This window comes from Streptomyces malaysiensis subsp. samsunensis (assembly GCF_024519315.1).
GTDB classification, from domain to species: domain Bacteria; phylum Actinomycetota; class Actinomycetes; order Streptomycetales; family Streptomycetaceae; genus Streptomyces; species Streptomyces malaysiensis.
The window spans coordinates 1-57,274 of sequence record NZ_JANIIC010000019.1 but is presented as its reverse complement, the minus strand read 5'-3'; the positions used below and the strand labels follow the sequence as shown (position 1 = coordinate 57,274).

The window sequence follows — 57,274 nt, the reverse complement described above, 5'->3', positions numbered from 1 at the left end:
CGGGTGTTCAGAGGCGGCCCGCGGCCATCGCGCGTACGCCGCGTGCGGGCCGTCGGCCGGTGTGGATCCCGACGACCTCCATCCGGGCCGGGGAGCCCAGCGGGGAACCGCAGCTCTCCGGCCGCGGCGGCGCCCCGGCGACCTGCGCGACGCTCACCCGCCAGGCCCGGCCGTCGCGGTGCGCGACGGTCACGGACCAGACCGGGGCCTCGCCCTCGGTCCGTGCGACGGTCAGCGCGTCGGCACCGTCCTCGCCGGTCAGCTCGCGGACGGCCAGTTCCGCCGCCTGGCCGGGGCGCTCCCAGGCGGAGCGGCCGCGGCAGCCGTCGATGACGACCCGGCCCTGGCGCAGCGCCTCGATGACGTCCTTGACGCTCTGCGCGGTGGCGCGGCCGTAGGTGTAGCCGTGCGGCAGTACGACGAGGGTGGGGGCGAAGCGATGGCCGCCGATATGCGTGATCTCCCAGGTGCCGTGGACCCCGGAGGCGGCCAGTTCACCGGCCAGCGGGCGGCCGAGCAGGGCGCAGCAGCGGTCGCGCTTGCCGTTGGTGCACACCAGCACCAGCGGGTCGCCGGTGTACTCCTCCCAGGCGGCGGGGGTGTGGGGCCGCAGGGTGAGCCCGCCGGGGTCGCCCGCGCCCAGCGCGGCGAAGTCCAGGCCGAGCAGCCCCGCCGGGTCGTCCAGGGCGGTGGTGCGGATCCAGGAGCGGCCGGGCAGGGTATGGGCCACGAACACCCGGTGCCGGGCGCCGGTGTGCAGATCGGCGTGGCGGCCGGGGCGGCGGATCAGCGCGACCCGTACGCCGGTGCCTTCGGCGGCGCGCTCCAGCGCGCGTCCGACGGCCCTGTCGAGCCGACTGGAGGTGAGGGCCTCGGTGCCCCAGGGGCCGGGCTGTTCCACCAGCAGCCAGGTGGAAGCGGTGGCCGCCGTCCCGGCGAGCGGCTCGGACAGGTCGCGGGAGGCGGTCGCGCACGTGCTCACGAAGGTAAGCCTAACCTCTCTTGATCGATTGCGCGCGCCGAAGTCGCGAGTGGACGCCGGAGCCATGGTGGAGCCGCGAGCGGGAGCTGCCGCACGGCGCCTCATCGGCCCCGTGCGGCGGGGGGCGGCAGTCCGGATCCCGCCGCGTATCCGCCGTTCCTTGGGGGTGGGAGCGGGCGGGAGAATGGCGCTCCGGGGGCGGAGGGGGGGGGATATGGGCGGCTTATGGGCGCGATGGCGAAGGCGCCGGGGGAGACGCGGGACGCGTGCGCTGGATCCCGGGCTGACGGCGATGGTGCGGGCGGCCTACGACGAGGGGCGGCCGATTCCCGAATCGCTCGCCCGTAAGGCTGCCGAGGCCGGTGATCCGCGGGGGATGACCGTCTACGGCATCGGGCTGGGCCGGCGGGGCGCTTACGCGGAGGCGGTCCACTGGCTCGGCAAGGCCGCCGCGACCGGTGACCTCTCGGCCCTGGTGGTGCTCGGCACCGTCCACCTGGACCACGGCGAGCTCGGCGAGGCGGAGCGGCACTTCCGGCGGGCGGCGGACCGTGGCCATGACGGTGCGCGCCTGGCCCTGCGGCAGATGCGCGCCCGGCGCAACGGCAGCGGCCACTGAATCGTTCGCCGTGGCTTCCGCCGTCCGGGGCAGGCCAGGGTCCGCCTTCACCGGGGGTGCCTGGTGCGGTCGCTCGTGTGGCGGATCGCGCTCGTCCTGGGCCCTCGGCCCGGGGGCTCGCGTACTGACCCCTCGGCCGACCCCGACAACGAGGCGAGGCCCGGCTCCGGAATCGGGGCGGCCCTCGCGAACACCGACCCGAGGGGCGTCAACGGCGCGGGTGCCCAGGGCCCCGTGAAGGGCGAGGGGCGCGGCACCCTCACGGTGCCGCGCCCCTACGCGCTCGTTTCGCTCGTACGGGCCGTGCCGGCCTCCGGACTACACCGGCCCGGCCACCACCGTCACCGGTTTGGCGAGCGGCTCGCCCGAGCCGTCCCGGCGCGGGTCGATCTCCGGCAGCGCCGCCGGGGCTCCATTGGCCCCCGCCGCGCGGGCCGGGGTCGCACCCGCCCAGGCCATGACCAGGCAGTCCTCGCCCTTCAGGAACCGCTGGCAGCGCACCCCGCCCGTGGCCCGGCCCTTGCGCGGGTACTGGTCGAAGGGGGTGAGCTTGGCCGACTGCTGGACCGAGTCATCGAGCGTGCCGCTCGCGCCCGCGACCGTGAAGACCACCGCGTCGGCTGCCGGGTCCACGGCCGTGAACGAGATCACCTTGGCGCCGGAGCCGAGCTTGATACCGGCCATACCGCCCGCGGCGCGGCCCTGCGGCCGCACCTGGCTCGCCGCATACCGCAGCAGCTGGGCGTCGTCGGTGATGAAGACCAGGTCCTCCTCGCCGGTGCTCAGCTCCACCGCGCCCACGACCCGGTCGCCCTCCTTGAGGCCGATCACTTCCAACTCGTCCTTGTTGGCCGGGTAGTCGGGGACCACGCGCTTGACGACGCCCTGCTCCGTGCCGATGGCGAGCCCCGGTGAGGACTCGTCCAGGGTGGTGAGGCAGATCAGCTCCTCGCCGTCCTCCAGCGAGAGGAACTCGGCGATGGGAGCTCCGCCCGCCAGATTGGGGGGCGCGGCCGACTCCGGGAGCATCGGGAGGTCGATCACCGACAGCCGCAGCAGCCGCCCGGTCGAGGTCACCGCCCCCACGGAGCCACGGGCCGTCGCCGGGACCGCCGAGACGATCACATCGTGCTTGGCGCGCTTGGCCTTCCCCTCGACCGGGAGCGGCTCGCCGTCGGCGGTGCGGGCCAGCAGCCCGGTGGAGGACAGCAGCACCCGGCAGGGGTCGTCCGCGACCTCCAGCGGCACCGCGGTCACCGGCGCGTTGGACGACTCCAGCAGCACCGTGCGGCGCGGGGTGCCGAACTTCTTGGCCACCGCGGCCAGTTCGCCGGAGACCAGCTTGCGCAGCTCGGCGTCGGAGTCGAGGATCCGGGTGAGCTCCTCGATCTCGGCTTTGAGCCGGTCGCGCTCCGACTCCAGCTCCAGCCGGTCGAACTTGGTGAGCCGGCGCAGCGGGGTGTCCAGGATGTACTGCGTCTGGATGTCGGAGAGGCCGAAGCGCTCGATCAGCGACCGCTTGGCCTCCGCCGCGTTCTCGCTCTGCCGGATGAGGCGGATGACCTCGTCGATGTCGAGGAGGGCCACCAGCAGACCCTCGACCAGGTGCAGCCGGTTGCGCCGCTTGGTGCGCCGGAACTCGCTGCGCCGCCGGACCACGTTGAAGCGGTGGTCGAGATAGACCTCCAGCAGCTCCTTCAGCCCCAGCGTGAGCGGCTGGCCGTCCACCAGCGCCACGTTGTTGATGCCGAAGGACTCCTCCATCGGCGTGAGCTTGTAGAGCTGCTCCAGGACGGCCTCGGGGTTGAAACCGTTCTTGACCTCGATCACCAGCCGCAGCCCGTGCTCACGGTCGGTGAGGTCCTTGACGTCCGCGATGCCCTGGAGCTTCTTGGCGCCGACCAGGTCCTTGATCTTGGAGATGACCTTCTCGGGCCCCACGGCGAAGGGCAGCTCGGTGACGACCAGGCCCTTACGGCGGGCCGTCACGTCCTCCACGGCCACCGTGGCGCGGATCTTGAAGGTGCCGCGCCCCGTCTCGTAAGCGTCCCGGACGCCGCTCAGGCCCACGACCCGGCCGCCGGTCGGCAGATCGGGCCCCGGTACGTACCGCATCAGCGTGTCGAGGTCGGCGGCCGGATGCCGGATCAGATGGCGGGCGGCGGCGATGACCTCGCCCAGGTTGTGCGGCGGCATATTGGTCGCCATGCCGACCGCGATTCCGGACGTGCCGTTGACCAGCAGGTTCGGATAGGCGGCGGGGAGGGTGACGGGCTCCTGCTCACTGCCGTCGTAGTTCGGTGAGAAGTCGACCGTTTCCTCGTCGATCGACTCCGTCATCAGCGAGGTGGCCGACGCCATCCGGCACTCGGTGTACCGCATCGCGGCCGGCGGGTCGTCGTTGCCCAGCGAGCCGAAGTTGCCATGGCCGTCGACCATCGGCAGGCGCATGGAGAAGGGCTGCGCCATGCGCACCAGCGCGTCGTAGATCGACGCGTCGCCGTGCGGGTGGAGCTTTCCCATCACCTCGCCGACGACGCGGGCGCACTTCACGAAGCCGCGCTCGGGGCGCAGCCCCATCTCGTTCATCTGGTAGAGGATGCGGCGGTGCACGGGCTTCAGCCCGTCTCGGGCGTCGGGCAGCGCGCGCGAGTAGATGACCGAGTAGGCGTACTCGAGGTAGGAGCCCTGCATCTCGTCGACGACGTCGATGTCGAGGATGCGCTCCTCGAAGTCGTCCGGCGGCGGGGTCTTGGTGCGGCGGCGGGCCATCGCGCTTGCGGCTCCTTCAACTGCCGTTGCGGGATCTGACGCGGACCATTGTGGCCCCGTCCACCGACAAGTGTGGAACGGCCCGGGGTGGCCGGGGCCTGGACGGGGCCCCGAACCGCGCCCCGCGGCCCCGCCCGAAGGCCCCTCGCGGGGGACCGGGCCAGGTGCCCGAGGGGCCGCGGAAACGGTTCGGGGAAGCTCGCGTGGACGGGAACGGACCGGAACTTCGCCAGATGTCCGTCCCCTTGCATACAGTGACAGAAGCGCTGCGCAAGCGGCTGGCACGCGCTCCATCACGCGATCGAAGGGACGTACATGCCCATGGGTCACACGGCCACGCAGCAGGCCGGCTCCGGCGGCCTGAAAGCGACCGAGCACCGCCTGGCCAATGGCCTGCGCGTGGTGCTCTCCGAGGACCATCTGACCCCGGTCGCCGCGGTCTGTCTGTGGTACGACGTCGGCTCACGCCATGAGGTCAAGGGGCGCACCGGCCTGGCCCACCTCTTCGAGCACCTGATGTTCCAGGGCTCGTCGCAGGTCACCGGGAACGGCCACTTCGAGCTGGTGCAGGGGGCCGGCGGCTCGCTCAACGGCACGACCAGCTTCGAGCGCACCAACTACTTCGAGACCATGCCCGCCCACCAGGTCGAGCTCGCCCTGTGGCTGGAGGCCGACCGCATGGGGTCCCTCCTGACCGCGCTGGACGAGGAGAGCCTGGAGAACCAGCGCGACGTCGTCAAGAACGAGCGCCGCCAGCGGTACGACAACGTCCCGTACGGCACCGCCTTCGAGAAGCTCGTCGCCATGGCCTATCCCGAGGGCCACCCGTACCACCACACCCCGATCGGCTCCATGGCCGACCTGGACGCGGCCTCCCTGGAGGACGCGCGGGAGTTCTTCCGCACCTACTACGCCCCCAACAACGCCGTCCTGTCGATCGTCGGCGACATCGACCCCGAACAGACGCTCGCCTGGGTCGAGAAGTACTTCGGCTCCATCCCCTCCCACGACGGCAAGCGGCCGCCCCGCGACGGCACGCTCCCCGAGGTGATCGGCGGCCAGCTGCGCGAGGTCGTGGAGGAGGAGGTCCCGGCCCGCGCCCTGATGGCGGCCTACCGGTTGCCGCACGACGGCACCCGCGAGTCCGACGCCGCCGACCTGGCGCTGACCGTCCTCGGTGGCGGGGAGTCCTCCCGGCTCCACAACCGCCTGGTGCGCCGCGACCGCACCGCGGTGGCCGCCGGATTCGGCCTGCTGCGGCTTTCGGGCGCCCCCTCGCTGGGCTGGCTGGACGTGAAGACCTCCGGCGGTGTCGAGGTGCCCGCCATCGAGGCCGCCGTCGACGAGGAGCTGACCCGCTTCGCCGAGGAGGGGCCCACCCCGCAGGAGATGGAGCGCGCTCAGGCGCAGATCGAGCGCGAGTGGCTGGACCGGCTGGCCACGGTCGGCGGCCGGGCCGACGAGCTCTGCCGGTACGCCGTGCTCTTCGGCGATCCGCAGCTGGCGCTGACCGCAGTGGAGCGGGTGCTGGACATCACCCCCGAGGAGGTGCGGGCCGTGGCCGCGGCGCGGCTGCGTCCCGACAACCGCGCCGTGCTGGTCTACGAGCCCGTCCAGGGCGCCGAGGACGCAGCCGGCACCGCCGACGAAGCCGCCGAGACCGACGCAGAAGGGGAGGCGGCCCAGTGAGCGACGCCGTCACCGCGACCATGACGTTCCACCCGCAGCCCAAGGGCGGCGCCCCCAGGCCGTGGGCGTTCCCGGCCCCCGAGCGCGGTGAGCTGCCCAACGGCCTCACCGTGCTGCGCTGCCACCGCCCCGGCCAGCAGGTCGTCGCCGTCGAGATCAATCTGGAGGCGCCGCTGGACGCCGAGCCGGCCGGGCTCGAAGGCGTCGCCACGATCATGGCGCGCGCCCTGTCGGAGGGCACCGACAAGCACGACGCCGAGGAGTTCGCCGCCGAGCTCGAGCGCTGCGGCGCCACGCTGGACGCGCACGCCGACCACCCCGGTGTCCGCGTCTCCCTGGAGGTTCCGGTCTCCCGGCTGCCCAAGGCGCTCGGTCTGCTGGCCGACGCCCTGCGCGCCCCCGCCTTCCCGGACGGCGAGGTCGAGCGGCTGGTGCGCAACCGGCTGGACGAGATCCCCCATGAGCTGGCCAATCCGGCCCGCCGCGCCTCGATGGCCTTCGCCGCGGACCTCTTCCCGGCCGAGTCGCGCATGTCCCGGCCGCGTCAGGGCACCCAGGAGACCATCGAGGGCATCGACGCCGCGGCCGTGCGGGCCTTCTACGAGGCGCATGTCCGCCCCTCCACCGCCACCGCCGTCATCGTGGGCGACCTCGCCGGTGTCGACGTCGACCAGGCGCTCGCCGACACCCTCGGCGCCTGGACGGGCGGGACGGCCGCGCCGCGCACGGCTCCGCCCATCGTCGCGGACGACACCGGCCGTGTGGTGATCGTCGACCGGCCGGGCGCGGTGCAGACCCAGCTGCTCATCGGGCGCATCGGCGCCGACCGCCACGACCGGGTCTGGCCCGCGCAGGTGCTCGGCACGTACTGCCTGGGCGGCACCCTCACCTCCCGCCTCGACCGGGTGCTGCGCGAGGAGAAGGGCTACACCTACGGGGTGCGCGCCTTCGGCCAGGTGCTGCGCTCCGCGCCCGCGGGCGGATCCGGGGGCGCCGCGATGCTGGCGATCAGCGGTTCGGTGGCCACCGAGGTCACCGGCCCCGCGCTGGAGGACCTCTGGAAGGTGCTGCGCACGCTGAAGGAGGAGGGGCTCACCGACGAGGAGCGCGATGTCGCGGTGCAGAACCTGGTGGGCGTCGCCCCGCTGAAGTACGAGACGGCGGCGTCCGTCGCGGGCACCCTGGCCGACCAGGTCGAGCAGCATCTTCCGGACGATTTCCAGGCGCAGTTGTACGCCCGGCTCGCGGAGACCGGCACGGTGGAGGCGACCGCCGCGGTGGTGAGCGCCTTCCCGGCGGACCGGCTGGTCACGGTGTTGGTCGGGGATGCCTCGGCGATCGCGGAGCCGGTCCGGGCGCTGGGCATCGGCGAGGTGCGCGTCATCTCCGGCTGAGCCGCCCGGAGTTGGCCGGATCCGGTCGATGAGCCGCCCATCCGGCGGGCTCGCTGACGATCCGGCAGGGCGGTCCGGCGGGGCGGTCCGGCAACGAGCGAACAGGGGAAGGACCCCGGCACCGAGAGGTGCCGGGGTCCTTCCTTCATGTCCGGTTTATGGGGTTGGCTGCTTGTTTGGTTTGTGGGGAGAGCAACAAAAATCGGGAACCGTTTGGTGATCGAAAGCGGGCCCGTCTAGCGTCGGTCCGGCTGTTCGCCAGTGACCCGCCGCACCCGCGGCACGGACAGTCATCGCCGAGTCCCCGTACGGCGCAAGCCAGGGGAGCCGGGGACCCAACACGTCCCCAGGGGTGAATCGGGCGCCTTCCCCGGCCGGGGGAGGAGTCCGTAGGAGACCTTCCTGCTCCGAACCCGTCAGCTAACCCGGTAGGCGAGAAGGAAGGAAAGGAGTGCGCCACAATATGGCGTCCACCCGCGCTGCCACCGGGAAGCACCGCCGCACCAGCAAGGTCAACATCCGCACCGGCGCGAATGTCGTGGGTATCACCACGGTCGCCTCGGGCGTCGTCGCCGGGATAACCGGGCAGGCGTTCGCGGCCGACGGGGGCACCGCTCCCCAGCAGGCCGGTCTGACCCAGGCGATCGCCATCGGCGACGGGATCGCGGACCACATCGAGGCCCAGGCGCAGTCCCAGGAGACCGCCGCCGAGCAGGCCGCCGCCAAGGCCAAGGCGGAGGCGATCGCCCGCCAGGAGGCCGCCAGGAAGGCGGAGGCCGCGGCGAAGAAGGCCAAGGCCGAGCGTGAGGCCAAGGAGCGCGCGGCGCGCGAGGCCGAGCGCCGGCGGCTCAACACCTTCGTGTCGCCGATCACCGGCTCCTACGTCTCCACCGGCTATCACGCGTCCAGCGGTCTGTGGTCCTCCGGCAGCCACACCGGTATCGACTTCCACGCCTCCACCGGCACCTCGGTGCACTCCGTGGGCATCGGCGAGGTCGTCGAGGCGGGCTGGGGCGGCTCCTACGGCAACAATGTCGTCATCAAGATGAACGACGGCACCTACACCCAGTACGGCCACCTGTCGTCCATCAGCGTCTCGGTCGGCCAGCAGGTCACCCCCGGCCAGCAGATCGGGCTGTCGGGCGCCACCGGCAACGTCACCGGTCCGCATCTGCACTTCGAGGCCCGCACCGGCGAGGACTACGGCTCGGACATCGACCCGCTGTCGTATCTGCGTTCGCACGGCGTCAACGTCTGACCCGGTCGACATCCGGCCCCGGTCGACATCCGGCCCGCAAGACCGCGAAGACCGTGAAGACCGCGCGGACACCCCCGCGGTGCCGCGAGACTCCGAGAAGGCCCCGTCCACCGGACGGTGCCTTCGGCGTGCGGCCGCCCGCTGACCAAAAAATATCCATGAAATGGGCCCCGCCATCGGAAATTGCGTCCGATTGGAATAGAGTCGTTCAACGCGCGTTCAATGGGCGCGTTTCGCGGGTGTTAAGGCGGAGGTTCGACAATGTGGGACCGGAAGTGAGCGGGGATACGACCGAGGTCCAGGGCGGCCGCCGGATTTCGGCACATGCGGTGTGCACCGCGATTCGCGACGACATCGTCTCCGGCACATATCCGCCCGGCGGCCGGCTCACCGAGGAACTCCTCGCCCGGCGCTACGGCGTCTCGCGGGTCCCGGTCCGCGAGGCGCTGCGCACCCTGGAGTCCGAGGGTTTCGTGACCACCCGGCGGCACGCGGGGGCCTGCGTCGCCCAGCCCTCCGAGCGCGAGGCGGCCGATCTGCTGGACATCCGCGCGCTGCTGGAGCCGCTGGGCGCCGCACGGGCCGCACAGCGCCGCACCGAGGCCCATCTGAAGGTGTTGCGCGGGCTGGTCCGGCTCGGCCGGGAGCGGGCCCAGTGCGGCCGGCTCGGCGAACTGCGGCCGCTGGGCGACTGGTTCCACGAGACGCTCGCCCAGGCGTCCGGCAGCCCGAGCCTGGCCGCGATGCTGGTCCAGCTGCGCCGCAAGACCGCATGGGTGTACGCGGCGGCTTCCGCGCCGCACCCCGCGCCGCCCGGGTCCGCCCCGCGCCCCGACCCCGCCGCGCGGGCCGTGGAGTCCTGGGCGGAGCACGGCGCGCTGGTGGACGCGGTGGCGCGCGGCGACGCCGACCGGGCGCGGGCCCTGGCCGCCGCGCACACCGAGCGCGCGCTGTCGGAATACCGGCTGCGCCGCCCGGTCCCGGTGAGGGTTTCGAAACATTCCGAAAACACGGCGAGCGGCCGGAATTAACAGAGATCCCGTATACAAGTCGTGGGAATTCTCGGCGCGGTTTCACGGCGCTCGGTTCTCCGTCTCCGAGAGCGGAAACCGGAAAACAGCGGGGCCGCGGTGACCATTACGGCCACCGCGGCCCCGCTGTGCCGATTCCCTGACTCGCGGATTCACTCGGGAATCACAAGAGAAACCCCCGGGAATCGGACGGGAATCAGACGGTCTCGGGGAGCTCCTCGAGACCCTCGGCCACCAGCTTCGCCAGCCGGTCGAGCGCGACCTCGGCGTCGTCCGCGTCGGAAGCGAGGACGACCTCCTCGCCGCCCTGGGCCCCCAGGCCGAGCACGGCCAGCATGGAGGCGGCGTTGACCGGGGTGCCGTCGCCCTTGGCGATCGTGATGGGGACGCCGGCGGCGGTGGCCGCCCGGACGAAGATCGACGCAGGGCGGGCGTGCAGGCCCTCGGCCCAGCCGATGGTGACGCGGCGCTCAGCCATGGTGTTGCCCTTCAGGTGTGACGGTGCTGTTGTCTAGACCAAAATCATACGGTGTCCGGATCCACCCGGACGATGTCCGAGTGGGTCCGAGCATGCCCGGACCGGCCCGATACGGACCTTCCCCCGACACTCGGCCCCGACGCAAGGGTGTCCACCATCCGGACCGGGCGGGGCCCGTACCCTGGCCCCATGCGGAGCCCGTCGGACCATCACGCCTACCCGACCCACTGGGAAGCCGATGTGGTGCTCCGGGACGGCGGCACGGCCCAGATCCGTCCCATCACCACCGATGACGCCCAGCGGCTGGTCAGCTTCTACGAGCGGGTCTCGGACGAGTCGAAGTACTACCGCTTCTTCGCGCCCTACCCCCGCCTCTCCGACCGCGACGTCCACCGCTTCACCCACCACGACTACGTCGATCGGGTGGGCCTGGCGGCCACCGTCGGGGACGAGTTCATCGCCACCGTGCGCTACGACCGCATCGACGCCCGTGGGATGCCCGCCGCGGCCCCCGCCGACGAGGCCGAGGTCGCCTTCCTCGTCCAGGACGCCCACCAGGGCCGCGGGGTGGCCTCCGCGCTCCTGGAACACATCGCCGCCGTCGCGCGCGAGCGGGGCATCCGCCGGTTCGCAGCCGAGGTGCTGCCCGCCAACACCAAGATGATCAAGGTGTTCACGGACGCGGGCTACACCCAGAAGCGCAGCTTCGAGGACGGGGTCGTCCGGCTCGAGTTCGACCTCGAACCCACCGACCGCTCCCTGGCCGTCATGCGCGGGCGCGAGCAGCGGGCCGAGGCCCGCTCAGTCCAGCGGCTGCTCGCGCCCGGCTCCGTCGCCGTCATCGGCACCAGCCGCACGCCCGGCGGCGTCGGCCGCACCGTGCTGCGCAACCTCCTGGACGGCGGCTTCACCGGCCGCGTCCACGCCGTCAACCACGCCTTCCCCGACGACATGGAGCGCCTGGAGCCCGAGGGCGTCCCGGCTCATCGCTCGCTGCGCGCCATAGAGGAGCCGGTGGACCTGGCCGTCGTCGCCGTCCCCGCCGAGCGGGTGCCCGCCGTGGTGGCCGAATGCGGCGACCACGGCGTCCAGGGCCTCGTCGTGCTCTCCGCCGGGTACGCCGAGAGCGGGCGCGAGGGCCGCGACCGACAGCGCGACCTCGTCCGCCAGGCCCGCTCCCACGGCATGCGCGTCATCGGCCCCAACGCCTTCGGCGTCATCAACACCGCCGAGGGCGTCCGGCTGAACGCCTCCCTGTCCCCGCAGCTGCCCAACCCCGGCCGGCTGGGTCTGTTCACCCAGTCCGGGGCGATCGGCATCGCGCTGCTGTCCGGGCTGCACCGGCGCGGCGCCGGGCTGGCGAGCCTCGCCGGGATCGCGGGGATATCGACCTTCGTGTCCGCCGGGAACCGCGCCGACGTCTCCGGCAACGACCTGCTCCAGTACTGGTACGACGATCCGCGGACCGACGTCGTCCTGATGTACCTGGAGTCGATCGGCAACCCCCGCAAGTTCACCCGGCTGGCCCGGCGCACCGCCGCCGTCAAACCCGTGGTCGTCGTCAAGGGCGCCCGCCACACCGGCAGCGCCCCCACCGGCCATGCCGTGCCCACCACCCGGATCCCGGACGCCACCGTCTCCGATCTGCTGCGGCAGGCGGGCGTCATCCGGGTCGACACCGTCACCGAACTCGCCGACGCCGGGGTGCTGCTCGCCTCCCAGCCGCTGCCCGCCGGTCCGCGCGTCGCGATCCTCGGCAACTCCGAGTCGCTCGGCCTGATCACCTACGACGCCTGCCTCACCGAGGGGCTCCGCCCGCTGCCGCCCCACGACCTGACCACGACCGCCACCCCGGAGGACTTCCGGCGCGCCCTTGCCGAGGCCCTTACCGACGACGCCTGCGACGCCGTCGTCGTCACCGCCATCCCCTGGGTCGGCGACGGCAGCGCGAGGGCCCTCGCCACGGCCGTGAGGGAGGCGGCCCAGACGTCCGGGCCCGGCCCGGCCAAGCCGGTGGCGGTGGTCCACCTGGAGATCCAGGAGCTCGCGGAGGCCCTGGCGGGCACCGGCGGCGAGCCCGCCCCTGGCACCCGCCGGATCCCCGCCTACCCCGCCGCCGAGCGGGCCGTGCGCGCGCTCGCCGAGGCCGTGCGGTACGCGCGCTGGCGTCAGGAGGCCGCCGAGCCCGGACGGGTCCCGGAGTACGACGACATCGACGAGGCGGGCGCGGCCGCCGACATCCAGGTGCTGCTCGCCCCGGCCGAGGGCACGAGCGCCGGGACCGGTGAAGGCGCGAGCGGCGGGGCCGGTGAAGGCGCCGGCGGTGAGACCGGTGACGGCGCCGGTGACGGTACGAGCGTCGGCGCGGAGAGCGGCGCCAGCGGCGTCACGAGCGGCGGTCCCGGCGACGACGTGAGCCCCGGCGTCGAGCTGTCCGCCGCCGACACCCAGCGCCTCCTGGCCCGTTACGGCGTCAGCGTGCTGCCCGCGCTCCCCGCGCCCGACCCCGACACCGCCGTGCGCGCCGCCGAGCGGCTCGGCTTCCCGGTCGCGCTCAAGCCCACCGCCCCCCACCTGCGCCACCGCGCCGACCTGGGCGGAGTGCGGCTGGAGCTGGGCGGCGAGCCGGAACTGCGCCGGGCCTACGCCGAGTTGACCGACTACCTGGGCCGGCCCGAGGAGCTGGGGCTGGTCGTGCAGCGGATGGCGCCGCGCGGTGTGGACACCGTCGTACGGGCCGCCATCGACCCCGCCGCCGGGGCCGTGCTCTCCTTCGGGCTCGCCGGCGCCCCCTCCGAACTGCTCGGCGACACCGCCCACGGCCTCGTCCCCGTCACCGGCCGGGACGCCGCCGAGCTGATCAGATCGATCCGGACCGCGCCGCTGCTGTTCGGCTGGCGCGGTTCCAAACCGGTGGACACCGCGGCCCTGGAGGAGTTGCTGCTGAGGGTGTCCCGTCTGGTGGACGACCATCCCGAGATGGTCGCCGTCGATCTCGAACCCGTCGTCGTCGCCCAGCACGGCCTCTCCGTGCTCGGTGCCTCGGCGCGGCTCGCCCCGCCGCCCCCGCGCACCGACCTCGGCCCGCGCCATATGCCCGCCTACTGAGTCTTCCGGGCCTTGGCGGGCACAGGCGCCGGTGTCGGCGCGGCCCCGTAGGATGGTGCCCATGGCGAAGACCGGTACGACGACCCAGGGTCTGCGCGCGGCGATCGAGCGCAGCGGCTATTACCCGACACTCGTGGCCGAGGCGGTGGAGGCCGCCGTGGGCGGGGAGCCCATCGTGTCGTACCTGGTCCACCAGGAGACCACCTTCGATGCCAACGAGGTCCGCCGCCATGTCACGGTCCTCGTCCTCACCGGCAATCGCTTCATCGTCAGCCACACCGACGAGCAGGCCGCGGACGGCACCTCCCCGTCGCCGTACGCCACCACCTCCACCGAGTCCGTGAAGCTCCAGCGGATCTCGTCGGTCGTGCTCAGCCGGGTCGTCGCCAACCCCGAGTCGTACACCCCGGGCACGCTGCCCCGCGAGGTGGTGCTGACCATCGGCTGGGGCGCCGTCAGCCGCCTCGACCTGGAGCCCGCCGCCTGCGGCGACCCCAACTGCGAGGCCGACCACGGCTACACCGGCTCCTCCACCGCCGACGACCTCAGCCTGCGGGTCAGCGAGGCGGGGGACGGCCCCGACACCGTCCGCCAGACCCTCGCCTTCGCCCAGGCGCTCTCCGAGGCCACCGCGGCCACCCCGGACACCGGCCGCTGATGTCCGGCTCCGCCACCGGCCCGCTGCCCTCCGCCGCCTCCCTCTGGGCCGAGCCCACCCCGCTCGACCCCCGCTCCGCCCCCCTGCCGAAGTACGGCACCGGCTCGCTCGCCGATCTGCTGCCCGCCGTCGCCGCGGGCCAGGAGGTCCCGGGGGTCTCCTCCGATCTGGCGCTCGCGCCCGCCGACCGGGTCTGCGTCTTCCTGGTCGACGGCCTCGGCTGGGAGCTGCTGCGCGCCCACCCCGAGCAGGCGCCCTTCCTGACCTCGCTGCTGCCCAGTTCGCTGAACGGTTCCGGGAAGCCGCTCACCGCGGGTTTCCCGTCCACCACCGCGACCTCGCTCGCCTCGGTGGGCACCGGGCTGCCTCCCGGCGCCCACGGCCTGGCCGGCTATACGGTGCTGGACCCGGCCACCGGCCAGTTGATGAACCAGCTGCGCTGGCAGCCCTGGACGGATCCGCACCTCTGGCAGCCGTATCCGACCGTCTTCCAGCTCGCGGACGCCGCGGGCGTGCACACCTGCCAGGTCTCCGCGCCGACCTTCGCCGAGACCCCTCTCACCAAGATCGCGCTGAGCGGCGGCACCTTCCACGGGCGGCTCACCGGTGAGGAGCGGATGGACCTCGCGGCCGAGCAGCTCGGCGCCGCGGGCCGCTCGCTGGTCTACACGTACTACAGCGAGGTGGACGGCAAGGGGCACCGCTTCGGCGTGGACTCGCGCGAGTGGCGTGATCAGCTCCGCTATGTCGACGGGCTCGTCCAGCGGCTCGCCGAGCGGCTTCCGCCCCGCTCGGCGCTGTATGTCACCGCCGACCACGGCATGATCGACATCCCCTTCGACCCGGACTCGCGCATCGACTTCGACGAGGACTGGGAGCTGCGCGCGGGCGTCGCGCTGCTGGGCGGCGAGGGCCGCGCCCGCCATGTGTACGCCGTCCCCGGCGCCGCGGGCGATGTGCTCGCCGTCTGGCGTGAGGTGCTGGGCGAGCGGATGTGGGTGGCCTCCCGTGACGAGGCCATCGAGGCGGGCTGGTTCGGCGGCCCCGGCGGTGCCGATGGCGGCGGTAAGGGCGTCGACGACCGGGTGCGTCGGCGGATCGGCGACATCGTGGCGGCCGCCCGCGACGACGTCGCGATCGTCGCCTCGCACACCGAGCCCAAGGAGTCCGCCATGGTCGGGCTGCACGGTTCGATGACCCCCCTGGAGCAGCTGGTTCCGCTCCTCGAAGTACGCTCCTGAGCGCCCCTTTTCACCCGCCCTACGAAAGGCTCCGCCTCCCCATGCCCGAGCTGGTGTTCTTCTCCGGAACGATGGACTGCGGGAAGAGCACCCTCGCTCTCCAGATCCAGCACAACCGCTCGGCGCGCGGGCTCCAGGGGATGATCTACACCCGGGACGACCGGGAGGGTGAGGGCAAGCTCTCCTCGCGCCTCGGTCTGGCCACCAAGGCGATCGAGGTCGCCGACGACCTCGACTTCTACACCCATGTGGTCCACGCGCTGACCGCCGGGGGCCGGGTCGACTACATCATCGCGGACGAGGCGCAGTTCCTGACCCCGCCGCAGATCGACCAACTCGCCCGGGTGGTCGACGACCTGGAGGTGGACGTCTTCGCCTTCGGCATCACCACCGACTTCCGCAGCAAGCTCTTCCCCGGCTCCCAGCGCCTGGTGGAGCTCGCCGACCGGGTGGAGGTGCTCCAGGTGGAGGCGCTGTGCTGGTGCGGCGCGCGGGCCACGCACAACGCCCGTACCATCGGCGGCCAGATGGTCGTCGAGGGCGCCCAGGTCGTCGTGGGCGACGTCAACCGGCCGGAGAGCGAGGTCGGTTACGAGGTGCTGTGCCGGCGTCACCACCGGCGCCGGATGACAGCCGCCCGTGCGCGCGCCGCCGCCCTGTCGCCGGATGTGCTGCCCGTCGACTGAGGGGGCGTCCGGTGGATCGGCCCCCAGCCCTCCGGCCGGCGCTCCGGCTCACCCCTCGGTGCGCCGCACGACGGTGAAGGCGGCCCCCTGCGGGTCCCGCACCGTGGCCCGATGACCGGTCGCACCCCGCGTCGGGGGCCGCACCACCTGACCGCCCAGCGCGGTCACCCGGCGCACCGTCTCGTCCACATCGTCCACCGCGAAGTGCGTCATCCAGTACGGGCCGCGGCCGCGGGGCAGGGCGTCGCCCACGCTCTGGATCGCGCAGACCGGGCGGCCGTCCAGGCGCAGGGTGCGGCAGCCCGGCTCCTCCGGCGCCGCCGTCTCCGCCTGGTAGCCGAAGACCATCCGGTAGAACTTCAGGACCCCGGTGCCGTCACGGGTCAGCAGCTCGTGCCAGCCCGGGGTGCCCGGCGCCCCGGGCTCCGCCGCCGCGTAGGCGCACTCCTGCCACACCCCGAAGACGGCGCCCTCGGGGTCGGCGGCGATCAGCATCCGGCCGGCCTCGTCGGTGTCCAGCGGGCCCACGGCCACGGTGCCGCCGCACGCGCGGATCATCTCGGCGGTCTCATCGGCGTCGTCGGAGGCCAGATAGGTCATCCAGGCCACGGGCAAGTGGCGTTCGGGAGGCAGCTCGCTCAACCCGGCGACCGGCCGGCCGCCCTGGACCGCGCGGACATACGCGCCCAGCTGCTGTGGGCCGGGGGCGAACTCCCAGCCGAACAGGGAGTGGTAGAAGTCCTGTGTCGCGGCAAGGCTGTGCACCATCAGGCTCGTCCAGCAGGGCGTGCCCGGTGTGCGCCGAGTCGCTGCCTCGGTCATACGTCATTCTCTCCTCGGACCATCGTGGTGGACATACGGCCCCGGGCCGGTCGGCGGCGCGGGGCGGTCGTGCGGAGGTGCTGATGCGGGGGGCCCGACAGATGTTTGCACCACCTGTCGCACATAGCGCCCTGGCGGAGCCGCAATTCGCCGTGCCTCACAGCAGAATGCCCGAATTATTGCCGCACATCCGTTTCGGCTTCATTGCGCTCTGGTGTCACCCAGACGTACACCGGGTGACCGGGTGGTCCAATCGTCGCAGAGAACCTACGCAAGGATGATCCCCATGAACGCCATCATCACCGCATCCGATCTCATGAGCGAGCTGGCGGAAGATCGCCCTCCGCTGCTGCTCGATGTGCGCTGGCAGCTCGGCGGGCCTCCCGGCCGCCCCGCATACGAGGCGGGGCATCTGCCTGGTGCCGTCTACGTCGATCTCGACACCGAGCTCGCGGGCCCGCCCGGAAAGTCCGGCCGCCACCCCCTGCCCGATCTTTCCGCGTTCGCGACCGCGATGCGTCGAGCCGGGGTACGTCAGGACCGGCGCGTGGTGGTGTACGACGGCGGACAGGGGTGGGCCGCGGCGCGCGCGTGGTGGCTGCTGCGCTGGGCGGGTCATTCATCCGTCCGGGTGCTCGACGGAGGGCTGCCCGCCTGGACGGCGGTCGGCGGCCCCCTGACCACCGATGTGCCGGACGCGCCCGAGGGCGACTTCGTCCCGCGGCCCGGGGAGCTGCCGCTGCTGGAGGCGGATGACGCGGCGGCGCTCGCGCGGCGCGGGGTGCTGCTGGACGCGCGCGCGGCCGAGCGCTACCGGGGGGAGGTCGAGCCCATCGACCCCGTCGGCGGCCATATCCCGGGTGCGGTCTCCGCCCCCACGGCCGAGAACGTCACCGCGGACGGCCACTTCCTGCCCGCCGATCAGCTGGCCGAGCGGTTCGCGGCCCTGGGTGCCACCGGGGACGCCGAGGTCGGGGTGTACTGCGGCTCCGGGGTCTCGGCCGCCCACCAGGTGCTGGCGCTGGCGGTCGCGGGCGTTCCGGCGGCCCTGTACGTCGGCTCCTGGAGCGAATGGTCCTCGGACGTGGACCGTCCGGTGGCCACGGGCTCCGAGCGGGGCTGAACACACCGACGGGCCCCGTCACCGGCGGACGGTGGCGGGGCCCGGTTCGGGCGCCGCGGGCCGTGGCGCGGCCCGGCGGCTCCTTCCGTCGCTACTCCTGCTTCTTGCGCCGGGTGCCGAAGACGATCTCGTCCCAACTCGGCACCGCGGCCCGGCGGCCCGGGCGGACGCCGTCCGCCTCCGCCTGACGGTCCGTCGTACCGGTCAGCCGGTCGCGGTGGCCCGCCACCGAGCGCGGCATCAGCACATCCGCGTACGCCGAACCCGCGCTCGCCGCGGAGGCGGGCGGCTCGACGGCCTCCTCCTCGGCGGGCTCGTCCGGCGCGGGGGCCGACGCGACCGGCGATTCGGGCACGACCATGTCGCCCCGGAAGTTGGGCACGGCCTCCAGCAGGCTGGTGAGCGAGTCCCGCTCACCTAGGCCGTCGTCCAGCGAGGCGGACGCGGGCGCCGGGGAGTCGTCGTCGATGCGCTCGGACGACGTACGGTCCCGGTCCCGGTCGCGCGGCAGCCGGGCGATCCGCGGCACGAACGGGAAGCTGGGCTCGGGCGTGTCGTCGGCCTCGCCGATCAGCGCCCGCGCCTCGTCGTCCACCGCCTGGACCAGCCGCCGGGGCGGGTCGTAGGTCCAGCTCGCCGAGTGCGGCTCACCGGCGACCCGGTAGACCAGCAGCACCTCCCAGGTGCCGTCGTCGCGCCGCCAGGAGTCCCACTGCGTGGTGTCCTTCTCCGCGCCGCGCAGCAGCAGCCGCTCCGCGACGGCCTCGCCGAGCTGCGGTCCGGTGTTCTCGCCGGGGCGGCGCACGGGAGTCTTACGGGCGCGCTCGGCCATGAAGGCGCGCTCCGCGAGCACCGGGCCCTCGAAGCGCCGCACACGGTCGACGGGGATGCCCGCCATCTGCGCGACCTCTTCGGCGGTGGCGCCGGCACGTATACGGGCCTGGATGTCACGGGGCCGCAGATGGCTCTCGACCTCGATCTCGATCTGGCCGAGCCGAGCGCGGTCGTTGCGCACCGCGGCGCGCAGTCGCTCGTCGATGGGAAGTGTGTACTCCGTGCTGTCCGCAGCCTTGAGCACCAGCCGTGTGCCGTCGTTGCTGACGGCCACGACACGCAGTTCGGGCATGGGGACCTCCCGGGTGGTGCCTGCCGACGTCACGGTTGCGTCGCTGCTCTCCCGCTAGACGAGTGTGGCCTGCCCGGGGTGCAGCGTGCCACAACTTTGCCGAGTTGCCCGGGCCGGTTGTTTGCCGCCCTCTGACCCCTCCCGTTGGGTCCGGGCGGCCGGACGGGAAAAGCGGGGCCAAGGCTCGTCACAGTACTCCATTCGGGCCGCTCAGGTGGAGCGGCACGCCAGCCGAGTTCATGGCCGGAGGGGCGATCGAAGCCTGAATCCTTCGAAGTGAGGCCCAATTTGGGTGGCAAGTTTCACAGAAACGACAGAATCGGAACGATCTGCTTCGTTTATTGGTCACTTCTCCCTGAGGGCTGGAACGAATGTCCACAGCGAGGCGGGAGATGCACGGCAAGGCCGACGGCGACGGACAACACAAGAGCGGGCGGATGGACCTGAGCGTGGCCCATGTGGCCGGCAGCGCGCTGGCGGCCGTCGCCGCCGCGGTGCTCGCGTCCAGACTGGGCGTCTACGGGACGATCCTGGGCGCCGGCGTGGTGAGCGTGGTGGCCACCGCGGGCGGCACCGTCTTCCAGCACTTCTTCCGGCGTACCGGAGAGCAGATCAAGGAGGTGCGGGACCAGACGCGGCCGACGGGGCGGCGGTGGTTCGCCGGGCCCGCCGAGCCGGTCACGCCCCCACGGACGGCGGCGGCCCCCGGCGAGTACGGCGAGCCGACCACGCACGGCACCCGGCGGCGCGTCCGGCGGCGCCCCGTCCTCGCGGCGCTGGCCGTCTTCGTCGCCGCCATGAGCGTCATCACGGGGATCGAGATGTTCTCCGGGGGCCCGGTGTCCAACGTCTGGGGGGAGGACCGGACCGGAACCACCGTCAGCGACAGCGTGGGCGGCTCCTCGGGGTCGAAGTCCACCCCCGGCCCCTCGCGCCGGGGCCCGGACGCCCCGTCCCGGAGCCCCGGCTCCTCCGGGGGCGGCGGCGATGAGCCGCCCTCCCCGCGCACCTCCCGCGGGGGCGGCGCGGCCGACGCCTCGACCGCGCCGACGCCCGGTCCGTCCGGATCATCCGGCTCCGGCAAGGGCTCCGGCTCGGAGGGTGGTACGGACGCCCCGACCGCGCCCGGTGCCTCCGCGCCCGCCACCCCCGGCCCCTCCCGGACCCCGTCCGGCGGTGCCACGGAGGGCGGAACGGATGGTTCCGGCGACGCGACGCCCACGCCCGGCGCCACCGACGCGCCGTGACACCTCAGCCGGCGGGCGGGCCGTGACGCGGCGGTCGGCCGGCCGGCCGTGGCGCGTCAGTCGCCGAGCACCCGCCGCAGATAGTCGTTGGTGAACAGCCGGTCCGGGTCCAGCCGGTCGCGTACCGCCGTGAACTCCCCGAACCGCGGATAGACCCCGGACAGATAGGCGGCGTCCCGGCTGTGCAGCTTGCCCCAGTGCGGACGGCCACCGTGGGCGATCATGATCTGCTCGGCCGCCGTGAAGTACGCCCGGTGCGGGGTGCCCCGGTACAGATGGACGGCGATGTACGCGGTCTCGCGTCCGGAGGCGGTGGACAGCGCGATGTCGTCGGCGGGCGCGGTGCGCACCTCCACCGGGAAGCTGACCCGCAGTCCGGACCGCTCGACGGTCGCCTTGAGCTCACGCAGCGCGGTGACCGCGGCCTCGCGCGGCACGGCGTACTCCATCTCCAGGAACCGCACTCGGCGCGGAGAGGTGAAGACTTTGTAAGGGATGTCCGTGTAGGTCCGGGCGGACAGGGCACGGCTGGAGATTTTGGCGATTCCGGGAATGGTCGCGGGGACGGCCCGGCCCACCGAACAGGCCACCTGGAAGATGCCGTTGGACAGCAGCTCGTCGTCCACCCAGCCGCTGACCCGGCCCACCGGAGCGGCGGGACCGGTGCTGCGGTTGTTCCGCTTGGTGTTGCAGTTGCCGGTGTGCGGGAACCAGTAGAACTCGAAGTGCTCGTTCTCGGCCACGAGCTGTTCGAAATCGGCCATCACACGGTCGAAGGGCATCGGCTCCTCGCGTGCCGTGAGCAGAAACTCCGGTTCCACCCCGAAGGTGATCTCGCTGACCACGCCCAGCGCACCGATCCCGATCCGGGCCGCCGCGAAGATCTCCGGGTTCTCCTCCGCCGAGCAGCGCAGCACCGAACCGTCCGCCGTCACCAGCTCCAGACCCTTGATCTGGGCGGCGATCGAGGCGCTGTCCCGGCCGGTGCCGTGGGTGCCGGTGGCGGTCGCCCCGGCCACGGTCTGCTCCATGATGTCGCCCATGTTGACCAGCGACAGCCCATGAGCCGCCAGCGTCTCGTTGAGCTGCCGCAGCGGTGTGCCGGCCGCGACGGTCACGGTGCCCGCCTCGCGGTCCAGCTCGCGCACGCCCGCCATCCGGTCGGGGCGTATCAGCAGCCCGTCGGTGGCGGCCGTGGTGGTGAAGGAGTGGCCGGTGCCCACCGCCTTCACCTTCAGCCCCTCCTCCGCCGCCCGGCGCACCACCTCGGCCAGTTCCCCGGTGGACGACGGGGCCACGATCCGCGCCGGGCGGGCCGTCACATTCCCCGCCCAGTTATGCCACCCGCTGCTCCGTACGGTCTTCACGGTCCTGACGGCCATCCGCATCCGACCCCTCCCGCTGTGGCGCCGGCCGGAGCCGGCGGTACCCGAGGAACGCCACCGCCGCCGCGAGCGCCCCGGCCACGGCCGGCACCACGTACCCCGCGCGGGCGCCGGCCGCGTCCACCACCCATCCGGCGGCCGACGAGCCGAGCGCCACTCCGACCGCGAGCCCGGTGCTCACCCAGGTCATCCCCTCGGTCAGATGCGCGCGTGGTACGTGCCGTTCGACGAGGGCCATGGTGGTGACCATCGTGGGTGCGATGGCCAGGCCCGCGACAAAGAGCGCCACGGCCAGGAACGGCAGGTTCCCGACCAGTTGGAGCGGGATCATACTCACGGCGATCGCACAAATACCCCACAGCCAACGACGGGACACCGGTCCGCTCAGGCGCAGCACCCCGAAGACCGCGCCCGCGAGACACGAGCCCAGCGCGTACACCGCCAGGACCAGGCTCGCCGCGCCCTTGTGGCCCTGGTCCTCGGCGAAGGCCACCGTCACCACGTCGATCGCCCCGAAGATCGCGCCGGTCGCCATGAAGGTGGCCACCAGCACCTGGAGCCCGCGCGAGCGCAGCGCCGAACCACCGGTGTGCTGCCCGCGCGGATGCGGTACGGGCTCGGTGGCCCGCTGCGCGGTCAGCGAGAAGACCCCGGCCGCCAGGAAGCAGGCGGCCAGCAGCGGGCCCGCCTCCGGGAACCAGGAGGTGGACAGGCCGATCGAGATGACCGGACCGACGATGAAGCAGACCTCGTCGACGATGGACTCCCAGGCGTACGCGGCGTGCAGCTCGCGCCGGGAGTTCTCGTAGATCGCCGCCCAGCGGGCCCGCACCATGGAGCCCACGCTGGGCACACAGCCGGACACGGCGGCGAAGACGAACAGCGTCCAGTCCGGCCAGCCCCGGTGCGCGCTCAGCAGCAGCCCGCAGATGGCGGTGAGCGCCACCAGGGTCGCCGGGCGCAGCACCCGGCGCTGGCCGTGCCGGTCGACCAGCCGGGAGATCTGCGGTCCCATGACGGCGGCGGAGAGCGCCAGCGTGGCCGACAGGGCGCCCGCGAGCCCGTACCGGCCGGTGAGTTCGGAGACCATGGTGACCAGGCCGATGCCCGCCATGGACAGTGGCATCCGCCCGAGGAAGCCGGCCGCTGAGAACCGCTTGGCGCCGGGGGCGGCGAAGATCGCGCGGTAGGGGCTGGTTCTGGGCAAGGCAGGCTCCGCCGTGAGCAGGGTGGGTAAGGATCGTACGAGCTGAAACAGATTACGGGCACGCCCCCGGTTCGCGCAGGGCCGTTTCCCGCCGGTCCGGGGCTGGTGGCAGGATCGGGAGCATGCCGGATCAGTCAGTACAGCCATCCCCCGACCCCTATGACGCGCTGCTGTTGCTCTCCTTCGGCGGGCCTGAGGGCCCCGAGGACGTCGTGCCGTTCCTGGAGAACGTCACGCACGGGCGGGGCATCCCCCGCGAGCGGCTGAAGGAAGTCGGCCGGCACTACTTCCTCTTCGGCGGGGTCAGCCCGATCAACGCGCAGAACCGCGAGCTGCTGCACGCGCTGCGCAAGGACTTCTCCGAGCACGGCCTGGAGCTGCCGGTCTACTGGGGCAATCGCAACTGGGCGCCGTATCTGACCGACACCCTGCGCGAGCTGGTCACCGACGGCCACCGCCGGGTCCTGGTGCTGGCCACCAGCGCCTACGCCTCGTACTCCGGCTGCCGCCAGTACCGCGAGAACCTCGCGGACGCCCTGGCCGCCCTGGGGGGCGAGGGCCTGCCGCTGCCGCGCGTCGACAAGCTGCGGCACTACTTCAACCACCCCGGCTTCGTGCGGCCCATGCTGGACGCCACGCTGGCCGCCCTGGCGGAGCTGCCCGAGGAGCGGCGTGCCGGGGCCCACCTCGCCTTCACCACCCACTCCATCCCGATCACCGCCGCCGACACCTCGGGCCCGGTGGCGGCGCACACCGAGGACGGGGAGGGCGGCGCGTATGTCGCCGAGCACCTCGACGTCGCCCGGCTGATCGCGGACGCGGTGCGCGAGGAGACCGGCGTGGAGCGGCCCTGGCGGCTGGTCTACCAGTCGCGCAGCGGCGCGCCGCACATCCCCTGGCTGGAGCCGGACATCTGCGACCACCTCGAGGAGCTGCACGGCGAGGGCGTGCCCGCCGTCGTCATGGTCCCGATCGGCTTCGTCTCGGACCATATGGAGGTCAAGTACGACCTCGACACCGAGGCCACGGCCAAGGCCGCCGAGCTCGGCCTGCCGGTCTCCCGGGCCTCGACCGTCGGCGCCGATCCGCGGTTCGCGGCCTGTGTGCGCGATCTGGTGCTGGAGCGCGCGGCCACCGAGCGCTTCGCCGAGGGCCGGGCGGCGGCCGCCCCGGAGCGCTGCGCCCTGGGCACCCTCGGCCCGAGCCATGACGTGTGTCCGGTGGGCTGCTGCCCGGCCCGGTCGCCGCGCCCCGCCGCCGCGGGGTCCGACTGACCCGTTCGCCCTCCGCGCCCAGGCCCGCCACCGCCGCCCGCCCATCCGGGCAATCCGCTAAGGAGCACGATGACCGACCCGCTCATGACCGAACTCCTCGAGACGGCGCTGGAGGCCGCCCGCGGCGCGGGTGAGCTGCTGCGTGACGGCCGCCCGGCCGACCTCGGGGTGGCGGCCACCAAGACCAGCCCGATCGACGTCGTCACCGAGATGGACATCGCCGCCGAGAAGCTGATCACCGACCTTCTGGCGCGCCGCCGCCCGCAGGACGGAGTGCTGGGGGAGGAGGGCGCCGACAGCGCGGGCAGCAGCGGGGTGCGCTGGGTGATCGACCCGCTCGACGGCACCGTGAACTATCTCTACGGCCTGCCGTCGTGGGCGGTCAGCATCGCCGCTGAGAAGGACGGCGAGACGGTCGTGGGGGTGGTGATCGCCCCGGTGCGCGGTGAGACCTTCCACGCGGTCCTGGGCCAGGGCGCCCGGCTGAACGGGGAGCCGGTGCACTGCCGCCCCGCGGCCCCGCTCGAGGAGTCGCTGATCGGCACCGGCTTCGGGTACGTGCGCGAGCGCCGTATCGGGCAGGCCAGGGTCCTGAACGAACTGCTGCCGCGGGTGCGGGACATCCGGCGCGGCGGCTCGGCCGCCATCGATCTGTGCGATGTGGCCTGCGGCCGGCTGAACGGCTACTACGAGCGCGGGCTCAACCCCTGGGACTTCGGGGCCGGTGCGCTCATAGCGCGCGAGGCGGGCGCGCTCACCGGGGGGCGGCCGGGCGTCCCGGCCTCCACGGAGCTGACCATCGCCGCCGCCCCCGGCCTCTTCGAGCCGCTGCGGGGGCTTCTGGACGACCTGGGCGCCTGGCACGACTGATCCCGCCCCGCCGCCGTCCACCCACGGCGCCCACACACGAAAGCGCCCCGGTGCCACGAGGACACCGGGGCGCTTCGGCGTGGTTACCGGAGGTTTTCTGGATCACCATCCGGCGGTGAATGGGAATCGGCTACGCGGAATCCGGATCTGGATCGGGTCCGGAATCCACAAGGGATCAGGCAAACGAGGCGCTTACTTCGACGCCGTGCTCGGCGGCGAGGCGACGGAGGTCTTCCAGCTCCGACTGCTCCACGTCCACAAGGAAATCGTCGCCCGTCTCACGGGCGCGAATGAGATCGGACTTGGTGTTCTCTATGCGCTGCAGAATGCCTGCGGTGAACGCGTCCATGTTGCGCCCCCTCGTCGTGGGTCGGTGGCACGGGGGTGTGCCGACGGCGGGGCGATCACGTGCGGCCCTTGCCGACGGCAATGACAGCCAGAGATGCCGGGGACAAGGCGTGATCGCGGGTGTGCAGTCGTCCTCCCCGCCCCGTCCTCGGCGGAAACCTCCGGTCCCGAAAGAATCTGAATTCGGTGTTCCGGCCGCCGCGGCCCCGCCGCCGCGCCCATGATCCGGTCCCCGGGATCCCGCGGTGATCCCTCTTACCGCCGGTTTATGAGACTTCGAGGCAGGATGGAGGCGCCGAACGCTCATCGAGTTTGGCGAGATCGAGCCCACTGCGGCAACAAGCCCACTGCGGCAATGAAGGAAGGACTAACGACGTGCGTGTACTCGTCGTCGAGGACGAGCAGCTGCTCGCCGATGCGGTGGCCACCGGACTGCGCCGGGAGGCCATGGCCGTCGACGTCGTGTATGACGGAGCCGCCGCCCTGGAGCGGATCGCGGTCAACGACTACGACGTCGTCGTCCTCGACCGGGACCTGCCCCTGGTGCACGGCGATGACGTCTGTCGCAAGATCGTCGAACTCGGCATCCCCACCCGGGTCCTGATGCTCACCGCCTCCGGCGACGTCAGCGACCGCGTGGAGGGCCTGGAGATCGGCGCGGACGACTATCTGCCCAAACCCTTCGCCTTCAGCGAACTGATCGCGCGCGTCCGCGCGCTCGGCCGCCGGACGACCGTCGCCCTGCCGCCCGTCCTGGAGCGCGCCGGGATCAAGCTGGACCCCAACCGCCGTGAGGTGTTCCGGGACGGCAAGGAGATCCAGCTGGCGCCGAAGGAGTTCGCGGTGCTGGAGGTGCTGATGCGCAGCGAGGGCGCCGTGGTCTCCGCGGAGCAGCTGCTGGAGAAGGCGTGGGACGAGAACACCGACCCGTTCACCAACGTGGTCCGGGTGACCGTGATGACCCTGCGCCGCAAGCTGGGCGAGCCCGCGGTGATCGTCACCGTCCCCGGCTCGGGTTACCGGATCTGATCCGGCATGGCGACGACCCCGACCCCGAGCCCGCCGCCGCCGACGGTGCCGCCCAAGCCCAGCTGGGACCCGCACGCCGGCTCGCGCCCCAACCCCTTGCTGCGCCCCACGATCCGGATACGGCTGACCCTGCTGTACGGCGGGATGTTCCTGATCGCCGGAGTGGTGCTGCTGACGATCATCTACCTGCTGGCCGCCCAGGCCCTGCACGTCGGCAACGAGCTGCCGTTCAAGCTGGTCGGCGGCAGCGTCCAGCCGACCAACAACACCTGCCCCGAGATCATCGGCCAGAGCAGCCCCGACCAGTTCAACGCGGTCCTGAACACCTGCATGAAGGAGCAGCGCCAGCTGGCCCTGGACGGGCTGCTGCGCCGCTCCCTGATAGCCCTGCTGGGCCTGTCCGTGATCGCCTTCGCCTTCGGCTACGCGATGGCCGGGCGGGTGCTCTCGCCGCTCGGCCGGATCACCCGGACCGCGCGCCAGGTGGCGGGCTCGGACCTGTCCCGCCGGATCGAGCTGGACGGCCCGGACGACGAGCTCAAGGAGCTCGCCGACACCTTCGACGAGATGCTGGAGCGCCTGGACCGGGCGTTCACCGCCCAGCAGCGGTTCGTCGCCAACGCCTCGCATGAGCTGCGCACCCCGCTGGCGATCAACCGCACCCTGCTGGAGGTGCAGCTCTCGGACCCGCAGGCGTCCCCGGAGCTGGTGCAGTTGGGCAAGACCCTGCTGGCCACCAACGAGCGCAGCGAGCAGCTGGTGGAGGGCCTGCTGTTGCTCGCCCGCAGCGACAACGAGATCGTCGACCGCAAGCCGGTGGACCTCGCCGAGGTGGCCTCCCAGGCGATGGAGCAGGTGCGGGCCGAGGCGGAGGACAAGGGCGTGGAGCTGCGCGGGCAGCGCGCTCCCGCGGTGGTCCAGGGCAACGGGGTGCTGCTGGAGCGGATCGCGCTGAACCTGGTCCAGAACGCGGTGCGCTACAACGTCGCCGAGGACGGCTGGGTGGAGGTCACCACCGAGAGCCGGCAGGGCCAGGCCGTGCTGGTGGTCGCGAACACCGGCCCGGTGGTCCCGGCCTACGAGATGGACAACATCTTCGAGCCCTTCCGCAGGCTCCGTACCGAGCGCACCGGCAGCGACAAGGGGGTCGGCCTCGGGCTGTCGATCGCGCGCTCGGTGGCGCGGGCCCACGGCGGCAGGATCGCGGCGGAGCCGCGTGAGGGTGGTGGCCTGGTGATGCGGGTGGTACTCCCGGTCTGACGTCGGAAGGGCCCGGGCCGGGGACCCGCCGCGATGTGTTCGCTTTCGGCGGAATTTTCGTGATCCGCCCACCAGAGGTACAGTGTGTGATCGATCACATGGGCGATTTTCCGGCCATATACTCTGTGTGATCGTCACGGTTGACGGAAAGCCGGGAAAATCCGGGTTTTCGGGGGCCGTGATCACGGGAAGTACACGTCATGGCGCATGCGAGTGCGACATTCGGACCGTGTACGGTCCCGATGGCCATCCAACCCGATCACCTCTTCAGGGGTGCGGTTGGGTGTCGATTGAGTAACAGACCTTGATGTGAGGCAAAATCTCCGCCTCGGGTCGGGCACAAGTCCGGCCTCTCACGCGTTACGTGCGCTGGAGACACCACAGACACCCAGAGGGGGAGAGCGACATGGCAACGGATTACGACACCCCACGCAAGACCGACGATGACGTCAACGAGGACAGCATCGAGGAACTGAAGGCCCGGCGTAACGACAAGTCCGCGTCCACCGTCGACGTGGATGAGTTCGAGCAGGCGGAGGGCCTGGAGCTGCCCGGTGCGGACCTCTCCAACGAGGAGTTGTCCGTCCGCGTGCTGCCCCGTCAGGCCGACGAGTTCACCTGCATGAGCTGCTTCCTCGTGCACCACCGCAGTCAGCTGGCCGCCGAGACCAAGAACGGCCAGCCGATCTGCCGCGACTGCGCGGCCTGAGCCGCGGGGTCGGCGTGGAGGCGGAGCACGACGACATGGACGAGACCGAGCGGGGCCGGGTGGCCTCGCTCGCGACCGCTGTCGGCCGTGGCATGAGACGGGGTGGTGAGCGCGCGAGAGCGGGGGTCTACGCGGTCGCCGACCGGATCATCGCCAACGCTCCGCGCATTCCTGTCCGCGATCTCGCGACGCTGCGCAAGCAGTTCCCGGGACTGGGCCCCGAAGAGCTCGCGGACAAGCTGGTGGCCGGTGCCGCGGGCGGCGCCGCCACAGTGGGTGCGGGCGTCGGCGCAGCGGCGATGCTGCCGGCCCCGCCCGCCATGCCCACCGAGCTGGCCGCCGAGATCGTCGGCGTGGCCTCCATAGAGATCAAGCTGATCGCCGAGCTGTACGAGGTCTACGGGGTGCGTGCGCCCGGCACCGCGCGTCAGCGCGCCATGGCCTATCTCGGTGCCTGGTCCGAGGAGCGCGGTATCGACGTCGCCCAGCCGGCGACCGTCAACGCGGCGCTCGGTGTCCACATGAAGCGCGAGCTGCGGCAGCAGGTCCTCAAGCGCAGCTTCCGGAACACGCCGGTGCTGGCGCCCTTCCTGATCGGAGCGGCCGTGGGAGCCACGATGAACCGCCGCGACACCAAGAAGCTCGCGCGCAAGGTCCGCAAGGATCTCCGGGCCAGACAGGTCCCGTGGGACCTCCCGCTGCCCCTGACCAAATGAGCCCCTCGCGGCACCTCACCCGAAGGCCGCTCGCGCGCGCCTGTCAGGCGGTGCGCATGGCCGTGAGCGCGGCGGCGAGCGCCTCCGGATTCCGTGTGGACACATACACATACGGTGTTGGATCCTCCGGATCGGTGACATCCACCCGCAGCGCGGTCGGAATGTAGCTGCGCAGCAGCATGAACGCCCGCGGATCGGCCTTGTAGGAGCGCCAGGCGACCGCCTCGTCCGCGTCCAGGACCTCCGGGGTTCCCAGCGCCGACACCGGGATCCTCGCCTCGCCGGCCACCAGCGAGTCCGCCACCACGCGCACCCGGGCCGATCCGTACGAACTCACCCCGACACAGGCCAGCGCCGCCCCGCCGATCAGCCCGCCGAGCATCGGCAGGGTGCCGAACGGCAGCATGATCAACCCCACCGCGACCCCGGTCAGGACGGCGATGAACCACCAGGAACGGGGCGCGCTGAGGCGTTCGTCGTAAGGCTGCATGCGTATCAGCTTGGCATGGCCGCCGAACCGGGTTGTTCTCGCGGGTAAGGTCAGCCGTTGTGAGTGGACGAATGACAGGGCTGACGCCGCCGGAGGGCGCCACGGAACCCGTGCGCCACCCCGACGCGCCCGCGCCCGGGGAGCCCCTCGGCGCGCACTACGACCAGTGCTTCGGCTGCGGTGACCAGTCGCGGGGTCTGGGGCTGAGCGCACGGGCGGGCGAGGGCGTGAGCGTCACCGCCGACTTCACGGTGGGCGCCGGCCACCAGGGCGCGCCGGGCCTGGCCCACGGCGGGGTGCTGGCCGCGGCGCTGGACGAGACGCTCGGCTCGCTCAACTGGCTCCAGCGGGTGATCGCGGTGACCGGGCGGCTGGAGACGGACTTCGTACGGCCCGTGCCGGTCGGCACCGAACTGCATCTGGAGGCACGGGTGACCGCCGTGCACGGCCGCAAGATCTACTGCTCGGCCGCGGGCCGGATCGGCTCTCCGGACGGCCCCCTCGCGCTGCGGGCGCAGGCCCTCTTCATAGAGGTGCGGGTCGACCACTTCATCGAGAACGGCCGGGCGGAGGAGATCGACGCGGCGCTCGCCGATCCGGATCAGGTGAAGCTCGCGCGCGCTTTCGAGGTGAACCCATGAGTCCGGTCCCCGTCGACGTGCTGATCCGCAGGGTGGACCCCGAGGTGCCGATCCCCGGCTACGCCCACCCCGGCGACGCGGGGGCCGACCTGGTCACCACCGAGGCGGCCGAGTTGGCCCCGGGGGAGCGCGCGGTTCTGCCCACCGGAGTGTCTATCGCGCTCCCGGAGGGGTATGCCGCCTTCGTGCATCCACGGTCCGGACTCGCCGCGCGCTGCGGCGTCGCCATGGTGAACGCCCCGGGGACCATCGATGCCGGGTACCGTGGAGAGATCAAGGTGATCGTGGTCAATCTGGACCCGCGCGAGAGCGTGCGGTTCGAGCGCTTCGACCGGATCGCCCAATTGGTCGTCCAGCAGGTCGAGAAGGTGCGCTTCCAGGAGGTGGCGGAGCTTCCCGGGTCGGCGCGGGCCGAAGGGGGCTTCGGGTCCACCGGCGGTCATGCCGCTGTGGACGGCACAACGGGCAGGGCAACGGGCGGGAACAGATACGCTTCGGTCGGTTCCGACCGGGAAGGACGATGACGTGTTCGGACGTCGCCGCAAGCGCAGCAAGGAGGACGTCGAGTCGCTCGACGTGACCTCCGACGAGTTGGCCGAGGACGCGAAGGACGCGGACGGTGCTGAGGACACCGCCGCACCCGCGGACACCGGCCGGGTGAGCCTGCCGCCGGCGCCGCGCCCAGAGGGCCCCTGGGACGTGTCCGAGGTGCGCGAGCCCGGCGAGGGCCGGGTGGACCTCGGAGGTCTGTTCGTGCCCGGTGTCGAGGGCATGGAGCTGCGGGTGGAGGTCGCGGGGGACGCGATCGTCGCCGCGACCGTGGTGCTGCGGGACAGCGCCGTGCAGCTCCAGGGGTTCGCCGCGCCCAAGAAGGAAGGCATCTGGGGCGAGGTACGCGACGAGATCGCCACCGGCATCACCCAGCAGGGCGGGGTCGTCGACGAGGTCGAGGGCCCGCTCGGCTGGGAGCTGCGTGCCCAGGTGCCGGTGCAGCTCCCCGACGGCAAGAACGGGGTGCAGGTGGTCCGCTTCGTCGGTGTGGACGGACCCCGCTGGTTCCTGCGCGGTGTGATCTCCGGGCAGGGCGCGGTGCAGCCCGAGACCGGCAGTCTCCTGGAAGCGATCTTCCGGGACACGGTCGTGGTGCGCGGCGAGGGCCCGATGGCCCCGCGCGACCCGATCGTCCTCAAGCTGCCGAACGACGCGCAGATGGTGCCCGACGGGGTGCAGCAGGACGAGGCGCAGGGCTCGCGGTTCGCGGGCGGCGCCGACCGGCTCCAGCGCGGCCCGGAGATCTCCGAGGTGCGCTGAGCCGCGTCGCACTCGGCAGCGGAGCCAAGGCCCGAAGGGGCCCGGGGCAGGGCCCCCGGGCCCCTTCGGCGTTTTCCGGAGCCTTTCCGGGGCCCTTTTACGCGGCCTTCCGGAGCTCTCTTCCGGGGCTCGGGCGTTTTCTCCCGACGCGTTGAACACACCCGCCGCACCACCCGTACTCATGGTCGCGAGACCTTGTGGCGCTCCGAGGGGGAGAGGGTGCGTCGCGAGACACACCCTGTCCGACCTCAACGAGGTGAGTGATCAGATGTCGCGTGGCCTTCCGTTACTCCACCGCCGGAGAATCCTCCTCTCCGGCGCGATCGGCGGTATCACCTGTGCGGGCGTCGTGGTGGGAGCCGCCATGGCCGGTCAGGGCAGCGGCGGCACCGATGCGTCGACCAGGGCGGCCTCGGCCATCAGCTGCCCCGCCGTCGCGGGTTCCCTCCCGGAGATCCCGGCGGAGGCCCAGGCCGAGGTGGACCGCAACCTCGTCCTTCTGGACACCCAGATAGCGGAGGCCGACAAGCGGCTCGGCACCAGCCAGGGCGAAGGCGGGCCCGACTTCGTGCGGAACGCCATCCTCGGGCCCTTGGCGGACAAGCGGAAGTCCACCCTCGACCGCATCGCGATCTCCATCGGGCGGCATGCCGAGAAGCCCGCCGGGCTGGACTCGCTCGCCGAGTGCACGCTGTCGGACGGCGGGACGGGCGCGGGCTCCGGCACCGACACCGGCGCGGACGGCGGCGCGACCCCGACCGCCGCCGCGTCCGAGCCCGCCGGCGGGGGAGCCGAGGCGGGCTCCGGGGCCGGGCAGGGCGATGGGGGCGGCGCGGGCTCCGGCCGGACGATCAGCTGCCCTGATGTCGCCTCCGAGATCGGCGACGTCCCCGCCGCCGCCCAGGCCGAGGTGGACCGCAATGTCGCGCTGCTCCGGACGCAGCTCGACGAGGCCGACAAGCGCCTGGCGTCCTCCGTGGGCGAGGGCGGCCCCGACTTCGTACAGAACGCCATCCTGGGCCCGCTGAAGGACAAGCGGGCCTCGACGATCGACCGCATCGAACTCTCATTCTCCCGCCAGGGCTCGACCGCCCCCTCCGGTCTCGACGCCCTGGCGGGCTGCTCGCTCACGTCCGGCTGAGCCGACGGCGTAAGGCAGGCCCGGTGTGAGCGTCTACCGGTGGGCCGTACTCTTCTCTGCGGAGTACGGCCCACCGGCTTTTTCCCGCGATGTCGCCCGGGGGCGATGCGGATGGGCCCATCGAGCCCGATGGGGCCGCCCGGCGTCAGAGATGCGTCAAGAGGGCGCCGATGGCCGTAAGGGAGCCGTCAAGGGACGGCCGCCCCGGCCGGGGGCGGGGTTTCCTCGACAGGTATCGCCCTCCGGAAGCTCGCCAAGGGCTCAGGCGCCGTCCAACAGGGAAAGCCGTCCAACAGGGAAAATAGGGGCATGGGACGCGGAAAGTTGCGGATCTACCTCGGTGCGGCACCCGGCGTCGGCAAGACCTACGCGATGCTCTCCGAGGGGCACCGCCGGGTCGAGCGTGGCACGGACCTCGTGGTGGGCTTCGTGGAGCACCACGGCCGTCGGCGCACGCAGGTGATGATGCACGGGCTCGAGGAGGTGCCCCGCCGGGAGCTGGAGTACCGGGAGAGCGCCTTCAGCGAGATGGACGTGGACGCGGTGCTGGCGCGCCGCCCCGCCGTCGCGCTCATCGACGAGCTCGCCCACACCAACATCCCCGGCTGCCGGAACGAAAAGCGCTGGCAGGACGTCGAGGAGTTGCTGCGGGCGGGCATCGACGTGGTCTCCACCGTCAATATCCAGCACCTGGAGTCGCTGGGGGATGTGGTGGAGTCGATCACGGGGGTGCGCCAGCGGGAGACCATCCCGGACGAGGTGGTGCGCCGGGCCGACCAGATCGAGCTGGTCGACATGTCGCCCCAGGCGCTGCGCCGCCGTATGGCGCACGGCAACATCTACGCGCCGGACAAGGTAGACGCCGCGTTGTCGAACTACTTCCGGCCGGGGAACCTGACCGCGCTGCGTGAGCTGGCCCTGCTGTGGACCGCCGACCGGGTGGACGAATACCTCCAGCAGTACCGTGACGAGCACTCCATCCGCACCACCTGGCAGGCCCGTGAGCGCATCGTCGTCGGGCTGACCGGCGGTCCGGAGGGGCGGACGCTGATCCGCCGGGCCGCCCGGATGGCGGCCAAGGGCTCCGGCAGCGAGATCCTCGCCGTCTACATCGCCCGCAGCGATGGCCTTACCTCGGCCTCTCCCAAGGAGCTGGCGGTCCAGCGCACCCTCGTCGAGGACCTCGGGGGCACCTTCCACCACGTCATAGGGGAGGACGTCCCGGGGGCGCTGCTGGAGTTCGCCCGCGGGGTCAACGCGACCCAGATCGTGCTCGGCTCCAGCCGCCGCAAGACCTGGCAGTACGTCTTCGGACCCGGGGTGGGCGCCATCGTCGCCCGGGACTCCGGGCCCGACCTGGACGTCCACATCGTCACCCATGACGAGGTCGCCAAGGGCCGCGGACTGCCGGTCTCGCGCGGCGCCCGGCTCGGCCGCTCCCGGCTGATCGCGGGCTGGGCGGTCGGAGTGGCCGGACCGGTCCTGCTCACCCTGCTGCTCACCGCCACCGGCGCCACCCTCGCCTCCGAGATCGGGCCCGGCTTCGCCAACGAGGTGCTGCTCTTCCTGTTCCTCAATGTGCTGGCCGCCCTGCTGGGCGGCATGGCGCCCGCGCTGGCCTCGGCGGCCGTCGGATCGCTGCTGCTCAACTACTACTTCACCCCGCCCACCCACACCCTGACCATCGCCGACCCCGAGAACATCGTCGCCATAGCGATCTTCGTGGCGGTGGCCGTCTGTGTGGCCTCCGTGGTGGATCTCGCCGCCCGCCGCACCCATCAAGCCGCCCGGCTGCGCGCCGAGTCCGAGATACTGTCCTTCCTCGCGGGCAGCGTGCTGCGCGGCGAGACCAGCCTGGAGGCGCTGCTGGAGCGGGTGCGCGAGACGTTCGGCATGGACTCGGTGGCGCTGCTGGAGCGGGAGAGCGACGTCGCCCCCTGGACCTGCGCGGGCAGCGTAGGCGCCCTCGACGGGACCCCGCCGCCCGAACGGCCCGAGGACGCGGAGGTGGACATGCCGGTCGGCGACCATATGGCGCTCGCGCTCTCCGGCCGGGTCTTGCCCGCCGAGGACCGCCGGGTGCTCGCCGCCTTCGCCGCCCAGGCCGCCGTCGTCCTCGACCGGCAGCGGCTGACCCAGGAGGCCGGACAGGCCCGTGAGCTGGCCGAGGGCAACCGCATCCGCACCGCGCTGCTCGCCGCCGTCAGCCACGATCTGCGCACCCCGCTCGCGGCCATCAAGGCGGCCGTGAGCTCCCTGCGCTCCGATGACGTCGCCTGGTCGGCGGAGGACGAGGCCGAGCTGCTGGAGGGCATCGAGGACGGCGCCGACCGGCTGGACCACCTGGTGGGCAACCTCCTGGACATGTCCCGGCTCCAGACCGGCACCGTCACCCCGCTCATCCGGGAGATCGACCTGGACGAGGTGGTGCCGATGGCGCTCGTCGGCGTCCCGGAGGCCAAGGTCGCCCCCGACATCCCCGAGGAACTGCCGATGGTCGCGGTCGACCCCGGGCTGCTGGAGCGCGCCGTCGCCAACATCGTCGAGAACGCGGTGAAGTACAGCCCGCCGGACCGCCCCGTGCTGGTCGCCGCGAGCGCCCTCGGCGACCGGGTGGAGCTGCGCGTCGCCGACGGCGGCCCCGGCGTGCCGGACAGCGAGAAGGACCGCATCTTCGAGCCCTTCCAGCGGTACGGGGACGCCCCGCGCGGCGCCGGGGTCGGCCTCGGGCTCGCCGTCGCCCGCGGCTTCGCGGAGGCCATGGGCGGGCGGCTGACCGCCGAGGACACCCCCGGCGGAGGTATGACCATGGTGCTCACGCTGCGCGTCGCCGCCGGGCGCCCGCCGGTCGACCCCGGCCTCCCGGTCCAGGTCGGCTCCACGTCAGGCACGACAGAACGGAAAGGCAGGCCCGCCAGATGAACCGGGTGCTCGTGGTGGACGACGAGCCGCAGATCGTGCGCGCCCTCGTGATCAACCTGAAGGCGCGCAAATACGAGGTGGACGCCGCCGCGGACGGCGCCACCGCACTCCGGCTCGCCGCCGCCCGCCATCCCGATGTGATCGTGCTCGACCTGGGTCTGCCCGATATGGACGGGGTGGAAGTGATCAAGGGGCTCCGGGGCTGGACCCGGGTGCCGATCCTGGTGCTCTCCGCCCGTCAGACCTCCGACGAGAAGGTCGAGGCCCTCGACGCCGGGGCGGACGACTACGTCACCAAGCCGTTCGGCATGGACGAACTCCTCGCCCGGCTGCGCGCGGCCGTCCGCCGCGCCGAACCCGCCGGGCAGCCCGACGACTCGGTGGTGGTGGAGACCGAGACGTTCACCGTCGACCTGGCCGCCAAGAAGGCCCACCGCGACGGCCGCGATGTGCGGCTGACCCCCACCGAATGGCATCTGCTGGAGGTCCTGGTGCGCAACGCGGGCCGCCTGGTCAGCCAGAAGCAACTGCTCCAGGAGGTCTGGGGCCCCTCGTACGGCACCGAGAGCAACTACCTGCGGGTCTACATGGCCCAACTCCGCCGCAAGCTGGAGACCGACCCCTCGCATCCGCGCCACTTCATCACTGAGCCGGGGATGGGGTACCGCTTCGAGCGGTGAGGTGTGGGGTGGGTGTCCGGCCGGGGGTCCGGGGGTTGCCCCCGGGGGATGCTGTATCACCGAGCCGGGGATGGGGTATCGCTTCGAGCGGTGAGGCGTGGGGTACCGGTTCGAGCGGCGTGGGTTACCGCTTCGAGCGATGCGGGTTACCGGTTCGGGCGATGAGTCACGGGCGCGGCGTTTCGGCGGGGGCTCACCGGTACGCTGGCCGTATGAGTTCCGTACGCCAGCCCTCCGATGGGGCCGACAGGGGAGACAGATCCGAGAAACCGGCCGGCCGGTTCCGGCGGATGCTGGACCGGCTGTCGAGTTCCCAGGAGGAGCTGCACTCCGCAGAGCTCCAGCAGGACGCGGAGGCCGCGGGGTGTACCAAGATCGGCGACTGCGGTGACCGCCAGATCGTCAAGGTGACGGGCACGCTGCGCACGGTGACGCTAAGACCGCGGGCCGGTGTTCCCGCGCTGGAGGCGGAGCTCTTCGACGGCACCGCCGCGCTGGACGTGGTGTGGCTGGGCCGTCGCTCGATCATCGGGATAGAACCGGGGCGCAAGCTGATCGCCTCGGGCCGGATTTCCATGAGCCATGGGCGCCGGGTGCTGTTCAATCCGAAGTACGAACTCCGACCGCTCGGACAGGAGTAGCCGGTGACGCCAGACGAGAAGACGCCCCCGACCGGGCACCGACGCGCCGCCGCCGACAGCAGGGCGGCGGCGGACACCGCGCTCCTGGAGGCGTTCGGCGGGGTGCGGGGCATGGTGGACACCACCGTCCCCGGTCTGGTCTTTGTCCTGCTGTACACCATCGAGCGCGATATCCACCTCGCCGCGATCGCCGCGCTCGGTCTCACCGTGCTGCTCGGGCTCGCCCGGCTGGTGCGCAAGGAGACGCTGAAGCACGCCTTCAGCGGGGTCTTCGGGGTCGCGTTCGGCGCGATCTTCGCGATGATGTCCGGCGACGCGAAGAACTTCTATCTGCCGGGCATGCTCTACACCCTGGGCCTGGCGATCGCCTACATCCTCTCGGCGATCTTCCGCTTCCCGCTGATCGGCGTGTTGCTCGGGCCGATGCTGAAGGAGAACCTCTCCTGGCGCACCCGCAACCCCGGCCGGTTCCGCGCCTACACCCGGTCCACCTGGGCGTGGGGGCTGATCCTGCTGGCCAAGTCGGCGGTGCTGTTCCCGCTCTACTGGTGGGGGGACGCCACCCAGCTCGGCTGGGTCAAGGTCGCGCTCGGCATTCCGCCGTTCCTGCTCTGCGTCTATCTGACCTGGATCTTCCTCGCCAAGGCCCCGCCGCCGATCGACGTCATCGCGGAGATGGAGGCGGAGGAGAAGGCCGAGCGGGAGCGCGAGCGGTCCAAGGCGGAGGCTGACAAGATCGCCGATCCGCTGCTCTCGGAGTGGACCGGCCAGATCGTCTCCGAGACCCGTACCGAGTCGGCCGACCGGCAGCCGCCGCCCCGGCACTGAGGCGTTGCCGAGCGATGCCGAGACTCGGAGCCCGCCGCCCGGAAGTCCGGGCGGCGGGCTCGGTTCCCGGGCCCGGACCTCGTCAGCCCGTGGCGTTCTGACGCTGGACGGACAGCAGCTGTTCGAGCTGCTCCTCACGCGCCTGAGCCGCCACGAACAGCAGCTCGTCACCGGCCTCCAGCACATCGTCCTTGTTCGGGGTCAGCACGCGGGTGCCCCGGATGATGGTGACCAGCGTGGTGTCCTCCGGCCACTCCACATCGCCGACCCGGGTGCCCACCAGCGCCGCCTCCGGCGGCAGTGTCAGCTCCACGAGGTTGGCGTCGCCGTGGCTGAAGCGGAGCAGCCGCACCAGATCGCCGACGCTCACCGCCTCCTCGACCAGCGCCGACATCAGACGCGGGGTGGAGACGGCGACATCGACGCCCCATGCCTCGTTGAACAGCCACTCGTTCTTGGGGTTGTTGACCCGGGCGACCACCCGGGGCACCCCGTACTCGGTCTTGGCGAGCAGCGAGACGACCAGGTTGACCTTGTCGTCACCGGTGGCCGCGATGACCACGTTGCAGCGCTGGAGCGCCGCCTCGTCCAGGGAGGTGATCTCGCAGGCGTCGGCCAGCAGCCACTCGGCCTGCGGCACCCGCTCCACCGAGATGGCGGTCGGCGCCTTGTCGATGAGGAGCACCTCGTGCCCGTTCTCCAGGAGCTCGCTCGCGATGGAGCGCCCCACGGCGCCCGCACCGGCAATCGCAACCCTCACGGTGCCTCCTCGTTAGCTTCTCCGCCCGCACGGCGCAGAGGTGCGGGTTTCGCGGTCGTGTGCGGCCCGGTGGCCGTGCGTGCGGCGCTCATCGGCCGGCCTCCTCTGGACCCTTTTCAAAAGCCGCCTCGACCGTCCCGACCTCGTCGGTGCGCATCATCACATGCACCAGGTCGCCCTCCTGGAGCACGGTCCCGGAGGTCGGCAGCATCGCCTCGCCGAGCCGGGTGAGGAACGCGACCCGCACTCCGGTCTCCTCCTGGATCCTGCTGACCTTGTGGCCCACCCATGAGGGGGAGACGTGCACCTCGGCCAGCTGCACCCCTCCGCTGGGGTCCCGCCACAGCGGCTCCGCACCGGACGGCAGCAGCCGCCGCAGCATCTGGTCGGCGGTCCAGCGCACCGTGGCCACGGTGGGGATGCCGAGGCGCTGGTAGACCTCGGCGCGGCGGGGGTCGTAGATACGGGCCGCCACGTTCTCCACGCCGAACATCTCGCGGGCCACCCGGGCCGCGATGATGTTGGAGTTGTCGCCGCTGCTGACCGCGGCGAAGGCCCCGGCCTCCTCGATGCCCGCTTCGCGCAGCGTGTCCTGGTCGAAGCCGACACCGGTCACCCGGCGGCCGCCGAAGCCCGCGCCCAGGCGGCGGAAGGCGGTGGGGTCCTGGTCGACGACCGCGACCGTATGCCCCTGTTGCTCCAGGGTCTGGGCGAGGGCCGCGCCCACCCGGCCACAGCCCATGATCACGATATGCATGCGTCTTACCCCGCACTCCAGATGACCGTGCCGACCTGCGCAAACACCCTGCTCACATCTTCCTTCCAGGACTTACGGGGCGACAGCGGGGGCGGAACCCCGATGCCGGTGCGCGGCGACGACGGGAGTCGGCCACCGCGGCACCTGTCCCCACCGTATCCGTACCGGCGGCAAGCTCCCCCGTCCGCGCCCGGCGGTCCGGAAATGAACGTGGTGACGTACGACATAGCGGGAAAGTTCCCGCGGTGATCGGGGATGCGGCGAGGCGGTCGGAGGCGATCACGGACGCGCCGGGACAGAAGAGATAGCGATCATTTCCAGTTGCGGACGCGGAGTGAAAAGGCTGTCGGCGATCAGCCTCGACCACTACGGTGGGCTCGGGTTTCGGCGCTCCACCGGTGGTCGCGACCCTTCATCTTCGCCTGAAAACCTGGATCTTCACCAAATCCACATGCAAATGCTCAGTGATTGCCGCCAGTTGGAACTTGGTTACGGGCGTCGGACACCAGGTCACCACATGGCTAAGATGATCGCTGTATTCCGTTTCCGGTCGGGACATCAGGGCTCTGACTCGTTCCTTCCGCGCCGCGTTCACCTGCACGAGGTTCCTGATGACTGATCACATATCGGAGGCGGTGAGCTGGTGTCTGGCCGTCGCGCTCCTCGTCGTCCTGGTGCTTCTGATACGCCAGCGGCAGATCACCGCCGGAGTCCGCAGGCGCAACGCCACTCTGGAGGACAGCCTGCGGTCCCGTGACGAGGAGGTGCAGCATCTCGTCGATGTGCGCCTCCCCTCGATCGCGGACGCGCTGAGCCAGCCCGGACCGCTGCCAGGGCTGCGGGACGAGAAGCTGGCCGGGACGGCCTTCGCGCAGAGCCTGCACGCCGTCATGGAGCAGTTCACCCGGGCGGTGGACAGGGCGCAGGCACGGGCTGACGCCTCCGCCAAGGCGGCGCTCAAGGCGTCGATGCGCGCCGTCCAGGGGCTCGCCAACGAACAGCAGGTGTCCATCTCCGAGATGCAGGAGCGGCACGACAACCCCGATGTGCTGCGGGACCTGCTGGAGATCGACCACGCCAACGCCCAGTTCGGCCGGCGCGCCCAGGCCATCGCCGTGCTCTGCGGATCCTGGCCCGGCCGTCAGCGGCTGGCCTCCTCGCTGACCGATGTGGTCCGCGGCTCCAAGTCGCGGATCCGCGACTACCAGCGGGTGCAGGTGCACTCCCTGATCGACGTCGCCGTGGTGAGCCGGGCCGTGGAGCCCGTCGTGCTCGCGGTCGCCGAGCTGCTGGACAACGCCGCCCGGCACTCGCAGCCCAACACCTCCGTGGAGGTCAGCCTCCAGCCGGTGCACAACGGGGCCTGCATCGTGGTCGACGACGCCGGTGTGGGCATGGACGGCCTGGAGGTCCAGCGGGCCGCCGCCCTGCTCTCCGGTCAGCGCGCCGTGGACGTCTCCCGGCTCGGCGACCCGCCGCAGTTCGGCTTCGCCGTCGTGGGCCTGCTGGCCGCACGGTACGGCTTCAGCGTCTCGGTGGACACCCGGTCCCCGTACGGCGGTGTGCGGGCGGTGCTGTTCCTCCCGACCGAGCTGCTCACCCATGTCGACTCCGACGGCCGGCCGGGCACCGCCGCGCAGGACCCCGAGGACGCCGAGCCGCTGCACACCCTGCCCTCCCGCCGGATGCGCGCCCCCAGGAGGGCGGCGCAGCAGACGCAGGCCGCCCCGCAGCAGGCCCGGATCCCGCACCAGGCCCAGCCTCAGGTTCCGCACCAGGCGCACGCCCAGGTCCCGCACCAGGCGCGGCCTTCGGCCCCCGAACCCGCACCCGCCCCGACGCCCCAGCCGTCGTCCGCCGACGGCGAGGCCACACAGGTGTACGGCACCACGGTGGGCGGGCTGCCCAAGCGCCGCCGCCGGGAAGCGGCGGCCGCCCCGCCGTCCGCCGACTGGACCGCGGGGGCCGGGGCGGCCGGTGCCGCCGAGCCCGACACGGGCGCGTACCGCGCGCGTTCGGCGGAGGAAACCGCCTCGCGGATGGGCGCGTTCGCCCGTGGTACCCGCTCCGGCCGTTCCGCCACCCAGGACTCAGCCCCTCACCATGACGAAGGGAATCGCCAGGCATGAACGACCATCCCAACAACGAGCTCGGCTGGATGCTCGACGAGGTCGTCAAGATGCCGGAGGCCCGGCACGCGATCCTGCTCTCCGCGGACGGGATGCTACGGGCGCACTCCCAGGGCATCCCCCGCGACGAGGCCGAGCGCCAAGCCGCCGCGCTCTCCGGGCTTCAGTCGATCAGCCGCTCCACCTCCGAGTTCTGCGATCCGCACGAGACGCCCTGGCAGCAGACGCTCGTCGAGTTCGTCGGCGGGTACGTCTTCCTGACCGCCGCCGGGCCCGGTGCGTATCTGGCGGTCTCGGCCACCGAGGCGGTGGACATGGAGGCGGTCAGCTACCGGATGCAGAAGCTGGTCGACCGGCTCGGCAAGGAGCTCACCAGCCCGCCGAGGCAGGGCCTCCCGCGGCAGGGGATCGGCAGCCGCGCATGAGTCCGGGGCGGCGCGAACGAGGGTTGGTGCGGCCGTATGTGGTGACCGACGGCCGCGCCTACCCGACTCGCAACACCTTCGACCTGGTGACCCTGGTCATGGCCCATCCCGACCGGCCGCTGCCCGGGCTCAGCCCGGAGAAGCGGCGGGTCATGGAGCTGTGCCTGGGCGGAGCGCTTTCGGTGGCCGAGGTCGCCGGGTATCTGGAGCTGCCCGTCAGCGTCACCAAGGTCCTGCTGGGCGACCTCGTGGACAGCGGCCACATCAGCACCCGGGCCCCCATCCCGCCCGCCGAGCTCCCCGAGGTCCAGCTGCTCCAGGAGGTGCTCGATGGACTCCGCGCTCGCCTCTGACGCGGCCTATCTGCCCTCCACGGTACGGGTGGCGGCGAAGATCCTGGTCGTCGGGCACTTCGCCGTCGGCAAGACGACCTTCGTCGGCTCGCTGTCCGAAATCCGCCCGCTGCGCACCGAGGAGACGATGACGCAGGCCGGTGCGCTCATCGACGACCTGCGGGGCACCGAGGACAAGACGACCACCACCGTCGCCATGGACTTCGGCCGGCTCACCCTCAGCGATTCCCTGGTGCTCTATCTGTTCGGCACGCCGGGGCAGCGGCGCTTCACCCGGCTGTGGCACGACATGACGGTCGGCGCGCTGGGCGCGGTCGTGCTGGCCGACACCCGGCGGCTGGAGCAGTCCTTCCCGGTGATGGCCGTCCTGGAGGAGCACGGACTGCCGTACGCCGTCGCCGTCAACCACTTCGAGGGCGCTCCCCTCTTCGCGGAGCCGGAGGTCCGGGAGGCCCTCGATCTGCTTCCGGAGACGCCCCTGGTGACCTGCGACGCCCGGGACGAGATCTCCTCCACGCACGCACTGATCGCCCTCGTCGAATATCTACAGGATCGCCAGACCCGTAGCTCCCAGGAGATTGTGTGACCAACCATCCAGCCGCCGGACCCGTACCGCCACCGGGCTGTCCCGCGCACGCGGGCCCTGCCACGGCCGTGAGCGACGCCGGGCCCCGCGCGGCAGTACCGATGTACGGTCCCGAGTTCGCCGCCGACCCGCACGGCGCCTACACACGGATGCGCGCCACCTTCGGGGCGATCGCCCCGGTCGAGCTGTCGCCGGGGGTGTACGCCTCGCTGGTCACCAGCTATCAGCTCAGCCTGGAGATCCTGCGCGACACCGAGCGGTTCGCCAAGGACCCGCGCGGCTGGCGGGCGATGCGGGACGGGACGGTGGGGCTGGACAACCCGGTCGCCCCGATGATGATGTACCGGCCGAACGCGCTCTTCGCCGACGGGGAGGCACACGTCCGGCTGCGCGGGGCGATCACCGACAGCCTGGACCGGGTGGATCCGCACGCCCTGAGCGAGTACGTCGAGCGCAGCGCGGAGACGCTGATCGACGCCTTCGCCTCCCGGGGCGAGGCCGAGCTGATCACCGAGTACGCGTCGGTGATCCCGCTGCTGGTCTTCAACCAGCTGTTCGGGGCGCGTCCGGCGGACGGGCCGAAGCTGGTCGAGACGATGATGAAGCTCTTCGACAGCGGCGAGGAAGCGGCGGCGGCCAACGACGAACTGCTCCACTGGATCTCCGGGCTGCTGGCGGAAAAGCGCCGGCAGCCCGCCGCCGACGTCACCTCCTGGCTGATGGCGCACCCCTCGCAGCTCGCCGACGACGAGCTGATGCAGCAGATGATCCTGCTGATGGCGGCCGGTACCGACCCCGAGCAGAACCTGATCGCCAACGCGCTGCGCCTGCTGCTGTCGGACGACCGCTTCGCCGGTGAGCTGTCCGGTGGCAGCATGCCCGTCGAGGACGCCCTGGACGAGGTCCTGTGGAACGATCCGCCGATGGCCAACTACGGCACCCGGTTCCCCCGTTACGACTGCGACGTGGCGGGCGTACGGCTGCGCAAGGGCGACCCGGTGCTCATCAGCTACGCCGCGGCCAACCACGAGGCCGCCCTGGCCTCCGACCGCCGGTCCGGCAACCGGGCCCATCTGGCCTGGAGCGCGGGCGCCCATCGCTGCCCCGCCGAGCGGCCCGCCCGGGTGATCGCCTCGGTGGCCATCGAGCGGCTCCTGGACCGCCTCCCGGACATGGAACTGGCCGTCCCCGCGGAGCGGTTGACGTGGCGGACCGGGCCCTTCTCGCGCGCCCTGGCCGCTCTGCCGGTGCGCTTCCCCGCCCAAGCGACATCCAGGACCGGGCCGTCCGCAGCGTCGGTGTCCGAGTCGACCCGATTCGACGAGACCTCTGGAGGCAGCCAATGGAACCCCGTCCCATCGTTCTCGACCCCGCCGGCCGCGACATCCCCGGAGAGGCAGCCCGAGTCGCAGCAGGCGGCGAGGCGACGCTTGTTGAGCTTCCTGACGGCGTGGTGGCGTGGGCAATAAGCCGCCAGCGGACACTCAAACAGCTGCTGACCGACCCCCGGGTCTCCAAGGACCCCCGGCAGCACTGGCCGGCGTGGATCAACGGTGAGATCTCGCCCGAGTGGCCGCTGATCACCTGGGTCGCTGTCGAGAACATGTTCACCTCCTACGGCGGTGACCACCGGCGGCTGCGCACCCTGGTCTCCAAGGCGTTCACCGCCCGGCGCACCGCCGCCCTGCGGCCGCGCATCGAGGAGATCTGCGCCACCCTCCTGGACGGGCTGGCCACCGCCGCGCCGGGCGAGCCGGTCGACCTGCGCGAGGCGTACGCGTATCCGCTGCCGATCCAGGTGATCTCCGAGCTGTTCGGGCTCGACGACGATAATCTGCGCGAGCGGATGCGCCGGGTCGTGGACTCCATCTTCCACACCTCCGCCACCCCGGAGGAGGTCACCGCCACCTACACCGAGATGTACGCCGTACTCGCCGAGCTGGTGGCCACCAAGCGCGAGCGCCCCGGCGACGACCTGACCAGCGGGCTGATCGCGGTGCGGGACGAGGAGAGCGGCTCCGCGCTCAGCGAGAAGGAGCTGACCGACACCCTCGCGCTGTTCCTCTCGGCCGGTCACGAGACCACGGTCAACCTCCTGGACAACGCCATCCACGCGCTGCTCACCCGGCCCGAGCAGCTCGACCACGTCCGGGCCGGCCGGGCCACCTGGGACGATGTGATCGAGGAGACGCTGCGGCACTCCGCCCCGGTCGCCAACCTGCCGCTGCGCTACGCCGTGGAGGACATCGAGCTGGACGGCGGCGCGGTGCTGCGCAAGGGTGACGCGATCCTGGCCGCCTACGCGGCAGCCGGACGCGACCCCGAGGTGCACGGCGAGGACGCGGACCACTTCGATGTGACCCGCGGGCTCAAGAACCACCTGGCGTTCGGCCACGGCGTCCATCTGTGCGTCGGCGCTCCGCTGGGCCGGCTGGAGGCCGCGATCGCGCTCCCGGCGCTCTTCGACCGCTTCCCCGGGCTCAAGCTGGCGTCCGGGCGGGAGCCGCTGGAGCCGGTGGAGTCCTTCATCTCCAACGGTCACCGCACCTTGCCCGCACGGCTGTCCTGAGCGCTCAGGGGGCCGGTCCCCGCCCGCTCGAGATCCCGGGGACGGGCGGGTGGGCGGGGACCGGGCCTACCCCTTACGATCCTCTGCGTGTCCAAACTGACCGACCTCCCGAAACGGATCTTGATCGGGCGGGCCCTGCGCAGCGACAAGCTGGGGGAGACCCTCCTCCCGAAGCGCATCGCGCTCCCCGTCTTCGCCTCCGACCCCCTTTCCTCCGTCGCGTATGCGCCGGGGCAGGTGATGATCGTTCTGTCCGTGGCGGGTGCGTCGGCCTACCACTACAGCCCGTGGATCACGATCGCGATCATCGTGCTGATGTTCACGGTGGTCGCCTCGTACCGCCAGAATGTGCACGCGTACCCCAGCGGGGGCGGTGACTACGAGGTCGCCACCACCAACCTCGGCCCCAAGGCGGGTCTGACCGTCGCCAGCGCCCTGCTGGTCGACTACGTCCTCACGGTGGCCGTGTCGATCTCCTCCGGTGTGGAGAACCTCGGTTCGGCCGTCCCCTTCATCGTCGAGAACAAGACGCTGTGCGCGGTCGGGATCATCCTGCTGCTGACGCTGATGAACCTGCGGGGCGTACGGGAGTCGGGCAAGCTCTTCGCCGTCCCCACCTATGTCTTCGTCGGCGGCGTCTTCGCGATGATCCTCTGGGGCGCCTACCGGGGGCTGGTGCTGGGCGACGACATGAAGGCCCCCACCGCGGGCTACGAGGTGCACGCCGAGCAGACCGGGCTGGCCGGCTTCGCGCTGATCTTCCTGCTGCTGCGCGCCTTCTCCGACGGCTGCGCGGCGCTGACCGGTGTCGAGGCGATCAGCAACGGTGTGCCCGCCTTCCGCAAGCCCAAGAGCCGTAACGCGGCGACGACGCTGGCGTTGATGGGCGGCCTCGCGGTGACCATGTTCGTGGGCATCATCACCCTCGCCCTGGCCACCGACGTCAAGATGGCCGAGAACCCCGCGCACGACCTGCTGAAGAACGGGGCGCCGCTCGGCGCCGACTACACCCAGAACCCGGTGATCTCGCAGGTCGCGGCCGCGGTCTTCGGCGACGGCTCGTTCTTCTTCGTGGTGCTGGCCGGGGCCACCGCGCTGGTGCTGTTCCTGGCCGCCAACACCGCGTACAACGGCTTCCCGCTGCTCGGCTCGATCCTGGCCCAGGACCGCTATCTGCCCCGCCAGCTGCACACCCGCGGCGACCGGCTCGCCTTCTCCAACGGCATCGTGCTGCTCGCCTCGGCCGCCGCGGTCCTGGTCTACTTCTACGGGGCCGACTCCACCCGGCTGATCCAGCTCTACATCGTCGGGGTCTTCGTCTCCTTCACCCTCAGCCAGACCGGCATGGTCCGGCACTGGAACCGCCATCTGGCCACCGAGCGGAACCCGAACGCCCGCCGCCGTATGGTCCGCGCCCGCGCGATCAACACCTTCGGGGCCTTCTTCACCGGTCTGGTGCTGGTCGTGGTGCTGCTGACGAAGTTCACCCACGGCGCCTGGGTCGCCCTGCTCGGCATGGTCATCTTCTACGTCACCATGTCGGCCATCAGGCGCCACTACGACGGCGTCTCCGAGGAGCTCGCGGCCGCCACCGAACAGCTCGACGAGGAGGAGGTGCGCCCCTCCCGGGTGCACTCCATCGTCCTGGTCTCCAAGATCCACAAGCCGACGCTGCGGGCCCTGGCCTACGCCAAGCTGATGCGCTCCCACCGGCTGGAGGCGCTGAGCATCAATGTGGACCCCGCCGAGACCAAGGCGCTCCAGACGGTGTGGCACGAGCGCGGTATCGATGTGCCGCTCAAGATCCTGGACTCGCCCTACCGCGAGATCACCCGGCCGGTCATCGACTACGTCAAGAGCCTGCGCCGGGAGAGCCCGCGCGATGTGGTCTCCGTCTTCATCCCGGAGTACGTGGTCGGCCACTGGTACGAGCATCTGCTGCACAACCAGAGCGCGCTGCGGCTCAAGGGGCGGCTGCTGTTCACCCCGGGCGTCATGGTGACCTCCGTGCCGTGGCAGCTGGACTCCTCCGAACTGGCCCGGAAGCGGGCGCGCAAGCGGGCCGAATGGAACGCGCCGGGGTCGGTGCGGCGTGGCCCGGTGGTTCCGGCCAAGCGGGAGAAGGGCGAGAAGGGACCGAAGGGCGAGCAGCCGGGCGTCACCTCGCAGGTTCCTGGGCGGTAGGCCCGTGGGGCCTGGGCGTGACGGGGTGAGGGCCGGCGGGACGTAGACTGGTGGGCTGTTGTCCCACCGCGTCCTCTCACCCCTTCTGGAGCCTGTGCCCGCCATGCAAAGTGAACCCAAGGCATCGCTGGTCGGCGAGGAGTACGAGGTAGAGGTCGGCCCGGTGGCGCACGGCGGCCACTGCATCGCCCGGACCGCCGAGGGCCAGGTGCTGTTCGTCCGGCACGCGCTGCCCGGTGAGCGGGTCGTGGCCCGGGTGACCGAGGGCGAGGAGGGCGCGCGCTTTCTGCGCGCCGACGCGGTGCGGGTGCTGGACGCCGCCAAGGACCGGGTGGAGGCGCCGTGCCCGTTCGCGGGGCCCGGCAAGTGCGGCGGCTGCGACTGGCAGCACGCCGCCCCCGGCGCCCAGCGCAGGCTCAAGGCCGAGGTGATCACCGAACAGCTGGCCCGGCTGGCGGGGCTCACCCCCGAGGAGGCGGGCTGGGACGGCACGGTCGAGCCCGCGCCCGGCGACAAGGTGGCCCGCGGCGAGGTTCCGGCCTGGCGCACCCGGGTGCAGTACGCGGTGGACGAGCAGGGCCGCCCCGGACTGCGCCGTCACCGCTCGCACGAGGTCGAGCCCATCGACCACTGCCTGATCGCCGCCCCGGGCGTCACCGAACTCGGCGTCGAGAAGCGCGAATGGCCCCAGATCTCCACCGTGGAGGCCATCGCCGCCACCGGCTCCTCCGACCGGCAGGTGGTCCTCACCCCGCGCCCCGGCGGCCGGCTGCCGCTGGTGGAGCTGGACCGGCCGGTCTCCGTGCTGCGGGTCAGCGAGCCCCGCGGCCGTGAGCGGACCCGTCTGGTGCACCGCGTCCACGGCCGCCCGTTCGTCCGTGAGCGGGCGGCGGGCCGCACCTGGCGGGTGGGCGAGGGCGGCTTCTGGCAGGTCCACCCGAAGGCGGCGGACGTGCTCGTCGAGGCCGTGATGCAGGGGCTGATGCCCCGCAGGGGCGAGATGGGCCTCGATCTGTACTGCGGTGTGGGCCTCTTCGCGGGCGCGATCGGCGAGCGGGTGGGGGAGCGGGGCGCGGTGCTGGGCATCGAGTCCAGCAAGCGCGCGGTCGAGGACGCCCGGCACAACCTCCAGGACCTGGAGCGGGTCCGTATCGAGCACGGCAAGGTCGAGCAGGTGCTGCCCCGCACCGGGATCACCGAGGCCGACCTGATCGTCCTGGACCCGCCCCGCGCGGGCGCGGGCAAGGAGACGGTGACCCGCCTGGCGGCCCTTGGCGCCCGCCGTATCGCCTACGTCGCCTGCGACCCGGCGGCGCTCGCCCGCGACCTGAAGTACTTCCGCGAGGCGGGCTACGCCCCGCGCCGCACCCGCGCCTTCGACCTCTTTCCGGTGACGCATCATGTGGAGTGCGTTGCCATCCTCGAACCGGTGGCCAAGCGCTCCTGACCTGCCGTCGTTTCCCGCCGAGTCTCCGACGCCATCCAGCGTTGGTGACGGCGCGTTCCTGAAGTGCCATGAAGCCGTCGTCGGCCGACGACGTACTCGCTTATGCGACTGGAATATGCCTGACGATGTTCAAAGGCATGGAAATCCCCAGGAAAAGAAGTGGTCACAGGCTTTGATGTGACCTCGGAAAATCTTGGACGGTCCGTGATGCGTACCTTGCTGCTGGACAACTATGACTCGTACACCTTCAACCTGTACCAGTTGATCGCCGACATCAACGGCCAGGAACCCGTCGTCATGGTCAACGACGATCCGATGTTGTCCAGCCTGCGGCTGGAGGACTTCGACAACATCGTCGTCTCACCCGGCCCCGGACGGCCGCAGAACGCCCGTGACGTCGGTCTCCTCGGCGATCTGCTGCGCCGCGCCACGCTGCCCGTGCTGGGCGTCTGCTTCGGCCATCAGATGATCGCGCACCTGGCCGGAGCGTCGGTGGTCGCCGCGCCCGAACCGAGACACGGGCACCTCGCCAAGGTCTCCCACGAGGGAGATCCGCTGTTCGCCGGAATTCCGAGTGAATTCGTCGCGGTTCGCTACCACTCGCTGTGCGTGCGGGAGCCGCTGCCCGAGGAACTCATCGCCACCGCCTGGGCGGACGACGGTGTGCTCATGGCGCTGCGTCACCGCGATCGGCCGCAGTGGGGCGTGCAGTTCCACCCCGAGTCGGTCGCCTCCCAGTACGGGCGTGAGATCCTTCAGAACTTCGCCCAACTGACCCGGCTGACCCGCCGTACGCAGCACGGACAACCGCCGTCCGTCACCGAGACCATCGCCGTCACCGCCCCGGCCGACGAAACGCCCGGCGCGGTCGAGGAACTGGGAATCATCAGCACGGTCGTGCCGACCGCCGCCGATTCCGAGGCCATTTTCCTCAAGCTCTTCGACAACACCCCGTACTGCTTCTGGCTGGACAGCAGCCGGGTGGAGGAGGGCCTGTCCCGGTTCTCGTTCCTCGGTGACACATCGGGCCCGCTCAGCGAGGTCCTGACCTACCGCACCGGCAGCGGGGCGGTGGAAGTGCGCGATGCGAAGGGTGTCGACACCGTCCCCGGCAGCGTGTTCGACGTCCTCGAACAGCGGTTGCGCGAACGGCGCATACCCGACTCGGACCTGCCGTTCGACCTGACCGGCGGCTACGTCGGCTACTTCGGTTACGAACTCAAGGCCGAATGCGGGGCCACGGCCCGCCACACCGCCGAAACGCCGGACGCCATGTGGATGTTCGCCGATCGCGTCATCGCGGTCGACCACCAGGAGGGACTGACCTACCTGGTGGCCGTCCACGACGAGAAGACCCGGCGCGACGCGCAGGAGTGGGTGGAACGGACGTCCGCGCTCCTGACAGGCATGAAACCGGCCGACGCCGAGCCGCCGCGCGAACCTGCCGCCGGCCCGCCCCCGAACGCCGAGGAGTACCTCGGCCGCGGCCGGAGCCAGTACCTGGCGGACATCACGGAGTGCCAACGGCAGCTGAACCGGGGCGAGAGCTACGAGATCTGCCTGACCAACCAGTTGCACATGCCGTTCCATGACGACGACACCTCCTTCTACCTGAGGCTGCGCCGGGCCAACCCGGCACCGTACGCCGCGCTCCTGCGCCTCGGTGACGTCACGGTCTTCAGCTCCTCGCCGGAGCGGTTCCTGCGCATCGAGAGAGACCGCACGGTCACCAGCAAGCCGATCAAGGGCACCGCCCCTCGCGACGCCGACCCGGTGCGCGACGCCGAGCTGGCCGCCACCCTCGCCACGAGCGCCAAGACGCAGGCCGAGAACCTGATGATCGTCGACCTGTTGCGCAACGACCTGGGCCGGGTGTGCGAGGTGGGCAGCATCGACGTCGACCCGTACCTGGCCGTCGAGAGCTACGAGACCGTGCACCAACTGGTCTCCACCGTCCGTGGACGGCTCGCCGACGGGGCCAGCGCGATGGACTGCGCCCGGCGGTCCTTCCCGGGCGGGTCGATGACCGGGGCGCCGAAGCTGCGCACCATGGAGATCATCGACCGCTTGGAGACGGAGGCCCGAGGTGTCTACTCCGGCGCCCTCGGCTACTTCGGCCTCTCCGGCGGCACGGACCTGAACATCGTGATCCGTACCGCGGTCCGCGTCGGTGACCGGTTGTCCATCGGAGCCGGCGGAGCCATCGTCCTCGACTCCGACCCGCATGAGGAGTACGAGGAGATGCTGCTCAAGGCGGCGGCGTCGCTCCGCGCCTGGCGCGCGCCGACGGTGTCGGACGTGGGCGGCTCCCCACGATGAACACAGCGATGGGGAGCCGGTCATCGACTCCTGGCTCCGATTCCTGTGGTGAACCCATGAAGGAGGTTTCCCGATGACCGCGGCACGTGAAGAGCCCAAGTACGAGCGTGACTTGCTGGTGCAGCTGACGCGCCGCTGGGGGAAGCGGGTGGCCGTCAAGAAGGACGAGCTCGACCTCGACGGTCACTTCGACGCGGCGCTGCCGGACTTCCCCGAACACCTTGTCCCGGTGCTGGCGCTGCCGGGTGCCGACCGGCTCGACCGGGACGCTCGTGAGCGCATCCTGTCCGCGGCGTGGATCTCCTACAACGCCAAGACCGCGGCCATCGAGGACGAGATCATCCTGCCGGCCTGCCGGTTGATGCTCCAGGAACGGATCCCCGTCCGCCGCGACGACGTCGCCGTCGACGCGCTGCACCAGACGATCATCGATGAGCACTACCACATCCTGATGTGCCACAACGCCGTCGGCGTCACCCGCAGGCGGCGCGGCCTGGAGGACGTGCGGTTCGCGCCGGGCGTCTGGTCGGTCGTCCGGGGACTGGAGGCGGTCCGCGTCGGGCTGTCCGGGTTCGACCGCGACATCGTCGACATCGCGTTCTCCCTGGCCGCCGAGACGACGATCAGCGGTTTCCTCTCCACGCTCGCCACCGCCCAGGAGATCCAGCCGATGAACCGGATCACCACCGATCTGCACCGGCGGGACGAGAGCGGACACGCGGTGGTGTTCCGCGAGTTGTGCGGCTCGCTCTACCGGAACCTGGACGGCGCACAGCGGGAAATGTTCCGCGAAGCGCTCGTCACCGGGCTGACCGCGTTCCGCTCCGCGGACCTGGACCCCTGGGTGACCGTGGCGGCCCAGGGCGGCTTCGAGATCGACACCGATCAGCTGAGCGAGTGGGCCGCGTCCCGTCCCGCGCCCGCGCGGGACACCGGACCGTTGCAGCTGCTCCTCGACGACCTGGGCATCAGCCACGACCTCGTCGAGATGGTCCGGCGCTGACCGCCCCCCGCACCGCCCAGCCATGAGAAGCGGACGGAGACCACGTTGACCCTCACCGGCGAAGCCGCCGCGGACTGGCGGACACTCGTCGCCCATCAGCGGCCGGAGTGGCCCAGCCCGGCTGAGCTCGGCGACGTGGCGGATCGCCTGGCGGCCTCGCCCCCGCTGGTCACGCCACAGGAGTGCGACACGCTCACCGCGCAACTCGCCCGGGCGGCGGAGGGCAAGGCGTTCCTGTTGCAGGGTGGCGACTGCGCCGAACGTTTCGACCGCCTCTCGGCGCAGGCGATTCACGGCAAACTGCGCCTCCTGGAGCGGATGGCCGTGATCCTGACGTACGCGTCGGCGGCGCCGGTGGTCAAGGTGGGCCGGATGGCCGGGCAGTACGCGAAGCCCCGATCCCGGCCGACCGAGACCGTCGACGGGCGCACACTGCCGGTCTACCGGGGCGACGCGGTGAACGGCATCGGCTTCAGCCAGGCCGAACGACGGCCGGACCCGGCCCGGCTGCTTCGGATGTACGACGCTTCGCGTCACACCCTGGACGTCATGCGCGCATTCGCCCGTGGCGGCACCGATCTACGCCAACTGCACCAGGAGAACGAGGACTTCGTCTCACGCTCGGCTGCCGGTGAACGCTACGGCGAACTCGCCGGTCGGATCGGCCGGGCGCTGTCCTCCGAGGACGCGTGCGGCGGCGATCCGTCGCGCACCACGGAGCTGTTCGCCAGCCACGAGGGACTGCTCCTCGACTACGAGGCCGCGCTGACCCCCCACAACCCGCGTTCCGGCCGGAGGTACGCGGGCAGCGGCCATATGCTGTGGATCGGCGACCGCACCAGACAGCTCGACGGTGCCCACGTCGCCTACTTCGCGACCATCGACAACCCGATCGCGGTGAAGCTGGGCCCCGCCACCACGCCCGAGCAGGCGCTGGCCCTGATCGACCGCCTCGACCCCGACCGGCGGCCGGGCCGGCTGACGTTCATCGTGCGCATGGGGGCACACCGCGTGCGGTACCTGCTGCCGGAGCTCGTGGAGAAGGTCGCGGCTTCCGGCGCGCCGGTGGTGTGGGTGTGCGATCCGATGCACGGCAACACCTTCGAGGCGCCCAGCGGGCACAAGACCAGGCGGTTCGACGACATCCTCGCCGAGGTCGCCGGCTTCTTCGAGGTGCACGAGGCGCTCGGCACCCACGCCGGCGGACTGCATGTGGAGCTGACCGGCGAGGACGTGACCGAGTGCGTCGGCGGCGGCGCCGATCTGGGTTTCGACGACCTGCACCGCAGGTACGAGTCGGCGTGCGACCCGCGCCTCAACGGAGGCCAGGCGCTTGACCTGGCCTTCCGGGTGGCCGAGATGTTCAACCCGGGAGCAACCGGCGTCATGGCGCCGGACGCGGCGGTGAGGGCCGCGGCCCCCCTCGCGCGGGCGGCGGCATCAGCCGGGCGGGGCGGTGGCCACTTCCGGGTGGGGTCGGAAGTGGCCCCGGGTGAGGGTCCACATCATCGCGCCGCCCGCCAGGACGGCGCACAGGTGCAGGGTGATCGCGAGGCTCAGCCGCTCCGGGAGGACGACGTCCGGGGGTGACGCGATCGCCACGTACAGCGTGAAGGGCAGCTTCCAGCCGCTCCACGCGAACAGCGAGCCGGAACCGAGCCAGCCGAGGACCGACGGCAGCCAGCGGGGGAGCCGGCCGGGACCTTCGCGGCCCGGTCGTGCCACGGCGAACGCGGCGACCAGCGCCCAGGTACCGCAGATCCCGCACAGCAGGCGCCAGGTGGCGCGGCCCTCGTCGGGGTGGGCGAGGCCGGCGGTGCCGCCCGCCGCCCAGTACAGCCACATCAGCCCCACGGCGGCGCCGAGCGCCACGGCCGCCCGGCCGAGCGGTGAGGGCCCGCCGCCCCGGCCGCTGAACGCCTCCGGCCAGCGCCTGCGCAGATAGGCGGGGAGGGCCAGGGTGAGGCCCAATCCCATGCCGATGAAGCCGAATTGGATCAGGGCCGCCTCCCAGCCGGGCATCCGCGGGTCGTTGCCGCCTCCGGAGCCGTCCGGCTCCGACAGCAGCGAGTCGGCCACCGCGTACGGCAGCATCGACACCAGGAATCCGGCGCCGACCCAGGCGCAGAACACCAGTGGCGCCCCGGGCAGCCGCATCCCCCACGGCCGGGCCAGGGCCAGCCCGAGGGTGATCCCGACGGCCGCCATGCCGACCGTCACGGTGTTGAGCACCACCCATTCGGCGAGTCCGAACCCGGCCCCGACCGGCGCCAGGCCGAGCAGCGAGCCGACCACCCACGACACCTTGATCACGGCATACGGGGCCATGGCGGCGGCGCCCCCGTACGCGGCCAGCCGCCCCATCCGGTCCCACCGGTCCATCGAGCTCTCCTTCTGTGCGGTGCGATCATCTTCGCGCTCGGTGCCGGGGGCCGCCTCCCTCTCCGGGACCATCCGGCTCCGCCGCGCGGGGGAGCCGGATTCGTTCCCGGGCAGGATGGGTGGGGAGCGGAAAGCGTGGCCGAATTCATTCCTATTGCGCGGCTATTTTCTTCATCGCTCAACAAAGAAGGACCCAATTCACGGCGCTTTTCAGTCGATAGCGCCGACCCAAAAGCCTGGTGCTGATGTGGCCATTGCGGACTACTGTGGCGTAAGGTGCTCGATTGGCCCCTGGGGCCGTGCCATCACCTGATCACCGTAGGCAGCAAGGTGCCTATGGGGGAGCGGCGTTGACCTCAAGAGGACAGCGGTGTGGCGAAGCGTGATCGCACGCATGCGCTTCGGCGTGAAAAGGAGGGGGAGCGGTTCCGTTTAGAGGGTCGGTGCGCAGCAACCTGACAGCGGCGGCGCATCGGTGCACGCCTCATGAAAAACGGTCGTTTACTTGGTCTTTGGCCGGTGAGCGCCTTGACTCGCTTACGGTTGACCAAATCTGTTGGCTCAATCTAGTGTCCAATACACTGCTACGCACGGTGTCATTCCGCTCGGGTGAATTCTCATGGCTCGGTGGATGGCGGCTGAGGCGAACCGGTGCATGCCAATCGACGGGGGATTCGGGATGGGTGTGGCAATTGATCCACGTGGTATTGATCCACGTGGTGCCGATGAGACGGTGGAACGCTCCGAGGACCACGCGTCTCATCTGGAACAGGCGCTCTTACAGGCGCGCAAGCTGATCGAGTCCACGGTGCTGCTGCATTCGCGCAGACTGACGACGCCCTCGCCGGTGGTGCGCACCGACGGCGCCCGGCTCGGCGACTCCCTCGCCCAGCTCATCGGCGGGGCCCGGTACTCGGTGGCCGTGACCCTCACCGGCGCGGGCGCCTTCGAGAACGCCGTGATCGGGGCCTTGGACCGCACCCCGAGCCGGGCCGTGGTCCGGATGCTGTGCAATGTGCCGGCCGCCGAGGGGGTGGCCGAGCGGCTGCGCCCGCTGACCCGGGTGCGCCCCGAAGTCCGCGTCTCGCAGAGCGAGTTGCGCGGCATCGTGGTGGTCGACGGCGCCTCGGCGCTGGTGCAGACCCACGACCAGGAGCCGGAGGGGCAGGTCGCCGTGGTCAACGACATCGGCGCCGTACGGGCCCTGGAGCTCCTCTTCGCCGGTGCCTGGTCCCGCGGCCGCAAGCTGGCGGACCACCTCGGGCTCGCGCCGAGGCTGCGCACCGAGTTCGCCCGGACCGTTCTGGAGGCCCTGCGCGCCGGTCACACCGATGAGACCGCGGCGCGGGCGATCAATGTGTCGCTGCGCACCTACCGCAGGCATGTCGCGGAGATCATGCGCGAGCTGGACGCCAGCTCCCGCTTCCAGGCCGGGGCGCGCGCGGTCGAGCTCGGCCTGCTCGCCGACTGAGGGCGACGACACAACGCTGTCGGGACCGGGCCGCCACGGGGGACCGCGGCGGCCCGCTGATCCATATCTTCAGGGGGATGGTTGGCATGTCCGGTTGGCGCGAGGACGAGCTCGAAAAGGCCCTGTTGGAAGCGAAGGCGCGCATCGAGTCGATGGTCGCGCTGCACCGGGACCGCAGCTCCCAGGAGCAGCTCATCACCGTGGTCGACAACGCCTACGACGTGGTGCTGGAGACGGCCGGTGGCCTCGTCAAGGAGGCCAGGACCAGCATCGACATCATCCACGCGCGGCGGCCGTCCAGGATGGACCGGTTCCAGCGGCGCAGCGACCAGGTCGAGCGGGGCCTGCTCTACGGCGCCCAGGAGGGCGTGACGATCCGGCTGCTGACCACGCCCACGCTGCTGGACGACGACTTCGTCCGCGAACAGCTGGGCCGGGAGCGGCCGGTGGCCATCCGGGTGGCCCATATGCCGCCGCTCCAGGCGCTTATCGTGGACGACAGCGTGGCGCTGGTCGTGGCCGAGTCGGCGGCCGGCCGGCGGACCTCGGTGATCCGGGTGGCGGAGCTGCTGCACTCGCTGCGCATGCTCTTCGAGTCCATCTGGAAGGACGCCTTCCGGGCCGGGGAGCGGTTTGTCTTCGGGGACCGCACCCGGGCCGCGTTCGCCCGGCGCATCCTCAGGTACCTCCAGGCCGGGGTCACCGATGAGGTCGCGGCCCGTGAGCTCACCGTCTCGGTGCGCACCTATCGGCGCTATGTCGCCGACATCATGTCCCAGCTCGGCGCGAACTCCCGCTTTCAGGCCGGAGTTCGCGCCGCTGAGCTGGGGCTTCTCCCGCCGACGCCGGGGGCGGAGCCGAATGGGCGCGGCTAGGGGGGTCCGGCGGATCTTGACGCCTGCGGCGGGCTGTTCCCCTCCCCGCCCCTTCCCGTAACCGGGGCTCCGCCCCGGGCCCCGGGTTCCGGGCGGGGGCTTTGCCCCGGACCTTGGGCGGGGGCTTTGCCCCGGACCTCGGGCGGGGGCTGTGTCCCGGGCCTTGGGCGGGGGCTTTGCCCCGGACCTCGGGCGGGGGCTGTGTCCCGGGCCTTGGGCGGGGGCTGTGTCCCGGGCCTTGGGCGGGGGCTGTGTCCCGGGCCTTGGGCGGGGGCTTTGCCCCGGACCTCGGGCGGGGGCTTTGCCCCGGACCTCGGGCGGGGGCTTT

The 57,274-nt window shown here is 71.8% G+C and carries 49 protein-coding genes, 1 pseudogene and 1 riboswitch; of the genes and pseudogenes, 38 read left to right on the top strand and 12 right to left on the bottom strand.

All coding sequences use genetic code 11. The features are described 5' to 3' along the window. Positions 1–7 precede the first annotated feature (7 nt). Positions 8–982 carry a ferredoxin family protein gene (locus NQU54_RS18025; protein ID WP_257631955.1) on the bottom strand — a complete coding sequence of 325 codons (975 nt, stop codon included), beginning with the start codon at positions 980–982 and terminating at the stop codon, positions 8–10. A gap of 292 nt (positions 983–1,274) precedes the next feature. Here NQU54_RS18025 and NQU54_RS18020 point away from each other — a divergent pair, with 292 nt between their 5' ends. After that, positions 1,275–1,601, top strand: a complete 327-nt coding sequence (locus tag NQU54_RS18020) for an SEL1-like repeat protein (protein ID WP_231981262.1) — start codon at positions 1,275–1,277, stop codon at positions 1,599–1,601. A gap of 318 nt (positions 1,602–1,919) precedes the next feature. On the opposite strand, the gene NQU54_RS18015 is transcribed toward NQU54_RS18020, so the two are convergent. Then, on the bottom strand, positions 1,920–4,373 hold the full coding sequence (locus NQU54_RS18015) for a DNA gyrase/topoisomerase IV subunit A (RefSeq protein WP_257631954.1): 2,454 nt from the start codon (positions 4,371–4,373) through the stop codon (positions 1,920–1,922). 321 nt (positions 4,374–4,694) lie between these two features. Between NQU54_RS18015 and NQU54_RS18010 the strand changes: the two genes are divergently transcribed. The 4 genes from NQU54_RS18010 to NQU54_RS17995 all read left to right on the top strand — a co-directional run bounded on the left by NQU54_RS18010 (position 4,695) and on the right by NQU54_RS17995 (position 9,745). After that, the gene (locus NQU54_RS18010) at positions 4,695–6,062 is read left to right on the top strand and encodes a M16 family metallopeptidase (protein WP_257631994.1); all 1,368 of its coding nucleotides are present in this window, start codon (positions 4,695–4,697) and stop codon (positions 6,060–6,062) included. After that, entirely contained in the window at positions 6,059–7,456 is a 1,398-nt protein-coding gene (locus tag NQU54_RS18005; protein WP_257631953.1) for a M16 family metallopeptidase, read from the top strand. The genes NQU54_RS18010 and NQU54_RS18005 overlap by 4 nt, the downstream gene beginning before the upstream one ends. Positions 7,457–7,740: 284 nt before the next feature. Further along, positions 7,741–7,905, top strand: a riboswitch (cyclic di-AMP (ydaO/yuaA leader). A gap of 14 nt (positions 7,906–7,919) precedes the next feature. Continuing rightward, on the top strand, positions 7,920–8,714 hold the full coding sequence (locus NQU54_RS18000) for a M23 family metallopeptidase (RefSeq protein WP_257631952.1): 795 nt from the start codon (positions 7,920–7,922) through the stop codon (positions 8,712–8,714). Positions 8,715–8,989: 275 nt separating this feature from the next. Then, positions 8,990–9,745 carry a GntR family transcriptional regulator gene (locus NQU54_RS17995; protein WP_079259229.1) on the top strand — a complete coding sequence of 252 codons (756 nt, stop codon included), beginning with the start codon at positions 8,990–8,992 and terminating at the stop codon, positions 9,743–9,745. 196 nt (positions 9,746–9,941) lie between these two features. Here the strand turns inward: NQU54_RS17995 and NQU54_RS17990 are convergent, their stop codons facing one another. Beyond that, positions 9,942–10,223 carry an HPr family phosphocarrier protein gene (locus NQU54_RS17990; protein ID WP_020867963.1) on the bottom strand — a complete coding sequence of 94 codons (282 nt, stop codon included), beginning with the start codon at positions 10,221–10,223 and terminating at the stop codon, positions 9,942–9,944. Between the two features lie 189 nt (positions 10,224–10,412). Here NQU54_RS17990 and NQU54_RS17985 point away from each other — a divergent pair, with 189 nt between their 5' ends. The 4 genes from NQU54_RS17985 to NQU54_RS17970 all read left to right on the top strand — a co-directional run bounded on the left by NQU54_RS17985 (position 10,413) and on the right by NQU54_RS17970 (position 15,916). Further along, entirely contained in the window at positions 10,413–13,331 is a 2,919-nt protein-coding gene (locus NQU54_RS17985) for a bifunctional acetate--CoA ligase family protein/GNAT family N-acetyltransferase (RefSeq protein WP_257631951.1), read from the top strand. Between the two features lie 61 nt (positions 13,332–13,392). Continuing rightward, a complete protein-coding gene (locus NQU54_RS17980; RefSeq protein ID WP_069867846.1) occupies positions 13,393–13,989 on the top strand; it encodes a DUF5998 family protein in 597 nt (198 codons plus the stop codon). Continuing rightward, positions 13,989–15,230, top strand: a complete 1,242-nt coding sequence (locus NQU54_RS17975) for an alkaline phosphatase family protein (RefSeq protein ID WP_257631950.1) — start codon at positions 13,989–13,991, stop codon at positions 15,228–15,230. The genes NQU54_RS17980 and NQU54_RS17975 overlap by 1 nt, the downstream gene beginning before the upstream one ends. 41 nt (positions 15,231–15,271) lie before the next feature. Then, positions 15,272–15,916 (top strand): thymidine kinase, encoded by a 645-nt coding sequence (locus tag NQU54_RS17970; RefSeq protein WP_069867844.1) that lies wholly within the window; start codon positions 15,272–15,274, stop codon positions 15,914–15,916. 48 nt (positions 15,917–15,964) lie between these two features. Here the strand turns inward: NQU54_RS17970 and NQU54_RS17965 are convergent, their stop codons facing one another. Continuing rightward, positions 15,965–16,738, bottom strand: coding sequence for a VOC family protein (locus NQU54_RS17965; protein ID WP_257631949.1), 774 nt, complete (start codon positions 16,736–16,738; stop codon positions 15,965–15,967). A gap of 286 nt (positions 16,739–17,024) precedes the next feature. Between NQU54_RS17965 and NQU54_RS17960 the strand changes: the two genes are divergently transcribed. Next, positions 17,025–17,861 carry a sulfurtransferase gene (locus tag NQU54_RS17960; protein ID WP_257631948.1) on the top strand — a complete coding sequence of 279 codons (837 nt, stop codon included), beginning with the start codon at positions 17,025–17,027 and terminating at the stop codon, positions 17,859–17,861. 91 nt (positions 17,862–17,952) lie between these two features. Here the strand turns inward: NQU54_RS17960 and sepH are convergent, their stop codons facing one another. Then, positions 17,953–19,020, bottom strand: coding sequence for a septation protein SepH (gene sepH / locus NQU54_RS17955; RefSeq protein ID WP_093706618.1), 1,068 nt, complete (start codon positions 19,018–19,020; stop codon positions 17,953–17,955). Positions 19,021–19,358: 338 nt separating this feature from the next. On the opposite strand from sepH, the gene NQU54_RS17950 reads away from it, so the two are divergent. Further along, positions 19,359–20,234 (top strand): hypothetical protein, encoded by an 876-nt coding sequence (locus NQU54_RS17950; protein WP_257631947.1) that lies wholly within the window; start codon positions 19,359–19,361, stop codon positions 20,232–20,234. A 56-nt stretch (positions 20,235–20,290) separates the two neighbouring features. Here the strand turns inward: NQU54_RS17950 and NQU54_RS17945 are convergent, their stop codons facing one another. Further along, positions 20,291–21,616 (bottom strand): D-arabinono-1,4-lactone oxidase, encoded by a 1,326-nt coding sequence (locus NQU54_RS17945; RefSeq protein ID WP_251773073.1) that lies wholly within the window; start codon positions 21,614–21,616, stop codon positions 20,291–20,293. Continuing rightward, the gene (locus NQU54_RS17940; RefSeq protein WP_257631946.1) at positions 21,570–22,826 is read right to left on the bottom strand and encodes an MFS transporter; all 1,257 of its coding nucleotides are present in this window, start codon (positions 22,824–22,826) and stop codon (positions 21,570–21,572) included. Before NQU54_RS17940 ends, NQU54_RS17945 begins: the two co-directional genes overlap by 47 nt. Positions 22,827–22,948: 122 nt before the next feature. Here NQU54_RS17940 and NQU54_RS17935 point away from each other — a divergent pair, with 122 nt between their 5' ends. Beyond that, entirely contained in the window at positions 22,949–24,100 is a 1,152-nt protein-coding gene (locus NQU54_RS17935; protein WP_257631945.1) for a ferrochelatase, read from the top strand. A 69-nt stretch (positions 24,101–24,169) separates the two neighbouring features. Next, positions 24,170–24,970 (top strand): inositol monophosphatase family protein, encoded by an 801-nt coding sequence (locus NQU54_RS17930; RefSeq protein WP_257631944.1) that lies wholly within the window; start codon positions 24,170–24,172, stop codon positions 24,968–24,970. Between the two features lie 175 nt (positions 24,971–25,145). On the opposite strand, the gene NQU54_RS17925 is transcribed toward NQU54_RS17930, so the two are convergent. After that, positions 25,146–25,319 carry a hypothetical protein gene (locus tag NQU54_RS17925; protein WP_020867951.1) on the bottom strand — a complete coding sequence of 58 codons (174 nt, stop codon included), beginning with the start codon at positions 25,317–25,319 and terminating at the stop codon, positions 25,146–25,148. A 374-nt stretch (positions 25,320–25,693) separates the two neighbouring features. On the opposite strand from NQU54_RS17925, the gene NQU54_RS17920 reads away from it, so the two are divergent. The 4 genes from NQU54_RS17920 to NQU54_RS17905 all read left to right on the top strand — a co-directional run bounded on the left by NQU54_RS17920 (position 25,694) and on the right by NQU54_RS17905 (position 29,032). Beyond that, positions 25,694–26,347 carry a response regulator transcription factor gene (locus tag NQU54_RS17920; protein ID WP_014055413.1) on the top strand — a complete coding sequence of 218 codons (654 nt, stop codon included), beginning with the start codon at positions 25,694–25,696 and terminating at the stop codon, positions 26,345–26,347. A gap of 6 nt (positions 26,348–26,353) precedes the next feature. Further along, positions 26,354–27,607, top strand: a complete 1,254-nt coding sequence (locus tag NQU54_RS17915; protein ID WP_069867837.1) for a sensor histidine kinase — start codon at positions 26,354–26,356, stop codon at positions 27,605–27,607. A 406-nt stretch (positions 27,608–28,013) separates the two neighbouring features. Further along, the gene (locus NQU54_RS17910; protein ID WP_009714537.1) at positions 28,014–28,316 is read left to right on the top strand and encodes a DUF4193 domain-containing protein; all 303 of its coding nucleotides are present in this window, start codon (positions 28,014–28,016) and stop codon (positions 28,314–28,316) included. 35 nt (positions 28,317–28,351) lie between these two features. Next, complete coding sequence (locus tag NQU54_RS17905) at positions 28,352–29,032, top strand: hypothetical protein (protein ID WP_257631943.1); 681 nt, start codon at positions 28,352–28,354, stop codon at positions 29,030–29,032. A 43-nt stretch (positions 29,033–29,075) separates the two neighbouring features. Here NQU54_RS17905 and NQU54_RS17900 read toward each other — a convergent pair whose 3' ends face one another. Continuing rightward, positions 29,076–29,522, bottom strand: a complete 447-nt coding sequence (locus NQU54_RS17900; protein ID WP_069867835.1) for a DUF3093 domain-containing protein — start codon at positions 29,520–29,522, stop codon at positions 29,076–29,078. A gap of 71 nt (positions 29,523–29,593) precedes the next feature. Between NQU54_RS17900 and NQU54_RS17895 the strand changes: the two genes are divergently transcribed. From NQU54_RS17895 to NQU54_RS17860, 8 genes are all read left to right on the top strand, one after another. Beyond that, positions 29,594–30,163 (top strand): PaaI family thioesterase, encoded by a 570-nt coding sequence (locus NQU54_RS17895; protein ID WP_257631942.1) that lies wholly within the window; start codon positions 29,594–29,596, stop codon positions 30,161–30,163. Beyond that, positions 30,160–30,687 carry a dUTP diphosphatase gene (dut, locus tag NQU54_RS17890; RefSeq protein WP_069867833.1) on the top strand — a complete coding sequence of 176 codons (528 nt, stop codon included), beginning with the start codon at positions 30,160–30,162 and terminating at the stop codon, positions 30,685–30,687. The genes NQU54_RS17895 and dut overlap by 4 nt, the downstream gene beginning before the upstream one ends. 1 nt (position 30,688) lies before the next feature. Further along, positions 30,689–31,474 (top strand): DUF3710 domain-containing protein, encoded by a 786-nt coding sequence (locus NQU54_RS17885; RefSeq protein WP_069867832.1) that lies wholly within the window; start codon positions 30,689–30,691, stop codon positions 31,472–31,474. A gap of 268 nt (positions 31,475–31,742) precedes the next feature. Then, positions 31,743–32,615: a hypothetical protein gene (locus NQU54_RS17880; protein ID WP_257631941.1), complete on the top strand. Its 873-nt coding sequence runs from the start codon at positions 31,743–31,745 to the stop codon at positions 32,613–32,615. 309 nt (positions 32,616–32,924) lie between these two features. Next, a complete protein-coding gene (locus NQU54_RS17875; RefSeq protein ID WP_069867830.1) occupies positions 32,925–35,537 on the top strand; it encodes a DUF4118 domain-containing protein in 2,613 nt (870 codons plus the stop codon). Continuing rightward, positions 35,534–36,217, top strand: coding sequence for a response regulator (locus tag NQU54_RS17870; protein ID WP_069867829.1), 684 nt, complete (start codon positions 35,534–35,536; stop codon positions 36,215–36,217). Before NQU54_RS17875 ends, NQU54_RS17870 begins: the two co-directional genes overlap by 4 nt. Positions 36,218–36,429: 212 nt before the next feature. Then, positions 36,430–36,858 (top strand): OB-fold nucleic acid binding domain-containing protein, encoded by a 429-nt coding sequence (locus tag NQU54_RS17865; protein ID WP_079259237.1) that lies wholly within the window; start codon positions 36,430–36,432, stop codon positions 36,856–36,858. A gap of 3 nt (positions 36,859–36,861) precedes the next feature. Beyond that, positions 36,862–37,686 (top strand): DUF3159 domain-containing protein, encoded by an 825-nt coding sequence (locus tag NQU54_RS17860; protein ID WP_257631940.1) that lies wholly within the window; start codon positions 36,862–36,864, stop codon positions 37,684–37,686. An 82-nt stretch (positions 37,687–37,768) separates the two neighbouring features. Here NQU54_RS17860 and NQU54_RS17855 read toward each other — a convergent pair whose 3' ends face one another. Both NQU54_RS17855 and NQU54_RS17850 read right to left on the bottom strand, forming a co-directional pair. Then, on the bottom strand, positions 37,769–38,446 hold the full coding sequence (locus tag NQU54_RS17855; RefSeq protein ID WP_079153266.1) for a potassium channel family protein: 678 nt from the start codon (positions 38,444–38,446) through the stop codon (positions 37,769–37,771). 88 nt (positions 38,447–38,534) lie between these two features. Next, positions 38,535–39,203: a potassium channel family protein gene (locus NQU54_RS17850; protein ID WP_257631939.1), complete on the bottom strand. Its 669-nt coding sequence runs from the start codon at positions 39,201–39,203 to the stop codon at positions 38,535–38,537. Between the two features lie 611 nt (positions 39,204–39,814). Here NQU54_RS17850 and NQU54_RS17845 point away from each other — a divergent pair. The 11 genes and pseudogenes from NQU54_RS17845 to NQU54_RS17795 all read left to right on the top strand — a co-directional run. Then, on the top strand, positions 39,815–41,332 hold the full coding sequence (locus NQU54_RS17845) for an ATP-binding protein (protein WP_257631938.1): 1,518 nt from the start codon (positions 39,815–39,817) through the stop codon (positions 41,330–41,332). Then, positions 41,329–41,757 (top strand): roadblock/LC7 domain-containing protein, encoded by a 429-nt coding sequence (locus NQU54_RS17840; RefSeq protein WP_257631937.1) that lies wholly within the window; start codon positions 41,329–41,331, stop codon positions 41,755–41,757. Before NQU54_RS17845 ends, NQU54_RS17840 begins: the two co-directional genes overlap by 4 nt. Next, positions 41,754–42,110, top strand: coding sequence for a DUF742 domain-containing protein (locus tag NQU54_RS17835; RefSeq protein WP_069867823.1), 357 nt, complete (start codon positions 41,754–41,756; stop codon positions 42,108–42,110). Before NQU54_RS17840 ends, NQU54_RS17835 begins: the two co-directional genes overlap by 4 nt. Then, entirely contained in the window at positions 42,088–42,696 is a 609-nt protein-coding gene (locus tag NQU54_RS17830) for a GTP-binding protein (RefSeq protein WP_257631936.1), read from the top strand. Before NQU54_RS17835 ends, NQU54_RS17830 begins: the two co-directional genes overlap by 23 nt. Beyond that, the gene (locus NQU54_RS17825; RefSeq protein WP_257631935.1) at positions 42,693–44,165 is read left to right on the top strand and encodes a cytochrome P450; all 1,473 of its coding nucleotides are present in this window, start codon (positions 42,693–42,695) and stop codon (positions 44,163–44,165) included. Before NQU54_RS17830 ends, NQU54_RS17825 begins: the two co-directional genes overlap by 4 nt. Then, positions 44,147–45,265 carry a cytochrome P450 family protein gene (locus tag NQU54_RS17820; protein WP_257631934.1) on the top strand — a complete coding sequence of 373 codons (1,119 nt, stop codon included), beginning with the start codon at positions 44,147–44,149 and terminating at the stop codon, positions 45,263–45,265. The genes NQU54_RS17825 and NQU54_RS17820 overlap by 19 nt, the downstream gene beginning before the upstream one ends. 87 nt (positions 45,266–45,352) lie before the next feature. Continuing rightward, the gene (locus NQU54_RS17815; protein WP_069867820.1) at positions 45,353–47,449 is read left to right on the top strand and encodes an APC family permease; all 2,097 of its coding nucleotides are present in this window, start codon (positions 45,353–45,355) and stop codon (positions 47,447–47,449) included. Between the two features lie 103 nt (positions 47,450–47,552). Continuing rightward, positions 47,553–48,896 (top strand): class I SAM-dependent RNA methyltransferase, encoded by a 1,344-nt coding sequence (locus tag NQU54_RS17810; protein WP_257631933.1) that lies wholly within the window; start codon positions 47,553–47,555, stop codon positions 48,894–48,896. Between the two features lie 207 nt (positions 48,897–49,103). Continuing rightward, positions 49,104–51,215, top strand: a complete 2,112-nt coding sequence (pabB, locus tag NQU54_RS17805) for an aminodeoxychorismate synthase component I (RefSeq protein WP_257631932.1) — start codon at positions 49,104–49,106, stop codon at positions 51,213–51,215. A gap of 73 nt (positions 51,216–51,288) precedes the next feature. Further along, complete coding sequence (locus tag NQU54_RS17800) at positions 51,289–52,218, top strand: AurF N-oxygenase family protein (protein WP_257631931.1); 930 nt, start codon at positions 51,289–51,291, stop codon at positions 52,216–52,218. A gap of 45 nt (positions 52,219–52,263) precedes the next feature. After that, positions 52,264–53,583: pseudogene (locus NQU54_RS17795) on the top strand (class II 3-deoxy-7-phosphoheptulonate synthase); the annotation flags it as partial. A gap of 75 nt (positions 53,584–53,658) precedes the next feature. On the opposite strand, the gene NQU54_RS17790 reads toward NQU54_RS17795, so the two are convergent. Further along, entirely contained in the window at positions 53,659–54,600 is a 942-nt protein-coding gene (locus NQU54_RS17790; protein WP_257631930.1) for a hypothetical protein, read from the bottom strand. 733 nt (positions 54,601–55,333) lie between these two features. Here NQU54_RS17790 and NQU54_RS17785 point away from each other — a divergent pair. Together NQU54_RS17785 and NQU54_RS17780 are read left to right on the top strand one after the other, a co-directional pair. Further along, complete coding sequence (locus NQU54_RS17785; protein WP_231981256.1) at positions 55,334–56,071, top strand: helix-turn-helix domain-containing protein; 738 nt, start codon at positions 55,334–55,336, stop codon at positions 56,069–56,071. An 86-nt stretch (positions 56,072–56,157) separates the two neighbouring features. Beyond that, the gene (locus NQU54_RS17780; RefSeq protein ID WP_257631929.1) at positions 56,158–56,946 is read left to right on the top strand and encodes a helix-turn-helix domain-containing protein; all 789 of its coding nucleotides are present in this window, start codon (positions 56,158–56,160) and stop codon (positions 56,944–56,946) included. Positions 56,947–57,274: the final 328 nt, after the last annotated feature.

Bases quoted from the DNA above. Each gene is read 5' to 3' on its own strand.
- NQU54_RS17930 (WP_257631944.1), top strand. From the start codon at position 24,170: ATGACCGACCCGCTCATGACCGAACTCCTCGAGACGGCGCTGGAGGCC.
- NQU54_RS17780 (WP_257631929.1), top strand. From the start codon at position 56,158: ATGTCCGGTTGGCGCGAGGACGAGCTCGAAAAGGCCCTGTTGGAAGCG.
- NQU54_RS17910 (WP_009714537.1), top strand. From the start codon at position 28,014: ATGGCAACGGATTACGACACCCCACGCAAGACCGACGATGACGTCAAC.
- NQU54_RS17895 (WP_257631942.1), top strand. From the start codon at position 29,594: ATGACAGGGCTGACGCCGCCGGAGGGCGCCACGGAACCCGTGCGCCAC.
- NQU54_RS17965 (WP_257631949.1), bottom strand. From the start codon at position 16,738: ATGACCGAGGCAGCGACTCGGCGCACACCGGGCACGCCCTGCTGGACG.
- NQU54_RS17870 (WP_069867829.1), top strand. From the start codon at position 35,534: ATGAACCGGGTGCTCGTGGTGGACGACGAGCCGCAGATCGTGCGCGCC.
- NQU54_RS18000 (WP_257631952.1), top strand. From the start codon at position 7,920: ATGGCGTCCACCCGCGCTGCCACCGGGAAGCACCGCCGCACCAGCAAG.
- NQU54_RS17810 (WP_257631933.1), top strand. From the start codon at position 47,553: ATGCAAAGTGAACCCAAGGCATCGCTGGTCGGCGAGGAGTACGAGGTA.
- NQU54_RS17800 (WP_257631931.1), top strand. From the start codon at position 51,289: ATGACCGCGGCACGTGAAGAGCCCAAGTACGAGCGTGACTTGCTGGTG.
- NQU54_RS17835 (WP_069867823.1), top strand. From the start codon at position 41,754: ATGAGTCCGGGGCGGCGCGAACGAGGGTTGGTGCGGCCGTATGTGGTG.
- NQU54_RS17975 (WP_257631950.1), top strand. From the start codon at position 13,989: ATGTCCGGCTCCGCCACCGGCCCGCTGCCCTCCGCCGCCTCCCTCTGG.
- NQU54_RS17915 (WP_069867837.1), top strand. From the start codon at position 26,354: ATGGCGACGACCCCGACCCCGAGCCCGCCGCCGCCGACGGTGCCGCCC.
- NQU54_RS17925 (WP_020867951.1), bottom strand. From the start codon at position 25,319: ATGGACGCGTTCACCGCAGGCATTCTGCAGCGCATAGAGAACACCAAG.
- NQU54_RS18015 (WP_257631954.1), bottom strand. From the start codon at position 4,373: ATGGCCCGCCGCCGCACCAAGACCCCGCCGCCGGACGACTTCGAGGAG.
- NQU54_RS17790 (WP_257631930.1), bottom strand. From the start codon at position 54,600: ATGGACCGGTGGGACCGGATGGGGCGGCTGGCCGCGTACGGGGGCGCC.
- NQU54_RS17985 (WP_257631951.1), top strand. From the start codon at position 10,413: ATGCGGAGCCCGTCGGACCATCACGCCTACCCGACCCACTGGGAAGCC.
- NQU54_RS17905 (WP_257631943.1), top strand. From the start codon at position 28,352: ATGGACGAGACCGAGCGGGGCCGGGTGGCCTCGCTCGCGACCGCTGTC.
- NQU54_RS17875 (WP_069867830.1), top strand. From the start codon at position 32,925: ATGGGACGCGGAAAGTTGCGGATCTACCTCGGTGCGGCACCCGGCGTC.
- NQU54_RS17840 (WP_257631937.1), top strand. From the start codon at position 41,329: ATGAACGACCATCCCAACAACGAGCTCGGCTGGATGCTCGACGAGGTC.
- NQU54_RS17945 (WP_251773073.1), bottom strand. From the start codon at position 21,616: ATGGCCGTCAGGACCGTGAAGACCGTACGGAGCAGCGGGTGGCATAAC.
- NQU54_RS17950 (WP_257631947.1), top strand. From the start codon at position 19,359: ATGTCCACAGCGAGGCGGGAGATGCACGGCAAGGCCGACGGCGACGGA.
- NQU54_RS17990 (WP_020867963.1), bottom strand. From the start codon at position 10,223: ATGGCTGAGCGCCGCGTCACCATCGGCTGGGCCGAGGGCCTGCACGCC.
- NQU54_RS17865 (WP_079259237.1), top strand. From the start codon at position 36,430: ATGAGTTCCGTACGCCAGCCCTCCGATGGGGCCGACAGGGGAGACAGA.
- NQU54_RS18010 (WP_257631994.1), top strand. From the start codon at position 4,695: ATGGGTCACACGGCCACGCAGCAGGCCGGCTCCGGCGGCCTGAAAGCG.
- NQU54_RS18020 (WP_231981262.1), top strand. From the start codon at position 1,275: ATGGTGCGGGCGGCCTACGACGAGGGGCGGCCGATTCCCGAATCGCTC.
- NQU54_RS17850 (WP_257631939.1), bottom strand. From the start codon at position 39,203: ATGCATATCGTGATCATGGGCTGTGGCCGGGTGGGCGCGGCCCTCGCC.
- NQU54_RS17980 (WP_069867846.1), top strand. From the start codon at position 13,393: ATGGCGAAGACCGGTACGACGACCCAGGGTCTGCGCGCGGCGATCGAG.
- NQU54_RS17845 (WP_257631938.1), top strand. From the start codon at position 39,815: ATGACTGATCACATATCGGAGGCGGTGAGCTGGTGTCTGGCCGTCGCG.
- dut (WP_069867833.1), top strand. From the start codon at position 30,160: ATGAGTCCGGTCCCCGTCGACGTGCTGATCCGCAGGGTGGACCCCGAG.
- NQU54_RS17830 (WP_257631936.1), top strand. From the start codon at position 42,088: ATGGACTCCGCGCTCGCCTCTGACGCGGCCTATCTGCCCTCCACGGTA.
- NQU54_RS17960 (WP_257631948.1), top strand. From the start codon at position 17,025: ATGAACGCCATCATCACCGCATCCGATCTCATGAGCGAGCTGGCGGAA.
- pabB (WP_257631932.1), top strand. From the start codon at position 49,104: ATGCGTACCTTGCTGCTGGACAACTATGACTCGTACACCTTCAACCTG.
- NQU54_RS17900 (WP_069867835.1), bottom strand. From the start codon at position 29,522: ATGCAGCCTTACGACGAACGCCTCAGCGCGCCCCGTTCCTGGTGGTTC.
- NQU54_RS17970 (WP_069867844.1), top strand. From the start codon at position 15,272: ATGCCCGAGCTGGTGTTCTTCTCCGGAACGATGGACTGCGGGAAGAGC.
- NQU54_RS17880 (WP_257631941.1), top strand. From the start codon at position 31,743: ATGTCGCGTGGCCTTCCGTTACTCCACCGCCGGAGAATCCTCCTCTCC.
- NQU54_RS17935 (WP_257631945.1), top strand. From the start codon at position 22,949: ATGCCGGATCAGTCAGTACAGCCATCCCCCGACCCCTATGACGCGCTG.